At 39.8% G+C, this 57,671-nt stretch carries 50 protein-coding genes, 1 tRNA gene and 3 pseudogenes (1 of these 54 running past the window's edge); 35 read left to right on the forward strand and 19 right to left on the reverse strand.

Annotation, left to right across the window (positions count from 1 at the left end):
- Positions 1–255 precede the first annotated feature (255 nt).
- Positions 256–513: a hypothetical protein gene (locus CFPU101_RS14525; RefSeq protein ID WP_206816064.1), complete on the reverse strand. Its 258-nt coding sequence runs from the start codon at positions 511–513 to the stop codon at positions 256–258.
- Positions 491–712, reverse strand: a complete 222-nt coding sequence (locus CFPU101_RS14530; protein ID WP_206816065.1) for a hypothetical protein — start codon at positions 710–712, stop codon at positions 491–493. The genes CFPU101_RS14525 and CFPU101_RS14530 overlap by 23 nt, the downstream gene beginning before the upstream one ends.
- Before the next feature lie 94 nt (positions 713–806).
- On the opposite strand from CFPU101_RS14530, the gene CFPU101_RS14535 reads away from it, so the two are divergent.
- Positions 807–1,778, forward strand: a complete 972-nt coding sequence (locus tag CFPU101_RS14535) for a hypothetical protein (protein WP_206816066.1) — start codon at positions 807–809, stop codon at positions 1,776–1,778.
- A gap of 67 nt (positions 1,779–1,845) precedes the next feature.
- Here CFPU101_RS14535 and CFPU101_RS14540 read toward each other — a convergent pair whose 3' ends face one another.
- From CFPU101_RS14540 to CFPU101_RS14555, 4 genes are all read right to left on the reverse strand, one after another.
- Positions 1,846–2,844, reverse strand: coding sequence for a nitrate ABC transporter ATP-binding protein (locus CFPU101_RS14540; protein WP_206816067.1), 999 nt, complete (start codon positions 2,842–2,844; stop codon positions 1,846–1,848).
- Between the two features lie 102 nt (positions 2,845–2,946).
- A complete protein-coding gene (locus tag CFPU101_RS14545; protein WP_206816068.1) occupies positions 2,947–4,956 on the reverse strand; it encodes a nitrate ABC transporter ATP-binding protein in 2,010 nt (669 codons plus the stop codon).
- A gap of 23 nt (positions 4,957–4,979) precedes the next feature.
- Positions 4,980–5,825, reverse strand: a complete 846-nt coding sequence (gene ntrB, locus CFPU101_RS14550) for a nitrate ABC transporter permease (protein WP_206816069.1) — start codon at positions 5,823–5,825, stop codon at positions 4,980–4,982.
- A 75-nt stretch (positions 5,826–5,900) separates the two neighbouring features.
- Complete coding sequence (locus CFPU101_RS14555; protein ID WP_206816070.1) at positions 5,901–7,241, reverse strand: CmpA/NrtA family ABC transporter substrate-binding protein; 1,341 nt, start codon at positions 7,239–7,241, stop codon at positions 5,901–5,903.
- Positions 7,242–8,075: 834 nt separating this feature from the next.
- On the opposite strand from CFPU101_RS14555, the gene CFPU101_RS14560 reads away from it, so the two are divergent.
- Positions 8,076–10,931, forward strand: a complete 2,856-nt coding sequence (locus CFPU101_RS14560; RefSeq protein ID WP_242578000.1) for a PAS domain S-box protein — start codon at positions 8,076–8,078, stop codon at positions 10,929–10,931.
- Between the two features lie 21 nt (positions 10,932–10,952).
- Here CFPU101_RS14560 and CFPU101_RS14565 read toward each other — a convergent pair whose 3' ends face one another.
- The 6 genes from CFPU101_RS14565 to CFPU101_RS14590 all read right to left on the reverse strand — a co-directional run bounded on the left by CFPU101_RS14565 (position 10,953) and on the right by CFPU101_RS14590 (position 16,239).
- Entirely contained in the window at positions 10,953–11,912 is a 960-nt protein-coding gene (locus CFPU101_RS14565; RefSeq protein WP_374191957.1) for a hypothetical protein, read from the reverse strand.
- Positions 11,903–12,268 carry a hypothetical protein gene (locus CFPU101_RS14570; RefSeq protein ID WP_206816073.1) on the reverse strand — a complete coding sequence of 122 codons (366 nt, stop codon included), beginning with the start codon at positions 12,266–12,268 and terminating at the stop codon, positions 11,903–11,905. Before CFPU101_RS14570 ends, CFPU101_RS14565 begins: the two co-directional genes overlap by 10 nt.
- Before the next feature lie 348 nt (positions 12,269–12,616).
- Complete coding sequence (locus tag CFPU101_RS14575) at positions 12,617–12,892, reverse strand: hypothetical protein (protein WP_206816074.1); 276 nt, start codon at positions 12,890–12,892, stop codon at positions 12,617–12,619.
- 33 nt (positions 12,893–12,925) lie between these two features.
- The gene (locus CFPU101_RS14580; RefSeq protein ID WP_206816075.1) at positions 12,926–13,585 is read right to left on the reverse strand and encodes a hypothetical protein; all 660 of its coding nucleotides are present in this window, start codon (positions 13,583–13,585) and stop codon (positions 12,926–12,928) included.
- A gap of 86 nt (positions 13,586–13,671) precedes the next feature.
- Positions 13,672–14,853, reverse strand: coding sequence for a glycosyltransferase (locus CFPU101_RS14585; RefSeq protein ID WP_206816076.1), 1,182 nt, complete (start codon positions 14,851–14,853; stop codon positions 13,672–13,674).
- Between the two features lie 135 nt (positions 14,854–14,988).
- Positions 14,989–16,239, reverse strand: a complete 1,251-nt coding sequence (locus CFPU101_RS14590) for an HhoA/HhoB/HtrA family serine endopeptidase (protein WP_206816077.1) — start codon at positions 16,237–16,239, stop codon at positions 14,989–14,991.
- A gap of 436 nt (positions 16,240–16,675) precedes the next feature.
- Here CFPU101_RS14590 and CFPU101_RS14595 point away from each other — a divergent pair, with 436 nt between their 5' ends.
- The 5 genes from CFPU101_RS14595 to CFPU101_RS14615 all read left to right on the forward strand — a co-directional run bounded on the left by CFPU101_RS14595 (position 16,676) and on the right by CFPU101_RS14615 (position 23,804).
- Positions 16,676–17,416, forward strand: coding sequence for a peptidylprolyl isomerase (locus CFPU101_RS14595; protein WP_206816078.1), 741 nt, complete (start codon positions 16,676–16,678; stop codon positions 17,414–17,416).
- A gap of 62 nt (positions 17,417–17,478) precedes the next feature.
- On the forward strand, positions 17,479–20,493 hold the full coding sequence (locus CFPU101_RS14600; RefSeq protein ID WP_206816079.1) for a peptidase domain-containing ABC transporter: 3,015 nt from the start codon (positions 17,479–17,481) through the stop codon (positions 20,491–20,493).
- A gap of 15 nt (positions 20,494–20,508) precedes the next feature.
- Complete coding sequence (locus CFPU101_RS14605) at positions 20,509–22,242, forward strand: HlyD family efflux transporter periplasmic adaptor subunit (RefSeq protein ID WP_206816080.1); 1,734 nt, start codon at positions 20,509–20,511, stop codon at positions 22,240–22,242.
- Between the two features lie 414 nt (positions 22,243–22,656).
- A complete protein-coding gene (locus CFPU101_RS14610; protein WP_206816137.1) occupies positions 22,657–23,634 on the forward strand; it encodes a hemolysin family protein in 978 nt (325 codons plus the stop codon).
- Positions 23,635–23,731: 97 nt separating this feature from the next.
- A tRNA-Ala gene (locus CFPU101_RS14615) sits at positions 23,732–23,804 on the forward strand.
- A 137-nt stretch (positions 23,805–23,941) separates the two neighbouring features.
- Here the strand turns inward: CFPU101_RS14615 and yidD are convergent.
- A complete protein-coding gene (gene yidD, locus CFPU101_RS14620) occupies positions 23,942–24,232 on the reverse strand; it encodes a membrane protein insertion efficiency factor YidD (protein WP_206816081.1) in 291 nt (96 codons plus the stop codon).
- A gap of 455 nt (positions 24,233–24,687) precedes the next feature.
- On the opposite strand from yidD, the gene CFPU101_RS14625 reads away from it, so the two are divergent.
- The 6 genes from CFPU101_RS14625 (at position 24,688) to CFPU101_RS14645 (ending at position 30,469) form a co-directional block, all read left to right on the forward strand.
- Entirely contained in the window at positions 24,688–25,029 is a 342-nt protein-coding gene (locus CFPU101_RS14625) for a cupin domain-containing protein (protein WP_206816082.1), read from the forward strand.
- Positions 25,030–25,037: 8 nt separating this feature from the next.
- Positions 25,038–25,160, forward strand: coding sequence for a hypothetical protein (locus tag CFPU101_RS26015; protein WP_277988755.1), 123 nt, complete (start codon positions 25,038–25,040; stop codon positions 25,158–25,160).
- Between the two features lie 88 nt (positions 25,161–25,248).
- Positions 25,249–25,803: a 2'-5' RNA ligase family protein gene (locus tag CFPU101_RS14630; RefSeq protein ID WP_206816083.1), complete on the forward strand. Its 555-nt coding sequence runs from the start codon at positions 25,249–25,251 to the stop codon at positions 25,801–25,803.
- Positions 25,804–26,524: 721 nt separating this feature from the next.
- Entirely contained in the window at positions 26,525–27,070 is a 546-nt protein-coding gene (locus CFPU101_RS14635) for a hypothetical protein (RefSeq protein WP_206816084.1), read from the forward strand.
- Positions 27,067–28,104 carry a calcium-binding protein gene (locus CFPU101_RS14640; protein ID WP_206816085.1) on the forward strand — a complete coding sequence of 346 codons (1,038 nt, stop codon included), beginning with the start codon at positions 27,067–27,069 and terminating at the stop codon, positions 28,102–28,104. Before CFPU101_RS14635 ends, CFPU101_RS14640 begins: the two co-directional genes overlap by 4 nt.
- A 145-nt stretch (positions 28,105–28,249) precedes the next feature.
- Positions 28,250–30,469 carry a Calx-beta domain-containing protein gene (locus tag CFPU101_RS14645; protein ID WP_206816086.1) on the forward strand — a complete coding sequence of 740 codons (2,220 nt, stop codon included), beginning with the start codon at positions 28,250–28,252 and terminating at the stop codon, positions 30,467–30,469.
- 228 nt (positions 30,470–30,697) lie between these two features.
- Here CFPU101_RS14645 and CFPU101_RS14650 read toward each other — a convergent pair whose 3' ends face one another.
- A complete protein-coding gene (locus CFPU101_RS14650) occupies positions 30,698–31,666 on the reverse strand; it encodes an aldo/keto reductase (protein WP_206816087.1) in 969 nt (322 codons plus the stop codon).
- 470 nt (positions 31,667–32,136) lie between these two features.
- On the opposite strand from CFPU101_RS14650, the gene CFPU101_RS14655 reads away from it, so the two are divergent.
- Both CFPU101_RS14655 and CFPU101_RS14660 read left to right on the forward strand, forming a co-directional pair.
- Positions 32,137–32,619: a hypothetical protein gene (locus CFPU101_RS14655; RefSeq protein ID WP_206816088.1), complete on the forward strand. Its 483-nt coding sequence runs from the start codon at positions 32,137–32,139 to the stop codon at positions 32,617–32,619.
- Positions 32,620–32,667: 48 nt separating this feature from the next.
- Positions 32,668–32,871: a hypothetical protein gene (locus tag CFPU101_RS14660; RefSeq protein WP_206816089.1), complete on the forward strand. Its 204-nt coding sequence runs from the start codon at positions 32,668–32,670 to the stop codon at positions 32,869–32,871.
- Positions 32,872–33,420: 549 nt separating this feature from the next.
- On the opposite strand, the gene CFPU101_RS25635 is transcribed toward CFPU101_RS14660, so the two are convergent.
- Both CFPU101_RS25635 and CFPU101_RS26300 read right to left on the reverse strand, forming a co-directional pair.
- Positions 33,421–33,984, reverse strand: a complete 564-nt coding sequence (locus tag CFPU101_RS25635; RefSeq protein ID WP_242578001.1) for an alpha/beta hydrolase — start codon at positions 33,982–33,984, stop codon at positions 33,421–33,423.
- Positions 33,985–34,260: 276 nt separating this feature from the next.
- A pseudogene (locus CFPU101_RS26300) lies at positions 34,261–34,998 on the reverse strand (alpha/beta fold hydrolase); the annotation flags it as partial.
- 228 nt (positions 34,999–35,226) lie between these two features.
- On the opposite strand from CFPU101_RS26300, the gene CFPU101_RS14670 reads away from it, so the two are divergent.
- From CFPU101_RS14670 to CFPU101_RS14715, 10 genes and pseudogenes are all read left to right on the forward strand, one after another.
- On the forward strand, positions 35,227–36,195 hold the full coding sequence (locus tag CFPU101_RS14670) for a hypothetical protein (protein WP_206816091.1): 969 nt from the start codon (positions 35,227–35,229) through the stop codon (positions 36,193–36,195).
- A 289-nt stretch (positions 36,196–36,484) separates the two neighbouring features.
- Positions 36,485–37,577 (forward strand): annotated as a pseudogene (locus CFPU101_RS14675) (IS630 family transposase).
- 650 nt (positions 37,578–38,227) lie between these two features.
- Entirely contained in the window at positions 38,228–38,323 is a 96-nt protein-coding gene (locus CFPU101_RS14680; RefSeq protein WP_106457460.1) for a photosystem II reaction center protein T, read from the forward strand.
- A 134-nt stretch (positions 38,324–38,457) separates the two neighbouring features.
- On the forward strand, positions 38,458–38,961 hold the full coding sequence (nrdR, locus tag CFPU101_RS14685; RefSeq protein WP_206816092.1) for a transcriptional regulator NrdR: 504 nt from the start codon (positions 38,458–38,460) through the stop codon (positions 38,959–38,961).
- Positions 38,962–39,201: 240 nt separating this feature from the next.
- Positions 39,202–40,329 (forward strand): 30S ribosomal protein S1, encoded by a 1,128-nt coding sequence (locus tag CFPU101_RS14690; protein WP_242578002.1) that lies wholly within the window; start codon positions 39,202–39,204, stop codon positions 40,327–40,329.
- Between the two features lie 120 nt (positions 40,330–40,449).
- Positions 40,450–41,193 carry an HAD family hydrolase gene (locus tag CFPU101_RS14695; protein WP_206816093.1) on the forward strand — a complete coding sequence of 248 codons (744 nt, stop codon included), beginning with the start codon at positions 40,450–40,452 and terminating at the stop codon, positions 41,191–41,193.
- 70 nt (positions 41,194–41,263) lie between these two features.
- Entirely contained in the window at positions 41,264–42,526 is a 1,263-nt protein-coding gene (gene metK / locus CFPU101_RS14700; RefSeq protein ID WP_206816094.1) for a methionine adenosyltransferase, read from the forward strand.
- Positions 42,527–42,638: 112 nt separating this feature from the next.
- Positions 42,639–45,275, forward strand: coding sequence for a chloride channel protein (locus CFPU101_RS14705; RefSeq protein ID WP_206816095.1), 2,637 nt, complete (start codon positions 42,639–42,641; stop codon positions 45,273–45,275).
- Between the two features lie 39 nt (positions 45,276–45,314).
- Positions 45,315–45,983: a bifunctional 4-hydroxy-2-oxoglutarate aldolase/2-dehydro-3-deoxy-phosphogluconate aldolase gene (locus CFPU101_RS14710; RefSeq protein ID WP_206816096.1), complete on the forward strand. Its 669-nt coding sequence runs from the start codon at positions 45,315–45,317 to the stop codon at positions 45,981–45,983.
- 45 nt (positions 45,984–46,028) lie between these two features.
- Entirely contained in the window at positions 46,029–46,757 is a 729-nt protein-coding gene (locus CFPU101_RS14715) for a metallophosphoesterase family protein (protein ID WP_206816097.1), read from the forward strand.
- On the opposite strand, the gene CFPU101_RS14720 is transcribed toward CFPU101_RS14715, so the two are convergent.
- From CFPU101_RS14720 to CFPU101_RS14730, 3 genes are all read right to left on the reverse strand, one after another.
- The gene (locus CFPU101_RS14720) at positions 46,703–47,932 is read right to left on the reverse strand and encodes an NAD(P)/FAD-dependent oxidoreductase (protein ID WP_206816098.1); all 1,230 of its coding nucleotides are present in this window, start codon (positions 47,930–47,932) and stop codon (positions 46,703–46,705) included. The two genes, CFPU101_RS14715 and CFPU101_RS14720, sit on opposite strands and share 55 nt — an antisense overlap.
- Positions 47,933–47,948: 16 nt before the next feature.
- The gene (locus tag CFPU101_RS14725) at positions 47,949–48,212 is read right to left on the reverse strand and encodes a BrnA antitoxin family protein (RefSeq protein ID WP_242578004.1); all 264 of its coding nucleotides are present in this window, start codon (positions 48,210–48,212) and stop codon (positions 47,949–47,951) included.
- Positions 48,213–48,294: 82 nt separating this feature from the next.
- The gene (locus CFPU101_RS14730; protein WP_206816099.1) at positions 48,295–48,552 is read right to left on the reverse strand and encodes a hypothetical protein; all 258 of its coding nucleotides are present in this window, start codon (positions 48,550–48,552) and stop codon (positions 48,295–48,297) included.
- Between the two features lie 176 nt (positions 48,553–48,728).
- On the opposite strand from CFPU101_RS14730, the gene CFPU101_RS14735 reads away from it, so the two are divergent.
- From CFPU101_RS14735 to CFPU101_RS14780, 10 genes and pseudogenes are all read left to right on the forward strand, one after another.
- Entirely contained in the window at positions 48,729–48,932 is a 204-nt protein-coding gene (locus CFPU101_RS14735; RefSeq protein ID WP_206816100.1) for a hypothetical protein, read from the forward strand.
- Between the two features lie 29 nt (positions 48,933–48,961).
- A complete protein-coding gene (locus CFPU101_RS14740) occupies positions 48,962–50,398 on the forward strand; it encodes a circularly permuted type 2 ATP-grasp protein (RefSeq protein ID WP_206816101.1) in 1,437 nt (478 codons plus the stop codon).
- Between the two features lie 14 nt (positions 50,399–50,412).
- Complete coding sequence (locus tag CFPU101_RS14745; protein ID WP_206816102.1) at positions 50,413–51,420, forward strand: alpha-E domain-containing protein; 1,008 nt, start codon at positions 50,413–50,415, stop codon at positions 51,418–51,420.
- 5 nt (positions 51,421–51,425) lie between these two features.
- Positions 51,426–52,274 carry a transglutaminase family protein gene (locus tag CFPU101_RS14750; protein WP_206816103.1) on the forward strand — a complete coding sequence of 283 codons (849 nt, stop codon included), beginning with the start codon at positions 51,426–51,428 and terminating at the stop codon, positions 52,272–52,274.
- 352 nt (positions 52,275–52,626) lie between these two features.
- A complete protein-coding gene (gene ftsH3, locus CFPU101_RS14755) occupies positions 52,627–54,483 on the forward strand; it encodes an ATP-dependent zinc metalloprotease FtsH3 (RefSeq protein ID WP_206816104.1) in 1,857 nt (618 codons plus the stop codon).
- A gap of 60 nt (positions 54,484–54,543) precedes the next feature.
- Positions 54,544–55,342 (forward strand): annotated as a pseudogene (locus CFPU101_RS26305) (Rpn family recombination-promoting nuclease/putative transposase).
- A 40-nt stretch (positions 55,343–55,382) separates the two neighbouring features.
- A protein-coding gene (gene prfB / locus CFPU101_RS14765) for a peptide chain release factor 2 (RefSeq protein WP_206816105.1) occupies positions 55,383–56,487 on the forward strand; the annotation gives its coding sequence in 2 pieces (ribosomal slippage) (positions 55,383–55,454 and positions 55,456–56,487; 1,104 coding nt in all).
- 70 nt (positions 56,488–56,557) lie between these two features.
- Entirely contained in the window at positions 56,558–56,743 is a 186-nt protein-coding gene (locus tag CFPU101_RS14770) for a DUF3285 domain-containing protein (protein WP_206816106.1), read from the forward strand.
- Positions 56,744–56,747: 4 nt separating this feature from the next.
- A complete protein-coding gene (ybeY, locus tag CFPU101_RS14775; RefSeq protein ID WP_374191956.1) occupies positions 56,748–57,266 on the forward strand; it encodes an rRNA maturation RNase YbeY in 519 nt (172 codons plus the stop codon).
- Positions 57,267–57,297: 31 nt separating this feature from the next.
- Positions 57,298–57,671, forward strand: partial view of a diacylglycerol kinase family protein gene (locus CFPU101_RS14780; RefSeq protein WP_206816107.1) — the 5' portion only. Its footprint extends 136 nt past the window's final position; 374 of the gene's 510 nt are visible here — the first part of the coding sequence; the start codon lies at positions 57,298–57,300; its stop codon lies beyond the right edge, outside the window.

A 57,671-nucleotide genomic window follows, 5' to 3' on the forward strand; every position in this document is an offset into this window, starting at 1 on the left:
TTAATTCTGACCACCTACTTATTAAAAATTAAGTTATTTTAATTTTTAGTAACATTTATTAAGAAATACAACTATATTCTCGAATAAATGATATTCCAGAAGTAAGGAGTTTTGAGGATAAAACAATGTTATTAGGATTACTATTAACTTTAACCTTAATTTGTACATTAACGTCAGTGTTAGCGTTAGAATCGATGTTCTATAGCGAAGAGCAATTGTAAATATTTTAGTAGCAAGCCTTGCCGACCATATAAACTAATTTATTATTGCATCGTATTCATCATGAGATCCGATCCAAAACCAATAGTAATCATCACCTTTTTTCAAAGCTAATGCTCTGTAATCACGGGTGATTCTAACAGACCAAGTATTTTTACGCACTTTTTTAAAGTGTAATGATGGATGAGAAGGATCAGCTTTCCATTGTTGGTAAGCTTTTTTAGCTTGCTTTTTTAGATCTTGTGGCAAAGCTAAATAAGCATTCCAGAAATCAGGCGTTGTTAATGACTTCATCTAAATCTCTTACATTATTAGCAGCGATGTCTGCTTCAGCTTTTGCAATTAAATGATCTAACTTTCCTGATTTTAAATCAGTTTCGATTTGCTCATCCCATTGAGTTTCCAAGTAATCTTGAAGCCATATCGCTAGTTGACGAATATCTTCTTTAGGTAGTTGTTTAATAGAAGCTTCGATTTCAGAAAGAGTTTTCATAGAGTATTTGAGTAAGTATTATTACTTGATTGACATTAACTGAATATATCTGTACTATAATTCCTAAACAATAACGCCAATTTAGGATAACTGTATGAGCGGCGGAATTTCTGCAACTAGAGGATACTTGTATCAGTATTTAATTTGTATTTTAGACTCTTTAACAGAAGATTGGATCAGTGTTGTTATAGAGCCAAATACTGAGCAAGAGAAAGTTGATATTTTATGGTTACTTATAAAAAACGGAAAAATTTTTAGAAAAGCAGTTCAAGTTAAATCAACTCAAAATCAATTTGGTACAGGTTCTGTCAAAAAATGCTCTGAAGATTTAAAAAATAGTTTTAATGATGCTGAAGTATATGAATTAATTTTGATTGGACACGTTTCAAGGACTTTAATTGAGGATATAAGTAAACTTGAACAAAAGTACCTAGTTAAAATCCCCTATCCAAAGGTTTTTGATTTAGAGTTTTTTCTAAGTCAGGATTGTCACAAAATTGATAAATATATTGACGAAAATTATGGAATTAGCCTACCTTGTCATCAAAGAGAAGAGCTTATTTATAGTTTAATTGGAGAACTTCAATATTATTCAACAAATCGAAGAAAGATTACTAGAAAAGATCTAGAGGCTAAATTCCAAGAATGGATAAAATATTTTATAGATTATACAAATTATGAACGAGAAGCAAGTCGTAAATTTTATAATTTGTATGGTTTTGAAGCTTCACCTAATCTAAGAATTGCAGTAGAAAAGTTTTATAAAAATAAATCAAAAAAAGTAAAAATGAAATTTTTTAAAGAATGTCAAAGTTTTTTTGATGTTGAGCTATCTACTAAAAAATTGAAAATTGTTTATCCAAAATTTGATAAAATTTTTTATTATATAGGAAATATTTTGTTTATAGCCACTACTTTATTGGCTTTACTTTGTTTAATACTAGCAAATTATTTTGATTTTATTTTTATTATTTTATTCTTTGTATTTAGCTTTTTATCTGTTGGAATTTTGCCATTAATCAGGCCTTATCATTGGGCAAAAATAATTGATAGAGAATTAAAGTAAAATTATAAAAATACTAAAAAATATGATAGATGTCAGGATGTTTACCTGACACCTAATAAGCCCGATCCTATTTCGCTGGTGCTTCGACAGCAGGAGTGGGGTTAGATTGAGGGGATTTAACTATTGATTGAATGAGGCTAAAACCCACTACAGCAGCAACAGCAACACCCCCAATAGCAGCGGCAATTTTACCAAATCCTTTCTTTTCTTCTGTTTCTAAGGTTGTATCTTCTGTAGGATCTTCAGAGTGGGCAAAACGATGATAAAGAAAATCTAATGCGTAGTTTCGTAACTCGTAGTAGCGCGGATCTTCAATCAAACGAGAACGGATTCTCGGACGAGCAAAAGGCATCTCTAAAACTTCACCGATTGTAGCAGATGGGCCGTTAGTCATCATCACTAGACGATCGCATAGATACAAAGCTTCATCAATATCATGAGTAATCATCAATACCGTTAACTGATGATCTTGCCAAATTTTCAAAAGTTCGTCTTGTAATTCTTCTTTGGTGATAGCATCTAACGCGCCAAAGGGTTCATCTAAAATTAACACTTGAGGACGAATTGCTAATGCTCTTGCAATAGCGACTCTTTGTTTCATCCCCCCTGACAGTTGGGCGGGTTTTTTTTGTGCAGCTTCAGTGAGTCCTACCATTGCTAGATGTTCTTCTACAATAGCGACTTTCTCACTGTGCGGTTTATCGGGATAAACAGAATTAACCCCTAAATATACATTTTCATAGGCGGTTTTCCAAGGCAAAAGCGAATAATTCTGAAACACCATCATTCTATCTGGGCCTGGTTTTTCGACTTTGTTCCCCTGTAGGCGAACTTCTCCTGTTGTTGGTTCACTAAAACCCGCTACCATGTTCAATAGAGTTGATTTACCGCAGCCAGAGTGACCGATGACACAGATAAATTCACCTGCTGCGACTGTAAAATCGATTTCGTCTAAAACTTGATAAGTTCCTGTAGGAGTATTGTAAGATTTGGTTACTTTTTCAATCTGAAGAAAATCGGGTTGATCTCCAGTGGGCTTATTTTGAGTATCTGCGATCGTTTGCATAATCAGTTAATAGAGTTCGTGTAAATTAATATCTTTAAACCCGATCGCTTGCAAAAGTCCTCTGGATATCATAGTTACTTTTGCAAGAAATCGTTATAAAACTTATTGTTGCACCATAGCAGTTTCATCGATCAGAATTTCCGACACGCGGTAATCTCTGCGAATGTTCAACCGTTCTAGATATCCGACTGGATCATCGGGATCGAACACCAAACCGTCAAATAAGGCGAAACTATGACGATCGGGTTCAAAATCGGGTAAATCCAGTTCTCGACAAGCTTCACCGAATAAGTCTGGACGACGAACCCGTTCTAGAATTTCGACCCAGTTACGGGGGAAAGGTGCATAACCCCATCGGGCTAACTGGGTTAAGATCCATAGACCCTCAACTCGTCCGGGGCAGTTGGTTTGATCGACATGGAATTGATTAAATCTAAGATGCAGTTCAGGTTTTGATCCATCCCCTTTGTTATAAGGATCGAGGAAACCTGGACGGGTGTACTCAGGAAGTGAGCCAACATATTCGGGTTTACAGAGTAGTCCTAAGATTTCTTCTCGGTTACGGCGATCATCGCAGTATTCACAGGCTCGTAATAAGGCTTTGACGAGGGCGATATGGCTTTCAGGATATTTAGCTACCCATTCTTCTCTAACTCCTAAAACCTTTTCGGGGTGTCCTTGCCAAATATCAAGATCGGTTGCGATCACATATCCTAGCTTTTCATGAACCGCGTGAGAGTTCCAAGGTTCACCCACACAATAGCCATCAATATTACCCGCTTTTAGGTTAGCGACCATTTGTGGCGGTGGAATCACGATTAGATTAACATCTTGATCGGGATCAACACCACCAGAAGCTAACCAATAACGTAACATCAGATTGTGCATTGAGGACGGATGTACCATACCAAAGGTTTCGATCTTATCAGGACTTTGCATAATTGCCTCTTTTAAGTCCGATAATTGATTAACTCCCCATTGCTTGTATTTATTGCCTAAAGTAATGGCGTTTCCGTTCCGACTCAGAACCAAGGCTGTAATAATGGGTATCGAAGGCTTACCCCCCGCGCCAATGGTCATACTCAAAGGCATTCCCGCGACCATCTGGGCTGCGTCTAAACGTCCAGTAGCGACACCTTGAGCGATCGCTTTCCAACTCGGTTCGCGGTGCAGGGTGACTTGTTCGAGTCCTTCTTCTTTAAAAAAGCCTTTTTCTTGGGCGACAATTAAGGGGGCGCAGTCAGTTAAGGGAATAAAACCGATATCTAGATTGATCTTTTCTAAACCATGACGAGCGATCGCAGTTTGTGCCACTTGGCCGACTTTGGTTTTAGACCGTTTTTGTTGGTTCAAGAAATAAACAATTTCATTTCGCATCGCATAGTAACTTGGATGGTTCACAACTTCCATACGATGACGCGGACGAGGGATCGGAACGTCTAAAATTTGTCCAATATGCGCTTCTGGCCCTGTAGTTAACATCACGATGCGATCACTTAGTAATAAGGCTTCATCGACATCGTGAGTCACCATGATACAGGTTACATTATATTCTTCAACAATTTCCATCAAACGCTCTTGGAGGTTACCCCGTGTCAGTGCGTCTAATGCGCCAAATGGTTCATCGAGTAAGAGAACTTTGGGATGGAGGGCTAAGGCACGTGCGATCGCTACCCGTTGTTTCATCCCTCCAGAGAGTTCCCCCGGCTTTTTATGGGCGGCGTGTCGAAGTCCAACTAATTCGATATGCTTTTCAATAATCCCTTTTCTTTCTCCTTGGGGTAGATCGCGCATTACCCGATCCACGGCGAGGGCGATATTTTGTCGAACCGTTAGCCAAGGGAGTAACGAGTAGTTTTGGAAAACAACCATGCGATCAGGCCCAGGGCCTTTGACTTCTCGTCCTTCTAGAATGACACCGCCATGAGTCGCTTTATCGAGTCCCGCAACAATATTAAGTAGGGTTGATTTTCCGCAACCTGAATGACCAATTAAAGAAATAAATTCCCCTTTTTTGATCATCAGTTCAATATTTTTTAAGGCGATGTATTGCTCCCCATTATTGAGAGGAAATATTTTATCAACGTGGTCAATTTCAATATAAGTGGACATAAGTTTTGGTCAATAGATTTAATTTATTTATTTTGGTCTGCGGGAACAACAAGACTAGCAACAAAGCCGACTAATCTATCTAAAATTAAGCCAACAACACCCACATAAATCAGAGCTAAGATAATTTGGCTTAGGCGAGAACTGTTATAAGCATCCCAGATAAAGAAGCCAATTCCGACACCACCGACTAACATTTCTGCTGCAACAATTGCTAACCAAGATAAACCGATACCAATTCGTAATCCCGTAAAAATATAGGGAACCGCTGACGGAATTAAGATATTAAAGAAATATTCCGTTTTAGAAAGTTGCAGAACTCGTGAAACATTTCGGTAATCTTGGGGAATTTGTTGAACGCCGACTGTTGTATTAATAATAATGGGCCAAATTGCGGTGATAAAAATAACAAAAATTGCTGAGGGATCTGACTGACGCAAAGCTGCTAGAGAAATGGGTAACCAAGCTAAAGGCGGAATCGTTCTTAAAACTTGGAAAAGTGGGTCTAAGGCATCATACATCAAGGAATTAGCCCCAATTAGAACGCCTAAAGCAATCCCGACAATTGCTGCTAGAGAAAAACCGATTGCAACCCGTTGTAAACTTGCTAAAATTTGCCAAAATAACCCTTTATCTGTACCACCGTTGTCAAAAAAAGGATTAATAATGTATGGGTTCCAAGTTTCTTTGATGGCAGTAATAGGAGACGGTAAATTAGGATTTTCACCAGAGGTCATAAGTTGCCAAATGAGGGCAAAAACGAAAATTGCTACAAAAGGAGCAACAATTTTTCGTGGTGATTTAGTCAGTTTAGATAGCCAAGAATTACTAGCTTTATTGGTTTTGGGTCGAGTGGTTATATTAGTAGCCATTTTGTTTAGATAATTGGTGAAATAGAGAAACTTATAGAAAGGGTTTGGCAACCAAACCCATACATGATTTAAAATTTACGCTTTTTTGAACTTCAAACCCTTGAGATAATCGGCGGGTTTTTCGGGGTCAAATTTTACGCCATCGAAAAAGGTTTCAACTCCTCTAGAGGTACTGGTTGGAATTTCAGCAGCAGGAACACCAATCGCTTTAGCCGCTTCTTTCCATAAATCCTCGCGGTTGACTGCATCAATAATTTTTGTAGTGTCTGTATCAGCAGGAATGTAACCCCAGCGAATATTCTCAGTTAAAAACCACAAATCATGACTCTTGTAGGGATATGAAGCGTTATTTGACCAGAATTTCATCGCATGAGTAAAGTCTTTTTCAACTCTTCCATTACCAAAATCAATCTGACCCTGAGAACGTCCGATAATATCGGCTACGGGAACTTTAAACCATTTATCTTGTGAGATAATTTGACACATTTCCTCTTTATTTTCGGGCTTATCACACCATTGTTGAGCCTCTAAAACCGCTTTGAGTAAAGCTTGAGTCGCTTTGGGGTTTTGGTCAGCCCAATCTTTACGAATGGTAAATGCTTTTTCAGGATGGTCGGCCCACAGTTCACCCGTAACTAAGGCAGTGTAGCCCGCTTTTTGGTTGACAAGTTGAGCGTTCCAAGGTTCACCCACACAGAAAGCTTCCATATTTCCGACTTTCATGTTAGCGACCATTTGCGGAGGAGGAACGGGAATAACAGAAACATCACCTGTTGGGTCAATTCCATTAGCAGCTAACCAATAGCGCATCCACATATCATGGGTACCACCGGGGAAAGTGATAGCAAATTTGATCTCTTTTTTGCCCCCTGCTTTGGCTTGGTCAATGGCTCCTTTTAGGGCTTTTGCATCGGTCGTTAGATTAAGTTCTTTATAATTATTGCCGACGGAAATGGCTTGACCGTTGGTATTTAATCTCGCCAAAATGTACATCGGTACGGGCTGTTTGGTTTTGGTAATGGTTCCGAGGGACAACTGATAGGGCATCGGTGTGAGGATGTGCGCCCCATCAATGCCACCACCACCAGAACCGAGTTCTAGGTTATCTCGTGTGACTGGCCAAGACGCTTGTTTGAGGACTTCTACCCCAGTCATGCCATATTTATCAAATAAGCCTTTTTCTTTCGCGATAATTAAGGGTGCAGAGTCTGTTAAGGCAATAAATCCGAGTTTAGCGGTGGTGACTTCGGGTGCATCTCCTGCGGCTGCAACGCTTGTCGGTGAAGGTGAAGTCGCAGGACTAGGGCTGGTGGTTGCGGTTTGATTTCCTCCACTACTACAACCATGAAGAATTGCTGTTCCGGCAGCAGTCGCTCCTGCTGTGATGATAAATTTACGTCTAGAAAGTTTACTCATTCGTCTTGATTAGTTGAGAATTAGGGGGTAAATGTTATGGTGTCTGGGTTCTCAGTTGCTTTGACAACAGCCGTCTAGTTTTGATGAAAACACTCAATTTTACTGAATTTGATTTTGTTTTCATTATTCTTGCGCTAACTCTCACAGGCGACTGTATCCCGATTAACGATTTAGCGTAAGTTTTAATAAAAGCAATATCAACACTCAACATTTACATTCTTCAAAACAGAATATCGTATATTTGGTTACAAATTATTTCGTTCAATGCGCTTCAAGCATAATAAAATGCAATAAAAGTATATAAAACTTTAGGCTTGTACAGTAATTATACAGAAGCGGTTCGCACACAGATGATTTTTGGCTTGGTGTCGAGGTTAGGGGTTAAAAAAAGCTCTCTTTTTATCTAGTTAATAAAGAATTTTTAAAGTTATGCAAAAATTAGATAAAAATTTTTATGACTTTTTTTGTGACGAAAGAAATTTTTAACTTGGGTATTATAGGGTTATAACGGATTTTCAAATATAGCCTTACAGAGTAATCTAAAAGAAATAAAACTAACTTTAGGCAACGTAAATGACTCATAATCAAACTTTCGTCGGATTGTATGCTCATTTTTGTAGATGTATAGTAAGTGTCACTTAACTCTGACAATCCAACACAAAATCTACAAAAATGAATTTTTCAATTTATTGATTACAACTTTTAAACATTTTATCTCTATTTTATAAATTACTGCTCATAACAATTTAACTAATTACATTAATTCACAGATTTAATGATTCAAATTTTATACAGATGAATTACCGTCAAAGATTGGTTTTCTCCGTAATCAATATGTCAACAGTGGTTTTTATGGTCACTGGATTGGGTCTATATCTACTTTACCAAACCGCTCTACAGGGTCAGAAAACTCGTTTATCTCAAACGGCTAAAACTCAAGCACTATTATTAGAATCAATGTATGATACGATTAAAAACCCTGAAATTATTGAAAACACCGTTGCTCAAGCCTCAAAAGAGCAAGACAATTCTCAAACAGCTACGGTTGATATTTGTAAGCTTTTGGGAAACCAAATCATTTTGATTAATGACCGTACCGAATTTTCTAAAAAGACGATCGTTCCTTTGTCGAGTAACCTAGCCCAAGCCATGCACAAAGCTTTACAAGGCTATTCAGGAATCACATTCGCTCTTGACCATCGGGGCATTAAAGTATTAGCCGCCTATGAACCCGTTGAGTATTTACATTGGGGAGTCGTGGCAAAAGTAGATTTGGCTGAACTTCGCGCCCCCTATATTCAAACTGGAATATACACGCTTTTATGGGCTAGTGTATTGAATGGTTTGGGGGGGCTATTTTTGTGGCGACTGTGTCACCCAATGGCTAAAGAACTTCAACAAGAAAAAACCATTAGACAAGACCTTGAAAACCGTATCGCTAAACATACTGATGAACTTGCCCAGATTAATCAACAATTTCATCAAGAAATAACAGAACGTCAACGCTTAGAAGAAGTAAGAGAGCGAGAAATTGATTTATTAGCCCGCATTATGGAAACCAGTCCAGTTGGGATTTTAATGGTTAATCCAAATGGTGACATTGTGATTGCTAGTGAGCAAGCCGAAAAGATGTTAGGTTTGCTCAAAACCGAACAAGGTTATCAAATGCCACCTTGGCGAGTCAGTGATGAAGCGGGAAATCTGATTAATGATCAAAAGCATCTTTGCAAACAGGTGATGGAAGGGAGGCAATCAATTTATGATGTGCGTGAAATGATTGAATTTGCTGATGGTTCTCACATTCTTGTCTCAATTAATGGTTCACCTGTATTTGATGAAACAACTCGTTTAGAAGGTGTTGTTTTTACAGTAGAAGATATTACGGAACGCTTTCAAGTTGAAACAGCGTTACTCCACAGTGAAACTCAATTTAGAGCGATTTTTGAACAAGCTTCTGTTGGAATTGGGATTGTTGCTTTATCGGGCCAATTTATTCGGGTGAATCAACGTTATTGCGAACTGACAGGCTATAGCGAAGCGGAACTACAAGAAAAAACTTATCAAGATATTTTGCACCCCGAAGATTTTAACCCTAATACAGATACTCCTGATATGAATAATTTTTCGGTTGAAAAACGTTATATCCGTAAAGATAATTCAATCATTTGGATTCATCTAAGTGGTTCAATTGTGAAAGATCAAAACGGCCAACCGATGTATATTGTGGGTGTTGTTGAAGATATTACAGAACGCAAACAAGCCATCACCGCTTTAAAAGAAAGTGAAGAACGTTATCGCAGGATTATTGAAACGACTGCCGAAGGGGTTTGGAGTATTGATCTAAACAATCGAACAACATTTGTTAATCAGCGTATGGCCCAAATGTTAGGTTATACCGTCGAAGAAATGCTAGGACGATCGATTTTAGAGTTCACTGATACTGAAGATCAAGTAATGACTTTACAAAAATTAGCACCTCATCAGCAAGAAATCACAGAATCACATGATTTAAAATTTCTTTGCAAGGATGGTAAATCAATTTGGACAATGATTTCGACGAATTCGATTTTCGACGCTGAGGGTAACTATGCAGGAGCGTTAGGAATGCTTACCGATATTACAGAACGAAAACAGACCGAAAAAGCTCTGCAACAAGCCAATATTCAACTCATAGAATGGAATAGAAAACTTCAACAACGCAACCAAGAGATCTTATTACTCAATCAAATTAGTGACTTTCTCCAAGCGTGCCTATCTGTAGAAGAAGCTTATCAAGTGATTGGTGAATTATTACCAACTTTGTTTACAGGATATCAAGGAGCAGTATTCATCATTAATGAAACCAGCAATTTAGTTGAAGCGGTAGCCACTTGGGGAGAAGATTTACACAGCAAAACACTATTTACTGCTGATGAATGTTGGGCGTTGCGTCGTGGAAAAATTCATTGGGTGCATGAACAATCTCATCTACGGTGTCAGCACGTGCATCACAATGTATCAACAGCGTATAATCAGTCTCTTTGTGTACCGATGATGGCTCAAGGAAAAGCGATCGGATTACTCTATTTATGTTATGACCAATGCGAGCCAATTAGTCCCACTAAACAACAACTGGCTCAAACAGTCGCCGAACATTTATCCCTTGCTTTGGCTAATCTTAATTTACGCGAAACCTTACAAGCACAAAGTATTATCGATCCCCTGACGAATTTGTATAATCGTCGTTATATGGAAGAAGCCCTCAAACGAGAAATTAATTTAGCAAAACGGAAACGTCACCCCGTCGGAATTATGATGCTCGATGTCGATCACTTTCGACAATTTAACGCAACATTTGGTCATGAAGGCGGTAACTGTGTTTTAAAAGCGGTTGGTAGTTTTTTAAGTCGTCATATTCGCAGTGGTGATATTGCTTGTCGTTATGGTGGTGAAGAGTTTTTATTGATTTTACCCGAAGCTTCACTAGAGATTAGTCTACAGCGAGCCGAACAAATTCGCCAAGGGCTTAAACAAATGCAAGTCAGTTACGGTGAACAGTTATTGAGTCAGATTACGGTTTCAATTGGTTTAGCTTGCTTTCCTGATCATGGTAAAACCATCGAAGAATTAATTAAATCAGCCGATTTCGCGCTTTATCAAGCCAAAAATGCAGGACGCGATCGGGTGGTTCGCTATACTGTCGATCTTTAGCTTTTTGACTTGACAATTAGGCTAGGCATTATAGGTTTGTAAAATTTCATAAATATCTTTAATAAAGAGAAACGGTGGTTTGTCTAAAAGGTAGTGGTCGAGGTAAGATTGACCTGACCATCCTCGATTCGGATCTTCGGTGAATTTTTGACATAAAATAGTGAGTTGATTGGCAATCGATTCGGGAGAAAAAAGAGCGAACGGGATAGAAATAATATTGTCATGCCACGAAGAAAGGTCTTTATTTTCAAAACCATTGGTGATGACTTTTATGCCAAAATGAGCCATTTCTAACGGGGGATAACTTGGATGAGGAGAAATCATGAAGGAAATTCCAATCGCGGCTTTAGCTAGAGTCTGCGCGTAATCCTCTAAACTCAACTTACCTAAGCTCTCAATGACTAAATTGTCACTGATTGGTATGTCTGGATAAGATTCTCCAGCAGAGAGAATTTTCCACTGTTTCGCTTCAAGAAATTGCTTCTGCCAGATTCGGAGACTCTCAAGCAGTATACCAAAGGCGTTTCTGGAAGTTGAAGGCCGACCATAAATGAGGATCGTTCGCTCTTTAGGGGTTCCTTTAAGCTTCTTTAAATTATCGAGAAGGACTTTATTTAGGTATGGTTCAAAACTATATTCGTAGGCAAAGCGATAGTTTTGTAAGTGGAAATAGTCTTGAAGGAGTTTGGTATTAAAAACCCCAATCATTGGATGGGGATATTCATAAGTACTACAGGCTAGTGAGTATTGACTAGACCAAGGATAAAAACTTGGTTCAAAATCTTGAATGAGATAAATAATCGGTTTAATTGGCTGATTAAATTCTTGAGATTGCCATAAAGACAAACGCTGGGCTATATAGGCAGTCTTCCAAAAAGTGCTGATAAAAATATCTCCTTTGCTAACTGGTAAATAATTACCATATTTTTTAAGCATCGAGACAATTTGTTTTGAAGTGTCAATATCTTGATCTAAAGGAATAAATTGATATTGAGAATAGCGAGATAAGTGCTACTACTATAATCTCCCATCACAATAATACGCAAGTTATCAGAAAAAACAGATAGCAATTCCCAAAAACGTAAAGCAGTATTAATTCCACCAAAAGCCAATTCTTGATTAATTGTTGGAATAATTAAATTAAGCCTCATTCCTGAAAAACTTGAGGCAGAGGGAGGAATTAGAAAGCTAAATTCGTTACGAACAGCTTGACTTTTTTGAGGGGGGTTAATAAACTGTTTAAATCCTTGATACAAATATCGTAAACGTTGATGATTATCTATTGCTTCTACAATGGTTGCTTTTAAATGTTTGAAGGATACAGGACGATTAATCATGAGACTTCACATATATTATCTAACTTTTAAAATTAGTGCAAAAATGCCGATTCACTAATAAGATTTTCGACTAGAGCAAGATGGGTTAGTCTATTACATTTACACAAGTAATTACTGGTAAATGTATTACTACTCTGTATCATGGCAAGTTAACTTAAATTTTATCCAATCACCAAACAATTTCCTTTGCGATTAAGCTTGAAAAAACAGATATTTGACTTCTAAAAATTTAATAATTTGCTAGTGCTTAGTATAGCCTGAAAACCCTATCCTGTCTACATTTTTCAAAAAAGAAACAGAGTGGGTTATCCATTAAGTTTATGCAGTGCAGCAATATGACGACTAGAATTAGCGAGAAATTTCGAGACGCTGATACGTCCCATAGCGACTTGCATAAAAATTTAAAATCGTTTCAATTTGAAGCTTAAATTCGCTATGATACTGAACCACTAAAGCTTTAATTTGACTTTGTGTATAGTTAAATGTTGGAGAATCTTGAGTAATTAAATGTGTTTGCGTGCCGTTCACCTGCATTAGATGAGTTGCAATTTCCCGATAAATCGCCAAGGGCAAATCAGGATAAATAATCTGTTCTGTAGCTTGTGGAACGGCAGACGATAACACAGTTTGTTAATCTCATCAAAGGTGATGCAAAAATTATATCGCCTTTGGAGTCAGTGCTGCACCTTCACCCACTCTTTTAGTAACTTCAATGCCGTACTGTTCTAAAATAACCATCGGGTTACTATTCCCTGCATAGATCGCTTTAACCAAAACCTGTCCATTAGATAAGGTTGCACCAGGGGTCACACGTCGAGCAACACTTTCTCCTGGGGCCTTGACAATGGCAACGGGACTACTCGGTAAATCCATCACTCCAGAAACGACCACCCCTAAAGCTTCATTTGGTTGGGGTGGTAAAGGACGGGAATTTGGGGGAATGGGGATTACAGAGGGTGGTTTTGATGCAGTAGTTGTAGTTGTTTTTTTCACAACGGATGCGGCTGGCGGATATTTAACAATTGGATCAACGGGAAGTGTCGCAAAAGGATCATTGCGCCCTTGTTTAACTTTATCTAACTGTTGATCTGAATTGGTTGCTGGAATTAGTCCCGCGACTTTAGGGGGGGTTTGGGTTGATGCTTGGCCTGGCTGAAGGGCTTGCTCAAAAGCGGGGGGACTAGAACTAGCTTGAGGTGAGGGGGAAGGAGTTGGAGTAGGTTGAGCCGCTTGATCCGCAGGAGGACTAGAGGACGGACATCCGCTTAAAGACAGAGTGAGCATTCCAAGGGATAGGATTAAGAATGTTTTTTTCATCGGTGGTTCATCAAGAAAAGAGGATGTTTAGGATTAATCCAAATTCATGCCGTTTGATAGATTGACAAATTTAGTGATTTGTGTTTCTAATTGACGGAGTTAATTTTTACATCCTTAGTGTACCCATCTGCTTGCTCTTGAATAATGCCATCCCCTTCAATTTGTAAATATCTGCCACGCCAAAAAACTTGTTGTCCGAAAGCTCCCCAGAGCCAAATCCCCAAGGAGAGGAAATCTCGAAGCGGCAGACTCCATAACCAAGGTGTTAGCTTTGGTGCATTGACACAAATTAAGATCACTAGGACTTGAAAATAACGAATGAGCCAAGTCAGTAAAGCAAGTGCGATCGCCCACTGAGATCCGCCAGCCATCAACAACAGTAACAAACTGTAAACTGTGCCAAAACAAATCACCATCCCATAATATTGACGACCGCGATTAAAACGAATAGTTCTAGCCCAACGTACTTCTCTAATGATGATTTCCCACAGGCGATCGCTTCCAGTATCCGATTCTAAAATGTAGTGAGATAACTCTATTTGATAACCCGCTTCAGTAATGCGTTTTCCCAAGTTATAATCCGAACCAATCCGATTAAACTGCAATCCTCCAGCATCAGCCAAAGTTGAAGCGCGAGTCACTAAAGTTGCACCAACCGCAAATCTAACGGCACCATCGATAATCCTAGCAATCAACGCACTAGGGATAAAATCAAAACAACGCCCAAATGATGCGATCGCTGCTTCAAGGGATTGCGGGGTTTTACCGATAAAGGCACAAGTCACTAAACCCACTTTTGGATCAGCAAGAGGGCTAATAATCGTTTGTAGATAATTTGATGTGACTTGAATATCGCTATCGGCAAAAACAAGATATTCATGTTTGGCTTGAGCTAAAAGATAATTTAAAATACTATCTTTGTGATTGGCCCCTAAAGGAGCTAAACCCGTATAGAGACGGACTTTTTCGGGGAATTTTTCGATTAATTGTTTAAGAACTCCAATAGCGGGATCATTGACATCTCTAACCCCGAATAAAATTTCATAATTTGGATAATCTTGTTCTACAAAAGACATCCAATTGTCCCAAGCTCCTGCATCTAAACCGCAAACTGGGATCATGAGACTAAGTGGGGGAGTAAAATCGGTTTTAGCAACGTCTAAAACCCGAAAAAAATGATAGGTAGCCAAAGCACCCAATAAATAAAAAACAATTGAGGCGAGAGTTAAAAGTAATAATATGATTTCTGCGGAAGACAAAAGAAACATCTTATATTTTAAGATTTTTAGACCCTAGGGGTTGAGAATAGAACCTATTGTAAAGATTTTGAGCTTACAAACCTAGCCTCCACAGAATTAAAAACTGTAAAGGGGGCATCATCAACCCCCTTTTAAATCGATTTTTTAAGTGTTACTGCCTAGTTGATCCGTAATTACAGTTAGATTAATCACCTTCTCACCACGTTGTACAGTAAGTTGAATCGGTTTATTAATGCCAATCGCTTCGACAATTTCCTGTAACTGTTCACCTTCAGTAACACGCTTACCATTTGCTTCAGTAATAATATCGGTTCGACGAATCCCCGATCGTTCAGCAGGAGTATTCGGCAGAACTTTAACCACTAAAAGCCCTTCAACTTCGGGCAGGACAAAAGGAGAGTTGATATCTTGATTGTTATCTCTAGCAATTCCTGGTGTTAAACTGACCATTTGCACACCAATATAAGGATGTGGGACGAGTTCTCCAGTGGCTAGAATGGGTTCTAATTCTTTAGCTTTATTGATGGGAATTGCAAAACCAATACCTAACGCATCGGCACGAATGGCTGTATTAATGCCAATCACTTCACCTGCTGCATTAAGTAATGGCCCGCCCGAATTACCGGGGTTAATTGCCGCATCAGTTTGAATAAAATCAAGACGTTTGTCTGGAATACCCGCTTTAGCCGCCGAACGACCAATTGTACTGATGATCCCCAGAGTAACAGTATTATCTAAGCCTACTGGATTACCAACAGCGATCGCCCAGTCTCCAACTTGTATTTCTGACGAATCGCCCAAAGGTGCGACGGGAAGTTTAGCACCAAGAGTATTAATTTTGACGACCGCTAAATCCGTCACTTCATCAGTTCCTTGCACTGCGCCCTCAAAACTACGTCCATCTTTGAGGGTTACTGTCACTTTATCGGCTAGTTTAACGACATGAGCATTCGTTAAAATAATGCCACTTTCATCGACAATAAAGCCTGAGCCTTGTCCGCTAACCCTTTGTTCTAAAGGGATACGAGAATTAAATTGATCGCCAAAAAAATCCCGAAATAGAGGATCTTCAAATAACGGATTATTGCGACGGGTGACGACCGTTTCCGTATCAATACGGACAACAGACGGGCCAGTACGAATGACGGCTGCTGCGACAAAACTTTGCGCCTCGATCTTCGGCTGTTGCGCCATCAGTATACCACCAAGCGCAGCATCGGGCGTACAAGAGGAGGTATTCAAGCTGGCCGAGTCAGCCTCTTGTAAACACAGTCCAGTCGCGCTTAATGTATCGGCTTGTGCGTCTAGATTAACGCTACTCAAGCACAACAAAACCCCACAAAGAAAAACCGTCAGGGAGATTTTTAATTGACGAAAAAATTGAGAAGACTTCATAGGTTCAACACTTGTTGAATCGTCTGGTAATCCAAGATAATTGACAGATCCATCCTAGCAGATTCAGTTAATTGCTTGCATTTGTTTCTTAATTCTTCAGTTTAATGATCTATAATTTTTAAGGCAATTAGGATTTCAATTTTTACAGAGTTGAAAATTTATTTCTGTAATATTTCTTTAAAAATGTTACTGAGTGCGCTTAAGTGGGAAAACTAGGGTTAGTCTTGAAACAGATGTAAGGTTACACTAAGTGAAAAACGATTAACTGTCAAGAAATGTAGAAAATCAATAAGATTTTATGACATCTCAGTAGAATTCCCGATAAAATTCTAAGGGCAGCTTGATCGATTAAGCTATCTTAAACTTAATTGATGTCACATTATTATCATAGTTTTAGAGAATGTCAAGGGTTGCGCCCAAACTGGAGTAATAAAAAATGGGATCTGTAATCCAATTCGGAGAGAAACAGTTAACTGAAAATGATTTATACCCTTTATTAGCTCGGTATGGCATATTGCCACAACTAGCTAGAGAGATTATCATTGATGAAGCGATCGCTAATGTCATTTGTACGCCAGAAGAAGAAGCGATGGCTCGCAATCGATTTTTCTCCCAACAGCAATTAACCGATGAAACCCGCATTTCTGCGTGGCTTAAACAATCGGGGATGACCATGGAACAGTTAGAAAAACTGAGCTTACGAGAACTCAAACTCGAAAAATATAAACAAGCAACTTGGGAAAATCAACTAGAAGCTTACTTCCTACAAAGTAAAGGTAAACTAGATCGGGTTGTCTATTCTCTGATTCGGACTAAAGATGGTGGCATTGCTCAAGAACTGTATTTCCGAGTCCAAGAACAAGAAAGCACTTTTGCTGAACTCGCTAAACAGTATTCTCAAGGAGCCGAAGCACAAACAGGTGGACTTGTTGGCCCTGTTGAATTAAATGTCCCTCATCCTAAGATTTCTCAAATGCTGACAACCAGCAAACCTGGACAACTTTGGCCACCAACTCAAGTAGGGGAATGGTACATCATTTTGCGTCTGGAGAAGTATATATCGGCTCAACTTGATCCCCCAACCCAACAAAGGTTACTCAATGACTTGTTTAACTCATGGTTGCAAGAACAAATTAAGCAAAAGATCATATTTTCCCCTCAAACTCCAGATGTATAGATAAATTAACCCTAACCCGTTAAACGCCCATAGTAATTAATTTTTAAAAACCTAATTCGTCTATGAGTTATACCACTGTAAATTATCAAGATTTCCTCCTTCAGATTGCTCCGTTTGAGCAACTGCCGTCAGAGGAATTGGCTAACTTAAGCCAAAAAATACAGCCTTGGCGGTTTGCGATGGGTCGAGTCATCGCCATGCGCGGACAAGTCTCCTCTCATGTAGTCATTTTGTATGAAGGACAAGCTCGTTTACTCGGTTATGATCCCCGCAATCAAATGCCCGTGACGTTAGAATTATTACAATCGGGTGATATCTTTGGTTGGGTTAATCTGCTGCGGGGTGTCCCTTGTGAAACGGTAATCGCCTCAACAGATACCGTCTGTCTGATGATTAAACAGGAAGATTTCATTACCTTACTGGAAAAATACCCCACATTTAAAGCCTATTTTCAGCAAAAAGTCAGTGAAATTGAACTTTTTGACCTCTTAGGCTCCTATTTCAATCAACAAGCTCTAGGGATCGGCAATCTCAAACAAATCACCCACGACCTGATCAACGAAACACAGATTTATTATCTGCCTCCTGGAACCACAACCAGTAACGCTCATCCGATCCTACAAAATCCTGAAATGCGCTGGCTAGTGAGTGGAGGCAACTTAGACAGTTTTCCAGTCGGTCGTGTTCTGGAGACTCAAAAGGCACCCCTAACTTTTTCGGTTACTGATGGTAACCCAGTACGATTAATCGGTATTCCAGACAGACAGCTACAAGAACACCTCACCGCCCAACCAACTGTCATTCCAACCACCGAAGCGGGTGAGCCTTATATTGATATTGCGCTTCCAGATGAGCCAAGTGGGGATATTCCAGAGGCACCAACTGATCTACTTAAACCCCTACCAAAAGCGCAAAAAATTAAGGCAGGTAAAACCAGTTATCCGTTTGTTGCAGGTAAAACGCCTTTAGATGCGGGAATGGCTTGTTTTCAGATGTTGTGTCAGCATTTTAATATGCCCTTCCGTCGAGATGTGTTACGCCGCATTATCGCCGATCAAATCGAAAAACATGGTAGTCTTTCTTTACCCCTATGCGGTGCCATTGGCGAATTGATGGGACTGAATACCCAACTCATTAGTATTAAAAGCTCATCTTTAACTTATCTCAATGCCCCAGCCTTAGTAAAATGGCAAGATAGCCTCGCGATTTTATATGAAATTACTCCACAAAAATTAGTCATCGCGGTACCAGAATCGGGTTTAATGCAGCGTAAACCCGAAGAATTTATCGAAACGTGGGGAAGTGAAGGCGAAGTTTTACTCTTACAACCAACCAAAGAAACGCAGCAAAGCCGTTTTGGATTAAATTGGTTTCTTCCCTCCCTTGAGCGTTATAAAGGGGTATTAACGATCGTTTTTCTGGCATCTTTCTTCGTTCAGCTATTTGCCCTGGCTAACCCCCTGATGATTCAGGTGATCATCGATCAGGTCATTGTCAAAAATAGCCCAGATACCCTTCATGTTTTGGGGATTTTCCTCTTAGTAGTCGCAATTTTTGAAGGGATTCTGACTTTTTTAAGAACTTCACTCTTTGTGGATACAACGAATCGGATCGACATGGCGTTAGGCTCAGAAATTATCGATCACCTGTTACGTTTACCCCTGAGATACTTTGAAAAACGACCTGTAGGGGAAATCTCAACCCGTGTTAATGAATTAGAGAATATTCGGCAATTTCTAACAGGAACCGCCCTCACCGTCGTCTTAGATGCTATTTTCTCCGTCGTCTACGTCGTGGTGATGTTGATCTATAGTCCAATATTGACGCTGTGGGCTTTAGGGGTTGTTCCCATCTTGATCGCTCTGACGGCCGTTTTTGCTCCCATTATTCGCCATCAACTACGAGCCAAAGCCGAACGAAATGCCGAAACTCAATCCTATTTAGTCGAAGTGATGACGGGGATTCAAACCGTTAAAGCTCAGAATATCGAATTGCGATCGCGTTGGCAATGGCAGGAACGCTACGCCAAATATGTCTCAACTGGCTTTAACACCGTATTAACCTCGACGATGGCGAGTGCCTTAAGTAACTTCTTTAATAAACTTTCGGGTTTATTAGTCCTTTGGGTCGGTGCCTATTTAGTATTAAAACAAGAATTAACCCTTGGTCAATTAATCGCCTTCCGCATTATTGCAGGTTATGTGACCTCACCCATCTTACGGTTAACCCAAATTTGGCAAAATTTTCAAGAAACAGCCCTTTCTTTGGAACGCTTGGCTGATATCGTCGATACTCCTCAAGAAGCTGAACAAGATCGCCAGAATATCCCGATGCCAATCATTCGCGGTGCCGTCAAGTATGAAAATGTCTCCTTCCGTTTCAAAGCTCACGGGCCCTTAAATCTATATAACGTTAATCTAGAATTTCCCCCAGGAACATTCGTTGCAGTCGTTGGACAAAGTGGTGCAGGTAAAAGTACTCTAGCTAAATTGTTATCTCGTCTCTATGAACCCGAAGCGGGGCGCATTCTGATTGATGGTTATGATATCGGTAAAGTCGAACTCTATTCCCTGCGTCGTCAAGTCGGTGTCGTTCCTCAAGAACCTCTCCTCTTTGATGGCACGATTCAAGACAATATCGCTCTGACAAACCCAGATGCAACCACAGAAGAAATTATCGAAGCTGCTAGAATTGCCGCCGCTCACGAATTTATTATGAGTTTACCCAATGGGTATAACACCAGAGTCGGAGAACGAGGCGCGTCTTTATCGGGGGGACAACGCCAAAGAATTGCGATCGCTCGAACAGTCTTACAAAAACCCGAAATTTTAGTTTTAGACGAAGCGACTAGTGCATTAGATTACATGACCGAACAGCAAGTCTGTATCAACCTCAATTCAGCCTTTAGCGATCGCTCTGTTTTCTTCATTACCCACCGACTCGCTACCATTAAAACAGCCGATGTGATTGTCATGATGGATGCAGGAACGGTCGTCGAACAAGGCACACATGAAGAACTGATGAGCCAGAAAGGTCGTTACTATTATCTCTATCATCAACAAGAATCAAAACTATAAGGAGAAAATTGACTCATGAGTAATCAAAATGGACATCGCAACGGTAATGATCATCTTAATGCTAATCCATCTAAAAATGGAGCCATCATTACCACCAATAAAGAAGAAAAAACACAATCTTTATCGGCTTATTCAGCTTTTCCCGACGAAGAACAATCCGTCATTTTGCGTCAGTCTCCAGGCTGGTCACGGGGTGTTACTTTAAGTATCATCGGTGTTACTGCTCTTGGACTGTTATGGGCTGCATTTGCCCCAATTGAACAGGTGATTCCCGCTAAAGGTGAACTAAAACCCCAGGGAAAAGTCAAAGAAATTCAAGTTCCGATCAGTGGAGTGGTCAAAGAAGTTTTTGTTAAAGACGGGGAAACCGTTACAAAAGATTCGCTATTGATCAAATTCGACTCAACCACCTCGAAAGCCGAACTTGAATCATTTCGCAGCATTCAAACCAAAATTAGACAAGAAAATCAGTTTTATCGAGCTTTGATGAATGACGAGATCAAACCCAGTGAACTTGCTTCAAAGCTGATTGAATTAAAAGTGCCTAGAGATGTCGCCATCTTAGCGAAAAATCGCATGGAACTGGTCGCAGAAAATCAACTCTATCAAGTTCAAGTCGGCGAAACAGTCAATGATTTAGTCTTACGTCCTGAAGAAGTTTCCCGCTTACAAGCCGCCAACAATGAGTCTAAAACACGTTCATCGGCAGCCCGCTTAGATATCGATCAAGTCCAAAAACAACTCACACAAAATCAAGTTTTGTTAGCTGAGGCTAAATCACAATTAATCGTAGATCGTCAAGTCCTAGCGGAAATTAAAGATCGTAACGCCCGCACCATTGAACAATCAGAACGAAGCTTAGAAATCGAAAAAAATATTCTTAAGGATATTGAACCATTGGGAGAAGAAGGCGCGATCGCCAAGTATCAAATTAATAAACAAAAACAATCTGTTAATGATCGTCAAGGGGAAATCATTAAACAAAAAGCTGATGGTTTGATTGAATACAATAAGCAAAGACAGCAAATTGAGAATAGAATGGCCGAAATTGCTAAATATCAAGAAGAAGAAAAACGATTACAATATGCGATTTCCCAAGCTCAAGAAAAATACTACAATACTAATGCTCAGACCGAAAAAGATGTGCGGGATAAAATAGCAGATAATCAAAAACGGATTTCAGAAGTTGATAGTCAACTCTCTAAAAATGTTTTTGAAAATGAGAAAAAATTAGCAGAATTAGAGAGTCAAATTAGTCAAGCTGAACAAACCCTGAAATATCAAGAATTACGCGCTCCCGTTGCGGGAACCGTATTTGACTTACAAGCATCACCTGGTTTTGTGCCAAAAAGCGGACAAGCAGAAGCTCTCTTAAAAATTGTTCCTAAAGATCATCTGATTGCCGAAGTCGATATTACTAATGCGGATATTGGATTTGTGAGAGTGGGTCAAAAAGTAGATATCAGAATTGATTCATTTCCCTATAGTGAATATGGAGATATCAAAGGCAAAGTCATTTCAATTGGTTCTGATGCTTTGCCACCCGATGAACTGCATCGAGAGTATCGTTTTCCCGCTAAAGTTAGTCTAGAACAACAATCTCTCAGGCTTAAAGATGCAAATTCTGGCCCCCTACAGTCGGGGATGTCAGTCAGTGCTAATATCAAAGTCAATGAAAATCGTACGGTATTAAGTCTGTTTACTGAATTATTTAGGAAAAAAGTGGATACTCTCCAAGAAATTCGTTAGAAAAAGTTTAATTCTGATGTCAGGTTGAAAAAAAACTGGTAACTTATTAGATATAAGAGTACCTCCTATTTTCAAAACAACTCTCTTTAGGGAGTAACGTTATTATGTCAGACTTAAATCGTGGCATCATGAAATTTGACGGGGCTGATAGACCCGCTCTTGTTGCAATATCAGCCGTTCTCGTCCTCGGTGGCGTGGCAGCCTTAATTATTTGGGCTTTGCGCGTTGCCTATGTTGTTGGCTAAATATTAATTAAGCACTCCAAAAGCGTAAGAAGGTAAAACGCTAACCTTTTTGCCTTTTTTTTATATTTGTAGCGCGATCGTCATTTTGTTCTCTTTTCCTCAATTGGCTATTACTGAAGCTCGTCCGTTATTAGGGCGTGTCTGGCTAGATCTGGCTTTTTTAGCCTTGATGTTAATGTTATCAGCTTTTTTCTCTGCTTCAGAAACCGCTCTCACTGCTTTTGATAATTTTAAGTTACGCGGATTAATTAAACATCAAGGTGATCCCCAAGGAATTTATCGTCTTGTCCTCGAAAAACGCGCCCGTTTTATTACGACTCTTTTAATTGGCAATAATTTAGTTAATAATTTTTCGGCGATTCTAACTAGCAACCTCTTTGCAATTTGGCTCGGAAATGCAGGTTTAGGGGTTGCTACAGCCGTTGTAACCGTATTAGTCTTGATTTTTGGTGAAATTACGCCTAAATCTCTAGCTATCACGAATCCACGTCCTTTTTTTAGGATAGCTGTTCGTCCCGTTTTTTTGGTTTCTCAGTTTTTAGCCTTTTTTAAAATTATTGCTTTGTTTGAGTTTTTTACTCAGAGCATTATTCAACTGATTCAGGGAAAGATGGCGAGAACCGTACAAACTGGAGAATCATTAGGTGATCTTCAGATTATGATCGAACTTCTTAGAGGTAAAGGAACACTCGATTTATATCGCCATCAATTGCTCAATCGTGCTTTGAGACTCGATGAATTAACAGCAAATGATTTAGTTAAACCACGTACTGAGATGATGACGATATCTAGTCGGTCGAATTTGCAGGAATTAATTGATTTATGTTTAGAAACTGGTTTTTCTCGCATTCCAGTCCAAGGCGATTCTAAAGATCAGATTATTGGTATTGTCAATCTAAAACAGGTGTTACAGGTTTTACAGAATTTTCCCGAAGATGTGCGATCGCAAATTTGTATTACAGAAGCGATGGATCAACCTGTATACGTTCCAGAGACTCAGCGCGTCACTAATTTATTGCGAGAAATGTTACAGAAACGAATACATTTGGCGATCGTTGTTGATGAGTATGGCGGTACGGTGGGTTTAGTAACATTAGAAGATATTTTAGAGGAATTAGTCGGAGAAATTTACGACGAAAGCGATTAAATGAATTGTACCCCGTTCTTTTTTTGCGTTCTCATGGGAATTACTTCGAGCCTCTAAGGTGTGAACAATGTTATGATAGTTACTCGGAACAAGACGCGGGGAATTAGCTCAGTTGGTAGAGTGCTGCGATCGCACCGCAGAGGTCAGGGGTTCGAGTCTCCTATTCTCCATGATTACGAAGATGAAAATCGAAATGCCCCTCCGCAAAACTATTGCTCTCATCGGCTAGAAAAGTCTCGTAGCGAGCGAGCGCTTTTTTCATTCATTCTTAAAATAAATACAATTGTTCTTATTTGGCTTCATCTAGCTAAAGGGGAAAGCAGCAAGGAATAATAATACATCCACCACTAATTTCACTTTTGTCAAGTTTTTGGCTGGCCTTAGTACAATCGTGAAATCGTTTTTTAGTCAGCCCGATCGCGTTCGACAAATCCTGATGCAGCAATAGTTCTTTAGCATAGTTAGAACAAGACTGCCCACCATATAAAAGCCGATGGGGACAAGCAAACCCTTTCTTAGGAGAGATATGTTTTTGATAAGTATCAATCGACCAAAGTGCGGTTCTTTGGGTTAAGACTTCTAAACGACTAACATTCATGGTGCTGGCGTTTGATAAAGAATTGTCCTTTAATCATATCGAGAAAATTTTGATAAAGCTTGTTTCTAAGGCGATAAACGATAAAATCTTTTTGTCATCTGCTCTGTCAACAAGTCATTAAAAAACTAATTTATTTGCTTACATCTTATACAGGCTAAGTGAATTTGGGAGCAAAAGAAACACTACTAAATCTTGAAAATTGTTTTTTTTAGGCAACGTTCCAACCAAAATCATACTCTTTAAGCCTAAATTTTGATGTGATTGAAAGCCCTTAGATAGAGGAAATCAAACTGCCATCTTCTTATGATAGAAGCGAAGATCTCTAAGCTAATCGCTTGATTAATGACTGGAGGCTAGTTGTAACAAGCAAGTGCAAATCTTACCTGATCTATTCTCTGCTCGCTCACGAAAGTGAATTGCATTACTTATGATTGTTGTTTTAAGGAGACATGAAAATGAGCGATACGACTATTATTAAAGTTAGCTCCCAGACTTCTCCAAAAGGAGAGATGGGACAAAAATATCTCGCCGTCGGTAAAAAACTTTCGATGCGACTCTGGGAAGAGGAACAGCCAGGCGAGCCAAAACCCGAACGATCGCGACCTTATGAAACTGTTGGGTACGTCATACAAGGTCGTGCTGAATTGCACCTCGAAGGTCAAATGATCTTGCTTGAGCCTGGTAACTCTTGGGTTGTTCCAGAGGGAGCCAGTCATAGTTATAAAATTCTTGAGCCATTCACCGCAGTTGAAGCGACTTGCCCACCAGCAGAGATACATGGCAGAGATGAAATCTAATATTAAATATGACCCATCCCTCTAGCTTGTTGATCGCCAGCAGATTGTTAGCGGTTATTGTGTTGGTTCTAGCCAATGGCTTTATTGTGGCTGCTGAGTTTGCTATTGTCTCGGAAGTTCACAATATATAAGGGGTGATGTAGCAAAATAGTTGATGAAAATTTTGAAAACTATCTATATTCTAAATAGCAATAACTGTAGAGCCATAGACCCTTCAATATGCAACCAACCCCATCGCCTTTAGTCCTAACGCTTAAGCTTGATGACACATCTTTTAATTACCTTGATCGCTTGCGACAGAAGTATTTTCCGCCTCAAAGAAACTTCCTCAAAGCACATATTACACTTTTTCATGCCCTGCCTAGTTCTCAAGAAGCTAGTATCTACCAGACTTTACAAGAGTTCTGCTCGTCTACGTCTTTGTTGCATCTTCTGTTCCCTCAATTACGCTACTTAGGTAGAGGTGTAGCTGTTGAGGTTCAATGTCCCGAGTTGAAGCAATTGCGTTTACGCTTGGCCCAGACTTGGGAAATGTGGCTGAGTCCGCAGGATCGCCAAGGATACCGACCCCACGTCACCATTCAAAACAAAGTGATGCCTGATGAAGCTCAACAATTATATAACCAACTCGTTAGCGAGTGGAAACCGTTTAATGGATTTGGTGAGGGACTGATGCTCTGGCACTATCAAAACGGGCCGTGGAGTTTGGTGCGCGAGTTTTCCTTTATGCAGAATGAATCCGAGCTTAATATTAGTGCGCCTATCAGAAAATAATCAGCCTCTACACCGTATTTTTTTACTTAAGCATGGAACGGGTTATAAGTGTCACTTTACATCGCCTTCAAGTCGTTGATTTTGAAAACGAGCATTTAAAAATTAGTACCGTTTACATCTGCAGTAGCTAACTATCTTGCTTCTTAAACAATGACAGCGATCGGGATTTTTACTTATCTTAGTCATCTGATTTCAGCTATTTCTACGTTAACTGATTCATACTGATGTACTAAATTTAATCTTTGCTTGTTTTTCATTGCTTATTATAGAAAGCTTAAAACGTCAACCGTATATTTTCAGACATTAAGTTTAAAATTATCCAAAAATCATACATTAATGGATAAATTAAAAAAATTTAATAATAAAGAAACTAAAAATTAAAATAATCTAAAATAAATTGACTATCGTTTAAAACAATGTTATTTTCAAAGCTAAATAAATAGTTTTACAAAGCTTAAGTTTGTGTTTTTACTAACTTTGTTTTGAGCTATTCGCCAGAAATTAAAATCGGTATAAATAGCTTAGATTATAATTATACAAAGGTTTAAGGTTGTTTAAATATATTTTACTTAAGAGCTAAAAATTAATTTTAGACACCAGATTAAAGCTAAAGCCGAAAGAGCATCTATTGTTTAAAGTAGTTTTGTATTTAAAAATAAATAGCTTTTTTGTTCATTAGAGTAGTTTTTTCTCATTTACACTCAATCTAAAATTTTGCGAAATGCCTAATTCATCTCTTTATTTAGCCCTTACAACCGTTCAAGAATTGTTAATCTCTTTTGTTAATAGCGATCATTTTCTGGCACAATTGGCGTTAGCCTTTGGCGATAATTTCGATGTGGCAGTGGCGCAGGATTTAGCGCAAGCTTGGCAAGATTGGGATTTTAACGTTATTCCAGAGATTGAGGTTTTAAGTGCGTTGGAGATGAACGGCGCGAGGGGTGCTTTTGCCGTATCGACGAATAAGATTTATCTTTCCGAGGCATTGTTAAATGATACAAATGCTCTGGTTAGGGTTCTATTGGAGGAAATCGGACATAAATTAGATAGTGTATTGAATGTTCGGGATAGTGCAGGGGATGAAGGGGCGATTTTTGCTGCATTGGTTTTAGAGGAAAGGTTGACAGATGCAGAGTTAAAACAACTTAAGTCTGAGAATGATAGCGGCTTTGTTTCGGTTGATGGTGAGTTGATAGCAGTTGAACAGGCTAACATTATAGGAACAGCAACCTCACCAGTTACACTAATATCGAAAATCTTACCTTGACTGGAAGTTCAAATCTCAATGGTACTGGAAATACATTAAACAATCTTCTGACTGGAAATAGCGGAAATAACAGACTAGAAGGAGGAAACGGAAACGATACACTCAATGGCACTGCAGGAGTTGATACATTAGTCGGTGGTGCTGGAAACGACACTTATATTCTTGATGGACTCACCGATACTTTTACGGAAGCGGCTAACTCTGGAACGGATACACTACAAATTAATTTAACTTACAATCTTAGTAGTGCGCCGAACATCGAAAATCTAACTTTATCTGGGACAAGCAACATTAACGGTACAGGAACAAATGGCAATAATGCACTTACGGGAAATAATAGTACAAATACTCTAACTGGATTAGATGGAAATGATACACTTGATGGTGGTACGGGAATTGATACATTAATCGGTGGTGCTGGAAACGATACTTATATTATCGATAATGCGTCTGATGTGATTACCGAAAATGCTAACTCTGGAACCGACACCGTACAAGCATCTTTCACTTTTACATTAAGTAACGCCAACCTAGAAAATCTAACTCTTACAGGTACAGGAAATATCAACGGTACAGGAAATACAGGAAATAACTTTATTACAGGAAACACAGGTTCTAACCGTTTAGATGGTGGTGCGGGAAATGATACGCTCATCGGCAATACTGGAAATGACACCCTCATTGGTGGTACAGGAAATGATAGCCTCACAGGTAACGCGGGACAAGATTACTTTGTGTTCAACGCACCGACGGAAGGCATCGATCGAATTAGTGATTTTAACTTGACAAATGACACAATTTATGTGTTGGCAACAGGTTTTGGCTCAGGTTTAACCGCGAATACATCTTTAACTGCTAACCAGTTTATTATCGGTTCTGGAGCGACCACTGCCGAACAACGATTTATCTATAATTCCAGTACAGGTGCATTGCTCTTTGATGCCGATGGTAATGCTGCGGGTGCAAGTATTCAAATTGCCACACTTAGTACTGGTTTACCGATGACAAATCAAGATATTTTTATCACGGTTTAGTGTGGGAAAATGGCGTGCGCTTCCGCGTGAAAAACGGCATCGCTAATAGGAAGTGATTAAAGTATAATTGTTTGAGTTCAAGACCTAATTTGATTATTGAAATATGCCATTTTTAGAGTTTTATTAACCTTAAGGAGTCACCCTAATGTCTAGTAACTTAGTTTTTAACACGACAATTAATGATCCATCTAATACGTTTACTGCATATTATACAGCGATCCAATCTCACGTAGAAGCGGCGGGATCATATTGGGGCAACTATCTTCAAGGGAATGCTAGTTTAGAAGTTATTGTTAATTTCACTAATAGTATTCCGAGAGCGACTGGAGGAAGTGTTACCTCGTCGTTTGTCAGGAATAACGGAACTTTTAACGTCTTTGAGCAAGGAGCAGCCGCAGAAATTAGAACAGGAAACGATCCTAATGGTATTGACCCTGACATTGAGATCAATTTTAATCCTGATTATATAATTAATGAACTTTGGTTTGATAACAATCCATTTACTAGAATTTCTTCGCTCCCTAGTGATAAAACAGATGCTGTTTCTATCTTTATACATGAGTTAGGTCATGCTTTAGCCTTTAGCGGATGGAGAGATGTTTTCAATGGAACATTTCCAGGTGATTATCAATCATCCTTCGACGAAAAAACAATTTTTGACGGTAGCAATTTCTTTTTTGTCGGAAGTCAGGCAACCAGTATTTATGGCTCTCCCGTACCCTTAACCTATGGCAATATTTTTCATGTGGGCAACAATTTACCCCGACCTGGATCTGATCTAATTCCCGATCTAATGAACGGTGTAGTATATTATCGTGGGAATCGCTACAGTATTTCTCCGCTTGATGTCGCTATTCTAGCAGACTCAGGTTTACCCGTTGTTTCAACTCAACCAGTAATCAGTCTAACCATTAGTCCTAGTAGTGTCTTAGAAAATGGGAATTCAAATCTAATTTATACTTTTACTCGTACTGGTTCCCTCACCAATCCTTTAACAGTTAACTTTGGGATAACAGGAACCGCCACAGTGAGTATAGACTATAGCCAAACGGGTGCAACCAGTTTTAACGCAACCACAGGAAGTATTACTTTTGCTGCTAATTCTGCGACAAAAACTCTAACGATCGATCCTACAGGAGATACCGTTATTGAAACCAATGAAATTATATCTTTAACTCTTGCCAGTAACAGCAACTACACCATAGGAACAACCACAGCCGTCACAGGTACGATCACTAACGATGATTTTCCCACTCTTTCGATAAACGATGTTACCCTCACCGAAGGCAATAGCGGTACCAAAAACGCCACTTTTACCGTTATTCGCACTGGTACAGCTATCCAACCCATTACCGTCAGCTATGGTACGGCTAATGGTACAGCTATCTCTGGCAGTGATTATACCAATACTTCGGGAACTCTCACTTTTGCGATTAATGAAACGACGAAAACGATTAATGTTCCGATTATTGGAGATACCACAGTTGAATCCAATGAAACTTTCTTTGTTAATCTAATTAACCCAACTAATGCGACTCTTGCCGATGCTCAAGGTTTGGGGACTATTACTAATGATGATACCGCGACTCAGAATAATGTCACTCTCGCTCTTGACTACAGTGGCATTAGTGAAAATAGCTCTACTAACTTTATTTATACTTTCATCCGTACTGGAAGTCTCACTAATTCTCTAGTCGTTAATTTTAACGTAGCAGGAGGTGCCACACTCAGTACAGACTATGTACAAACAGGTGCGACAAGTTTTACTTCTACTACTGGAAGAGTGACGTTTGCTGCGGGTGCCTCTAACGCTAATGTTGTGATTAACCCGACGGGAGATACTACACTCGAACTCAATGAAACCGTATCTTTAAAATTGACAACAGGTACAGGTTATGCAGTAGGGACTTCATCGGCTGTCAGTGCAACTATTATTAATGATGATGGTACTCGTCGTCAGGTAGGAACCAGTGCCAGGGATGTCATCTTGGGAACTAATAAAACTGATGTGATTATTGGTGGTTTGGGCAATGACATTCTAACAGGTGGTATTAATGGCGATTTATTTACCTTTCAAAACACTAACGAAGGAATTGATCGCATTACTGATTTTACAGCAGGTGATGATTTGATTGTTGTTAAAGGCTCTACTTTTAGCGGTGGTTTGATTTCAGGAGATAATATTACACCTAATCAATTGCTCATCGGTACCTCCGCTACGACTGCTACCCACCGTTTTATCTATAATGCAGCGACTGGTGCGTTATCCTTTGATCGAGATGGAACTGGAGCAACAGCAGCGATACAGTTTGCTACTCTCAATACTGGTTTAGCTTTGAAGTTTGAAGATATTTTCGTCAGTTAATTAAACTTAATCTGTACTTTAATTGGTTGAACGGCGTGCGCTTGCACGTGAAAAGCGGCATCGCCTTTTTGTTTAAATGATCGCCTGAGTTCGTGAAGTATCTTCATTGATTCGGCTTTGTTTAATCGTTTTAAGCAGTAACAGTAATGAGCGAGGAATGATCTTGCAAGCGTGCATGAGTAGTATTTCTACTAACTCCTGTCGCAAATCGTTAATAACATTACCATCTTATGTCCACTGACGAAAGAAAGAATTTTCTTCCCAAGCATGAGCAGTTAATTGTTCAATAACCTTTAATTCTGAAGCAGGTAACGGTCTAAACGCTTGAGCCACTCGAACATTAGCCTCTAATTGCTCTGGGTTTTCTGCGGCAATAATACAACAATCCACGCCTTTTAAAGACATCACATAACCAAACGCTTGATCCATTCCAGTAAGAACTCCAGATTGGAATAATTTGCCATAAGCAGGAACTTTCATGGCAATTACGCCAATTTTTTTAGCTTGAGTGACAGATAAAACGCTTGTACTAAAAGGTCGGGGATGGTGAATATCAGCAGCATTGAGCGAAATCAGAGTCGTATCAAAAGGATAACGATTTAAGCCCTCGATGATTATATCTGGTTCATGGTGTCCTGTAATGCCTGTAAAACGGATGATTTTTTGTTCTTTCGCCTCTTCTACTGCTTTAATCGCACCATTCGAGCTAAAAATTTGTGTTAAATCTTCTGTAAACGACACATGATGTAATTGCCACAAATCGAGATAATCTGTATTAAGACGTTTGAGCGATCGTTCTAACTCTCTCCAAGCTCCATCTCGATCTCTAAAACCCGTTTTACTGGCTAAAAAAATCTCTTTTCGATAGGGGGGTAAAACTTTTCCTAAATAGTCTTCAGATGGGCCATAACTAGCCGCCGTATCATAATAACGAATTCCTAAACTTAAGGCCTTTTCGATAATCTCAACTGCGGCGGTTTCCTGTCCTTGCCACGATAAGGGGGTTTTTCCAGCACCACCTAATCCCAGCAGAGGAACTTTAATTCCAGTATTTCCTAATTCTCGTTCTGGCAGGATACCTATCGGTAATGATAGACGTGCTGAGGTTTGCTGAGATAGTCCTGCACATCCGACAATCGTACCCGCACTCGCTAGACTGGTTAGAAGAAAATTCCGTCGTGTGAGTTTGCTATCCATCAGATGAAAGCTATTGTTGTACATTGTAAAATTGTTGTCCACTTTGTAAAAATAGTGTAACAGTTCTGACGGGGTGACAACCAAGCTAAAAAGTAGGGTAGGAGGGACTTAAGGCAATTCGTGGTAAAAAAAGATCGGTCTTAAAAATGTTAGCAAACCGATTCAAACAAAATGTTACCTGAATTGTATCGCACTTCATTGTCAAATCAATTAAGTCAAGCTCAATTACTAACTCTAGAAATTTTGGTCTGGTTGCTTCAAGTTCACAAACAAATAACAATAGAGAAATTAGCCGCTTATTTTCCCTTGCCGATTAAATATAAAAGTCTAGGAATACTCCTAAAAATAAGGAAGATTTTAAAAGGTGAGTCTGTTAGATCAATAATTAATCTATGAAGATGAAAGTTCCCTTATTTTTGAGTTCGTTCTACGTCCGCCACCATATTCAAAGACTTCTGAAATTATCAGCTATGTCAGTAACATTAATTTGGTTGCCCTTAATTGAAGCCATTATAAAACTCAAGTTTACGAAAGGAGAAAGATTATATTTAGCTATTGATAGAACGCAGTGGTCAGACAAAAACTTATTTATGATAGCAGTGATAATCGAGAAAAGAGCCGTGCCAATTTACTGGCAATTTTTAGAGAAGAAAGGAGCCAGTAATTTAGTCGAACAACAAGCTCTAATCCGTCCTGTTTTAAAGCTCTTAAAAAGTTATGAACTGGTCGTGTTAGGAGATCGTGAATTTTATAGCGTAGAACGGGCGAAGTGTTTGAAATCAAACAAAGTATACTTGGTCTTACGTCAAAAAAAAGACACTTGTATCCAAGAAAAAGGTAAAAATTATCAACGATTAGATAGTTTAGATATTACCCCTGGAGTAAAAAGATTTTTAACAGGTCTTAAAGCGAGAAAAGAAAAAGGATTTAGTAAAGGAGCAATCGGCATCTAGAGCGAAAAGAAAGTATCGCGGTAATCTTGATGAAGAACAACTTGGTATTTGCTGACCAATCTCCCTAACTTCTTAGAAGCCATTACCGCCTACAAAAAACGAGCCGGGATTGAAGCAATGTTTAAAGATTGTAAAAGCGGTGGCTATAATTTAGAAGCTTCAAAGGCTTCAAATGAGAGAGCGACTCGATTAGTCTTATTAATCGCTATAGCTGATACATTTTCAACTTTAAAAGGACAATCCATTAGATAGCGGGGACAAGAAGAATATGTCGGTCGAAAAAGAAAAGTCAAGAATATTCTGACAAAAAATAGTCATTTTTGGCTTGGATTATATGGGGATGTGTGGATGATTGCTCAAACATTTGTCAAGGATTGGGTGGAGCAATTAATAGGACTTAATCTTAATAAACTGCCATTTTATCAAAGGGGTTACAGAGCTATAAACCTGAGCCAACAAGCTTTTTAGCTTGCTTGTCACCCCGCCAATGTTTATGGTCATTTGACTTTGCGAGCGCGCTGTTCAGCTATCCTGCTTCAATGCCATCAACGCTAGAAGTAAAACGTAGATGAGGAGTAATAAACGGTGCCTTTCTCTCGGCTTTGTGAATGCTTAACTCAAGAGCTAATCCACTTTGCAGGTCGCCTTAGTTAGTTGTTTGAATCATCCCGTTTCTCCTTTAAATTTCAGCAGAATTACTGTAATCAGAGAGTAATTTGTCAATAATTTCTTTTTTATAGCATTCATCATCTTCGCTACACTACCAAATCGCTTCAAACGATAATGGTAAAAAACTGCATCTCAATTGTCTGAGCTTAAAGAGAACGGCTGATAATTCTGTTTGCAAATGGTTCCCTCTGGTGGCAACTCGCCTTTGATGAAGTAATTGGTAATGTACTCACTGGCGCACTGACTAGGATTTAGGAAGACGGTGTGTCCGTAGCCATCAACGGTTAGCAAACGAGCGCGAGCAAGCGCACGAGACATAGCAACTGACCCTTCATAAGGTGTAGACGGATCGTAGGTATTCCCAATCACCAAGATGGGATTAGCAGTAGGATGATCCCAGGGCCCGATGTAGCGATCTGCGGATCTGGTTGGCCAGGTGGCGCAAGCTTGGTCACCCCAAGAGGCGTTAGGGCCGACAGCCCCCGCCCGCTTAAAAGCAATAACAGCTAGTTGACGGTAAACCTCTGGGTTACGCGGGTTGAGAGTGTCGGCACAGGCTACTGAAAACCACCCAACGTCAGGTGTTATGACAGGAATGGTCGAAGGATCGCTTGAGGTTGCTGGTAGAGCCTCCCACACTTTTTGTAGCAGAGCGGCCGCTCCATGCCATCCCTTGAACCCACCAAATTCCTGCACAACAAAAAGATCGCCGCTTAAGCCATAAATCAGCACAGCGTAGGTGATTGTCTTCCCGTTGATGACTACGGGTTGCTTGCGTAACTTCTCTAACAAGGCGGTGAACTTAGCCTGGGTTGCTGCTGCACTGCCCGCAGAGAACGCACAGCGATCGCTCTTTGTCTGACCACAAAGCTCCAACAATCTTTTCAACGTTCTCGCACTACCCAAATCTGAGCCGATCCGTAATGAGATGCTGAGACGGGCATCATCTTTACCACCATTGTTCCAAGCCTTCTCTGGGTCAATGTTACCGTCTAGAACCATCGCTCTCACTTTGTCGGGAAACAAATTCGCATAGACTGCCCCCAAAATAGTGCCATAGGACAACCCAATATAGTCCAACATTGGCTCACCGACAGCGCGACGCAACAGATCCATATCCTTTGCCACATCTGTCGTAGAGATATGGGCGAGTAGGTTGCCACTACGCTGTTTACACAACTGACCCAAGCGAGTATAACCCTGAATCCAGTTTTCTGTCTCAGCCTCACCAACGGGAAATCCCTGTGGCAGTTGAGCAAAAAAGCGATTCTCTTCCTCCTCATTGGCAAAGCACTGCACGGCTGTACTATCGCCAATACCACGGGGGTCAAAGCTGATGAGATCAAAACGTTTTACCAACTCGCTTGGGAACTTGCCCAACCAAGCGGGAAGCTCCTCTGTACCTGGGCCTCCAGGCCCACCTGGATTTAAAAAGAGGGAGCCAATTCGACGCCTCTGATCTGTGGCGGAATGTTTAATGACCGCAAGCTCAATGGATTCGCCACTCGGATTTTTATAGTCAAGCGGAACTTGAGCCGTAGCACATAGAAACCCCTTCTGAGTAGGTTCAGTGCAGGGCTGCCAGTTTAGCTTCGGTACTTGAGGAGTGGGTGCTGTTGCAGGAGCAGCATTGTTGGTAGATGCGACGGCTAAGGGGAGAATCAAAAAGCAAGTAGCCAGTACAACTTTTAGGCATTGGGGGAGAATCATCTTATTAAGCAACAAAGCTAGGAATCGAGAGAACCAAGTTAGGGTTGATACCGACAAACTAGGGATTAGTAAACCATATTTTTTGTGCTGTTATCAAAAACATTCGTTAAGAAAAATTAAAAATATAAAATATTTAACTTAACATTATCCATGTGGAACTGGTGCTGACAAAATCAAAGCGTTAATCTATAATCCAATTCCATTGCTACTCAAAACCATTAAACTAATATGTTTTTGATACATACCTCCGTCGCACAAGCACCATTATTGGCCGCGGCAGTAGTGGGAGCCTGTCGAGGAGAAGGTTGGGATGTCCCCTTACAACCCAGATTCCTCTCTGTGTTATTTGAGAAATTACTTGGTTTTGTAGCTGATTTTAAGACTCTTGAATCGACAACTCCGCAGGTTATACGTGATGCTCTTCCATTCTTAGAGCAACGCCGTGAACTGATAGAACTGATGGTAACAGTAGAAATCCTTTGTGATCCGATTCCGTCCTGGTTATCAACCTCGGTAGAACAATGGGCTAACGCGTTAGAAGTGGAAGACAGTAGCCTGTTACTCGCAAGAGATCTAGCGCAAAATGCAACGGCAACAGCAATGGCTGATTTTTATCGCCTCAACTGGATTGGTACGCTGGATCTAAAACAGTCTGATTTTCAAAACAAGCTTGCCCGAGATGGAATGAAGGCATGGGCCTTAACGGTCGAGGCTGATCTAGAAGAAGCCCGACGCTGGAATAAGTTAGAGAACTGCCCAGCAGGTAGTCTTGGGCGAGCTTTATGGGATTTTTATCAGAAGCGAGGGTTTGCTGTTCCTGGAAACCCTGGAGCAGCTAATAATGCTCTAGCCCACCATGATTGGATTCATGTCTTAGCTGACTACGACACTACGCCGCTCGGAGAAATGGAAGTAACAGCTTTTATGGCAAGCTCGAGTCGTTTGCCAGGAGCGACATTAGGATTTATTGGAACGGTCAGCATTTATGAAAGTGGCTTACTACCCAGTCTTGTAGTTCCACCAGGGTATAACCATTCATTGTCGGTGCCACTGGCTCCAGAGCGAATTGCTGATGCGATTCGACGGGGTAAAGCTTGTAATCAAGATCCTCTAATAACTGACTACTTTGCGATCGCATTTTGCCCTCTTGATGAACTCCGTCGCTCTTGGGGCATCCCTGAGAAGAAATACCTCTAGACAAAAACGGCTCTATCAAAAAAATTACTCTATTGACCCTGCCGCCAGATGGGGAGACAAGTATTCTATAAACTCTGCCCAATCAGGTTTACAGCCTTTAGACCCTAAAAAAGCTCGTCTAGCCATTTCATTAAAAAACAGAAAAACTTAACAAGAGAATTAGCTTTGATGATTAGTGATCGTTTATTGAGGCTCAAACAGCCGAGGTACAAGTTTTGCTCTTTTTAAAAGCTAATACCATTTTTCTAAAAGTGTGAGAGACTTAGATAAAGAAAGAAAAGGTAAAAATATGAGTGGAGTTCCTCAGATAAAAATTAAGGAATCTGTCGAAGAGTTAAAAGAGTTAATGAAAAAGCAGAAAACTGGAATTGGATTTGCCAAAGTCCAGACCCTGTATTTATTTAAGATTAAAGCAGTAGAGACAGTCAGACATTTAGCCGTGTTAGTGGGACGAGGAGAAAGCACGATTCACCGATGGTTAAAAGTTTATAGAGAAAGAGGAATAAAATCTTTATTGAAAGAAGAAGAGGCAGAAGAAACATCATCAGGACAGTCAGGAAGAACTGAAATAATTAATGTAGAAACGGCAGCCGCTATTCAGCAAGAATTGAAGGAGGAAGAAGGATTTTCTTCCGATCGAGAAGTACAGCAGTGGTTAGAGATAGTAAAAGGAATTAAAATTCATTATATAAGTGTTTGGAGAATCTGTCGTTATGAATTTCAAGCAAAGTTAAAGATACCTCGCCCTCAGAGTAACAAACAAGCCCAAGGAGAGCTAAATAAATTTAAACTAGAATTCTCAGATAAACTGATGGAACTGGTATTAAGAATTAAAAGTAAAATGGGAAAAACTCAAAATATTCGTTACTGGTGTGGTGATGAAACACGACTAGGGCTTCAAACAATCGGCGGAAAAAAGTTAACTTTAAAAGGAGTTAAGCCTTGTGGCGAGAAGCAATGGAAATTTGATTATTACTATCTTTATGGTTTAGTTGAACCAAAAACAGGAGAGACTTTTTAGGATGAATTCTCTCATTTAAATACTCAATGCTTTGCCTTATTTTTAGAGCTTTTCAGCCGGAACTATTCCGAGGAAATCCAGATTTTACAACTGGATAATGCTTCCCGTCATACCACTAAGAATTTAGTCGTGCCAGACAACATTATTCTTCTTTTTCAGCCGCCTTATACTCCCGAAGTCTAATCCAATCGAAAGATTATGGGAACATCTCAAAAGCTTCTTAAAATGGAGAAACTTTAAAAATCTTGATAAGCTAAGAGATGCAGTCAGCCAAATTTTGACAAAATTTAATAAAGATATTATTCAATCCTTGACAGGATGGGACTTCATTCTTAATGCCTTATCTCTCTCAGGTATTTAGAAAATTGGTATAAGTCCGTGATAAGGATTGAACTCATGACCTCACCTTGACCAAAGGTCTAGCACTTTAGACAATCCCAATCTTGGTGATTTAGGAATTCAATATTTTGGTTTTTCCTCAAACTCTCAGGTTACTATTTTTGGAAAATTAGAGGCTGTTAATCGTATTAGCTATTAGATTGATGATAACGGGCATCAAATCTACTGTATATTGATCAAGACGAGAGATAATGCCATTTTTGAACTAAAAACCGAGCATCAAACCTAGACATGGATTTTAAGAGGTGTTTGATTTTTGATGATGTAGTTGGGAATGGTGTTAAGCTTGGAGCCAATTAGTGTCATCTTAGATGTTGTCTCTTTCGTCGGAAATATCTTCGAGGTTTTTTTAGTACTTATGAACTACTCATTACTTTTGTTCTATCTGCGCTCACCATTTTGATCTCAATGCTGCTACAAAATGTTATGGCGTTATTAATTGCGATCGCAGTTGCCGTCATAGCCATCATCGTTCTCCGAATCTTAGCTAAACAATCGACGTAGACTTCAACCTTAGCTAAAATGTTTGATTAGATAAGTCACTTCACAGGAGAACATCAATTATTTGATATATTATAAGATGTAGGAGTATTTTTTTTAGGATTTTTTCACATGGAAAGCGTAGCTTACATCCTAGTTTTAACAATGTCATTGGCGGTACTTTTCTTCGCCATTGCCTTCCGTGAGCCTCCCCGTATTGAAAAATAATTTTGATTGGGTTGACTCTATAAATTTTGATTCACTCTATGATTGAGCCGTCTAGTTCTATGTTTAGATAGAAGGAAAGCAACGGCTCGACTTTTTCTATCTAAAAAATTGCTCCCATCCTGAGAGAATCGCTCATGCAGTGTCCCTATTGTCAAAATACGGATAGCCGTGTCTTAGAGTCTCGTTCGACCGAAACGGGACAAAGTATCCGTCGTCGCCGAGAATGTTTAAACTGTAAACATCGTTTCACCACATATGAACGGATTGAATATGTTCCGATTACTGTGGTCAAAAAAGATGGGAGTAGAGAATCTTTTGATCGCTCTAAAGTTTTACGGGGGATGGTGCGAGCTTGTGAGAAAACAGGTATTACTCATGAACGGTTAGGAGCGATTGTAGATGATATCGAATTACAATTACAACAGCGTCCCAAACGAGAAGTAACCAGTCAACAAATTGGCGAACTCGTCTTACAAACCCTAAAAACCGAAAGTGAAGTGGCTTACGTCCGTTTTGCTTCAGTTTATGGCAATTTTCAGGGTATTAAAGATTTTGTATCTACATTAGACCATTTACAGCAATCTTCACCAACTACAGAATCTCAATTGACGTGGGACGATCGCACTCTCATCAGCTAACATCTCTTCGGTTCTGACACCATAGATTGTACCGTAAAGGGTGAAATTTCGAGTATAATTATAATTCTGTAATTAAAAAGTTAGACGGGTTAACCTATCTTAGAATCTAAGTTTAGCATTCCTCAAGCGCTGCTAGGAAAAGGGTATTGCAGTTATCCCCAGTTAACTAGCACGACTAGAAACTGTGAAACGCTACCCAGTCCAACCATTACGGAGAGAACCAATAGGAAACAAAACTACATGATCAGTCAAAAAACCGCAAAAACTAAAAATATAGGCTTTACTCATGACGATTTTGCCGCCCTTTTAGATAAATACGATTATCATTTCAACCCAGGGGATATCGTTCCTGGAACCGTGTTCAGCATGGAGCCAAGAGGAGCTTTAATTGATATTGGTGCAAAAACCGCCGCTTTTATTCCAGTACAGGAGATGTCAATTAACCGGGTAGACGATCCCGATGAGGTTTTACAATCAAATGAAACCCGCGAATTTTTTATCCTGACTGATGAAAATGAAGATGGACAATTAACGCTTTCAATTCGCCGTATTGAGTATATGCGGGCGTGGGAGAGAGTACGCCAATTACAAGCCGAAGACGCTACCGTGCGTTCTCAAGTCTTTGCGACAAACCGGGGTGGAGCCTTGGTTAGAATTGAAGGATTAAGAGGTTTTATTCCTGGCTCTCATATTAGCACCAAAGAAGCTAAAGAAGATTTAGTGGGACAAGACTTAGCCCTAAAGTTTCTCGAAGTCGATGAAGATCGTAACCGTCTCGTTCTCAGCCATCGCCGCGCTTTAGTAGAACGCAAGATGAACGGTTTAGAAGTTGGACAAGTTGTTATTGGTTCAGTTCGTGGCATTAAGCCCTACGGTGCATTTATTGATATTGGTGGTGTAAGCGGACTACTCCATATTTCCGAGATTTCCCATGATCATATTGACACACCCCACAGTGTTTTTAATGTTAATGATGAATTAAAAGTCATGATTATTGACTTGGATGCAGAAAGAGGACGTATTTCTCTATCGACCAAGCAACTTGAACCTGAACCAGGTGATATGCTTAAAAATAGACAAGCTGTTATCGATCAAGCTGAAGAAATGGCCGCGAAGTATCGTGAAAAACTTAGAGCGCAAGCAGCAGGAATTCCATTTGAGGAAGAAATTCCCGAAGCAGCAGAAACCATTACTGAAGAAGCAGAAACGGCTCCCGAAACAGCAGACGTTATTGCTGAAGATCTCGAAGTTCCTTCAATATCTGAAGAAGCTGAAGATGTTGAAAATGTTGAAGATGTTGAAGATGTTAAAGAAGCTGAAGAAGCCGAAGAAGCTGAAGAAGTGGTTATGGCTGGGGCTGAAGAATAAATATCTTAGCTTTCAAAAGCAAGTGATTAAAAAAGGGGGGGTTATCCCTCTTTTTTTGTTATCAACAATAATCATACAAGTTTTTAATAATTTCAAAAAAATAATAATGTGGTAAATAATATGATTACTATTCGCGTTAAAAATCAAGAATTTTCCAATATTCAAGCCGTACTGTTTGATAAAGATGGGACATTAGAAGACTCACAAAGTTTTTTAAGAGAACTGGGAATTAAAAGAGCGAGATTAATTGATGCTCAAATCCCTGGCATTGGAGAACCTCTATTAATGTCATTTGGTATTTTAGATAATCAATTAGATTTAACAGGATTAATGGCTGTCGGAACGCGCCAAGAAAACGAAATAGCGGCGGCGGCCTATATTGCTGAAACTGGTAGAAGTTGGTTTGAGTCATTGGCGATCGCACGTCAAGCTTTTGTAGATGCTGATCAATATTTACAGAGAAATCCTCGTACTTCTCCTGTATTTTCTGGGTGTTTAGATCTTTTAAAGGCTTTAGCTTCAGCAGGAATAAAATTAGGAATTGTTTCGGCGGATTCAACGGCGAATATTAAGCGTTTTGTGGAATATCATCAGTTAACTGAGATTATTCAAGTCATGTTAGGTGCGGATCAAAGATATAAAAAACCTGATCCCGCTTTATTTCTACAAGCGTGTCAAATTTTAGATGTTCAGCCAGAGTACACTTTAATGGTAGGGGATGCTCAAGTGGATATAGAGATGGCAAAACAAGCCAAGGCAGGGGGAGTAATAGGGGTTTGTTGGCATCAAAGTACGGCAACATCCTTAAAAAATGCCGATGTAATCATTTCTCAATTCGATCAGATTTCAATTCTTGACAGTTGATGCTACCCTATATGGAAATATTGGTTAATATTAAAAACTGACTCGTTTCCCCAAGTGAGGGTTAATAAAATTGTCTAGACGCTACTTATTTACTTCCGAATCTGTTACCGAAGGGCATCCTGATAAAATCTGTGATCAGATTTCAGATACCATTTTAGACGCACTCTTGGCTCAAGATGACAAAAGCAGAGTTGCCGCAGAAGTCGTTGTTAATACGGGTTTAGTGCTAATTACTGGAGAAGTGACTACTAAAGCGCAAGTTAATTTTGTTGAATTGGCTCGGAAAAAAATTGCTGAAATTGGTTATATTCATGCAGATAACGGGTTTTCTGCGAATAGTTGCGCGGTTTTAGTTGCACTCGATGAACAATCTCCCGATATTTCGCAAGGAGTAACCGCAGCACAAGAACACCGTGAATCACTCAGTGATGATGAACTTGATAAAATTGGTGCAGGTGATCAAGGAATCATGTTCGGTTTTGCTTGCAACGAAACCCCCGAATTAATGCCCTTGCCCATCAGTTTAGCCCATAGAATCGCTCGTCGTTTAGCCGCCGTTCGTAAAACAGGAGAATTAGCCTATCTGCGTCCTGATGGTAAAACACAAGTTTCTGTAATATACGAAGATGGTAAACCTGTTGGCATTGATACGATTCTCATTTCGACCCAACATGATGCGACCATCGGTGAAATTACCGATAATAATGAAGTTCAGAAGAAAATTAAAGAGGATCTCTGGGAAGCCGTGATTCAGCCTGTTTTTGCTGATATTTCTGTTAAACCTGATGAAAATACTAAATATTTAGTGAACCCAACTGGTAAATTTGTGGTTGGTGGGCCTCAAGGAGATGCAGGCTTAACAGGACGTAAGATTATTGTTGATACCTACGGTGGTTATTCTCGTCATGGTGGCGGGGCATTCTCTGGCAAAGATCCCACAAAAGTCGATCGCTCTGCGGCTTATGCTTGTCGTTATGTGGCGAAAAATATCGTCGCTGCTGGTTTGGCAGATAAATGTGAAGTACAACTGAGTTATGCGATCGGTGTAGCTCGTCCTGTTAGTATTTTGATCGAAACTTTTGGCACAGGTAAAGTAGATGAAGATGTTCTACTAGATTTTGTCACCCAGAATTTTGAATTACGTCCTGCTGGCATTATTCAAACCTTTAATCTTAGAGGTTTACCTGCCGAAAGAGGGGGCCGTTTCTATCAAGATGTTGCCGCTTATGGTCATTTAGGACGTAGTGATTTAGATTTACCTTGGGAGCAAACCGATAAAGCAGAACTTTTAAAGACGCTTTTAAAAACAACTGTTAGTGCGGTTCCTGCATAAAATATTTCTTCGAAAAATCTAGGGTTTGGGTGACCAAGCCCTTTTTCTTTTGGTCACATTTATAGAAAACACGATAATCTATAGCAGTAACCTCCTTTAAACTGATCCCGCTTTGAGGCTTTCTTTATCCTATAAACGTTTATATAGCTGGTTTAAATCCCGACACTTTGGACGGAGTGCCACCGATACCCGATACGCGCTACTAGAAGCCTGTTTAATTGGGATTTTATCTGCGATCGCTGCACTCCTTTTAAAAGAGGGTGTCGGATGGTTAGGGGGAATACGTCTTCAGACGGCGAGTCAGTATGGGCCGTGGGTGACATTACCTCTAGCGGGTTTAATTTTTGGGGGTTTATCGGGTTGGGTACTTGAAACCTTTTCCCCTGCTGCATCGGGGGGTGGCATTCCGCAAGTCAAAGCCGCTTTAGCTAGATTTCCTATTCAACTATCACTAAAAGTTGCATTTGTCAAGCTCATTGGCACAATTTTAGTTTTAGGCGGGGGGTTAACCCTTGGCAGACGTGCGCCGACGGTGCATATTGGTGCTGCTTTAGCCGCGCAACTGTGTACATGGGTACCCACTTCGCCCGAACATCGCCGTCAAATGATTGCTGCGGGTGCGGCTGCGGGGTTGGCGGCAGGTTTTACGACACCCATTGCAGGGGTTTTGTTTGTTGTCGAAGAATTGATGCGGGATGTTTCTGGATTGACGCTAGAGACAGCAATTGTCGCATCGTTTACGGGTGCAGTCGTTTCAATGCTGTTGCAATCTGCTGATTTGAATGTTCCTGCTGTTCTTTTGGATACCGTTAAAACAAGTTTTTCAGCACCAGAAATTCCCTTTTATATTTTTTTAGGTGCTTTAGCGGGACTTTTAGGGGCATTTTTTAATAAAGGTGTGTTGTACTTTTCGGAGCTACAAAAACGATTAAATTTACCGTTATTCCTCAGAATTGGGGTTATTGGTTGTTTTTCGGGTTTTATTATTGCTTTATTACCGCCTTTCTTTCGAGATAATGCAGGTTTACGGGAATTCCTAATCAATGGAGAGTTATCGAATTCAAGTATTATGATCGCTTTTGTCGCTCATTTCTTTCTAACCATGTTAGCTTATAGTTCGGGTGCGCCTGGTGGGTTGTTTGCACCTGCTTTAGTCATGGGTTCAGCATTAGGCTATTTAGTCGGAAAAGTAGAACACTTTGTTACAGGTACACCGACTGAGGTGACTTATGCTTTAGCGGGAATGGGTGCCATGTTTACGGGGGTGGTACGAGTTCCCATTACTGCTATTGTGATTGTTTTCGAGCTTAATAATGATTTTAATCTGGTTTTGCCCCTAATGATTACCTGTGCAGTTTCCTATATTACTGCGGAGAGTATTTTCAGGGGTTCACTCTATCAGCATTTACTTTTATCAAGTGGTATTCCGTTTAAAGAAGAGGGGACAAATGAAAACTTTTTGAGTCATCTCACTGCATCCGATGTCATGCAAACTCAGGTAGAAACCTTATCGAGTGAAAGTACGCTAGATGATGTATTACAAATCATGTCGGTTTCCCATCATCGCGGTTTTCCTGTTGTTGCTGAAGATGTATTAGTAGGAATTTTTACGCAAAGTGATTTAGATAAACTTAAACAGTTGTCAGGAAAAACATTACTCAAAGAGATGATGACGAGTCAACCGATAACCGTGACTCCCTCTACTTCTATTAGTGATGTTTTATTTTTACTCAACCGCTATCAGCTTTCCCGTCTTCCCGTCACCGAAGGCCATAAACTGGTAGGAATTATTACACGTACTGATATTATCCGCGTTGAAGTTAATCAATTGAGTGGGCAGTCGCTAGATGTAGTCAAACCTGCACCCTCTTATGTTATCTATCAGACTCGTTCTCCTGCAATTGGCAAAGGACGAATCTTATTACCCATTGCTAACCCAGAAACCGCAACCGCTTTATTACAAATAGCAGGAGCGATCGCACGTTATTATAACTATGAGATAGATTGTTTACAAGTGATTAAAGTCTCTCGTCATAGTTCCCCTTCAGAAACCCCCGTTGATACTCGTGACGCACGAAAAATCATGCACCGTTTAGAACGTATTGGGAGACACCAAAAACTATCAGTACATACTCAAATCAGGGTAGCACAAGATATTTCTGAAGCGATTATCGAAACCATCAAAGAACGTCATATCAAAACATTGGTGATGGGGTGGAAAGGCAGTACATCAACTCAAGGAGCGATTTTTGGAGATTTAGTAGATACTTTAATTCATCACGCAACCTGTGAGTTAATGTTAGTCAAACTGAGTGCTAATTCTCTACTCTTTCCCTACTATCTTAATCCTCGTGCGACTTGGTTAGTTTCTCTAGCAGGGGGGCCAAATGCTCAACGGGCGATACAATTATTACCTGCACTGACTAAATTATATGCTCGTCCCGATACCCCTGAAGTTTGGTTATGTCGGGTCTATCTACCTTCTGATCCTGACCCAGATTACCAAAGTTTGCAAGAGGTTACCCAAACGTTAGAGAATAAAATAGCTAAACCGATTACACCAGTTCCTATTTGTTCTCGTTCTGTCGTAGATGCTATTACAGACTTAGCCAATGCGAAACAGTGTGATGTCGTGATCTTGGGTGCTTCAAAAGAAGGATTATTAAAAAACGTGATTCATGGCAATATACCCGAAACCATTGCCAAGAATGTCGATAGTACTGTTATTTTGGTAAGAGGGTCTTTGTGATGAATTTAATCGATTTTAGCAACTAGACAAATTGCATTAATGACCAAAAACACTGATTATCTAGAAAATTGGTGGCAAGTTTTACGACAAGAACGTGTGATTGCAGTAATACGAGCGCAAAATATCGATTTAGCCATTAGTTTAGCAAAAGCAGTAGCTCAAGGTGGCATTAAATTAATTGAGATTACATGGAATAGCACAGAACCGGCTCAAATTATTCAGCAATTAAATGTAGAATTGCCTGATTGTTGGATTGGCACTGGCACGATTTTAACCGTAGAAGAACTAAAAGAGGCGATTTTGAGTGGAATTCGTTTTTGTTTTACCCCAAATGTTAATCCTACTCTGATACAAATCGCTAATCAAGCTGAAATTCCGATTATTCCAGGTGCCTTAACTCCTACTGAAATTATAACCGCGTGGCAAATGGGGGCAAGTTGTGTCAAAGTTTTTCCCATACAAGCAGTCGGAGGTGCCAGCTATATCAAAGCATTACAGGGGCCGATGGGACAAATTCCCCTAATCCCAACTGGAGGTGTTACGCTAGACAATGCTAAAGAGTTTATTAGTGCTGGTGCGATCGCTGTTGGTTTATCAGGTCAATTGTTCCCGAATGCTATCATACAGTCTCAAGCTTGGTCTGAAATCACCCATCTAGCAGAAAAACTTAAACAGGATTTAGCACAATATACCGATTCATTTGGTTAGACCCCTCGATTATCATTGTATATGCTCGTTTAGAAATATAAGCTCATGAGTACTTTTGTGATTGGTGATATTCACGGTTGTTCAAAAGCTTTGGATTATTTGCTCAAAGCGGTAGACTTGCACTCACATGATATGATCATCACATTGGGAGACTATGTTAACAAAGGGCCTGATTCTAAAGGAGTCCTCGAAAGATTAATTAAATTAAATAAAACAGGTCAACTCCTTCCTTTGTTAGGAAATCATGACATCATGATGTTAGAAGCGCGTTCTGACAAAAAAGTGGCGTTAGATTGGTATGTCAAAAAAGGCGGTCATAAAACCTTAGTATCCTATGGACAGAATGACTTAAAAGCGATGGCGAATATTCCTAACGCTCATTGGAACTTTCTAGAAAAGAAATGTTTTTCTTGGTTAGAAACGGAAAACTATATTTTTGTTCATGCGAATCTTAATCCCAAGCTACCGTTAAATAAACAATCTCAACACGACCTATTTTGGAAAAAACTGGCTAACCCTATCCCTCACTATTCGGGTAAAACGATGATTTGTGGACATACCAGCCAAAAAAGCGGTATACCCATCAATCTAGGTTATGCTATTTGTATCGATACATGGGCTTGTGGAAATGGATGGTTAACCGCATTAGAGTTAGAAAAAGGGAGAATTTGGCAAGCTAATCAAAAAGGTGAAGTGAGAACCGCTTGGATAGATGATTTTTATACTGCACCCATCGCTTTACCTGCTAACCAAGAAGTAGTCCACGCACTTTGAAAATTAAAACCACCTGTTACCCCATCAATATCTAAGATTTCACCTGCAAAATATAAACCCGAACAGATTTTACTTTCCATCGTCTTGAAATCAACTTCTTTTAAATTTACACCTCCACAGGTGACAAACTCATCTTTAAAAACCCCTTTTCCAGTAATTTGATACTGACTTTGGGTTAATTCTTGCACCAATTGATTTAAAGAATTTTTCGATAACTCCGCCCAAATCAGTTCAATATCTATTTTTAGATAACTTAATAAGCTTTGCCAGAGACGCTTAGGTAAGGAGAATGGACAAAAACTAAATACTTTTCGTTTAGGATGCTCATTTTTAATCGTAATTAATTCTTGTCGCAGCGTTTCAGAATTATATTCACTGAGCCAATTGACTTGTAATGCCATCTTATAATGATGCTCATGTAACACTCTAGCACCCCAAGCCGATAATTTGAGAACTGCGGGGCCACTTAAACCCCAATGAGTAACTAAAACAGGCCCCATTTGTTCTAATTTAGTTTTATCGGGAGTCAGTAAACGTACAGTCGCATTTTCGACGCTAACCCCTGCTAAATCCCTCAGACGAACATCCTTAATTTGAAACGTGAATAAAGACGGTACAGGTGAAATAATCGTATGTCCTAAATCTTTTGCCCAACGATATCCCAGTGGGTTACTACCAGTCGCAAGTAAAAGACGATCGCATTTTAAAATATTTCCAGACTTGAAAACAACCTCAAAGCCATCTGAAGTCTTACTAACTGATTGTACTACCGCATTCGTCATCAGTTTTACGCCATCAGAAAACGCCGTATCCATCAGACAATTAACAATAGTAGTCGAATCATCCGTTACAGGGAACATTCGGCCATCTGCTTCCGTTTTTAACTTAACCCCTTGCGCCCCAAACCAACTTATCGTATCTTTTGGTTGAAAACGAGTAAACGCACCTCTTAACGCTTTACTCCCTCTCGGATAGTAATTAATTAACTGAGATGGTTCAAAACAATGATGAGTAACATTGCATCTACCCCCACCTGAAATACGAACTTTAGTCAGGGGTTCTCGTCCTGCTTCTAATAAAGTAATCTGTGTATTAGGGTAGGTTTTCGCGCAGGTAATGGCACCAAAAAAACCCGCCGCCCCTCCACCAATGACAATAATTTTAAGTTGAGTCATGAATTTAATTTACTGACTATCGACGAGCATCTGCATACATTTTTAAAGCTGCATCGATCAATTTATGAAAATCTTCGTTTTGTGACTGATACCATTTTACAAGATCAGAATCGACATGAAGCGTGACTGATACTTTTGTTTTAGGCATTCTGAGAGTTGCATTAGCAAAAAATTCATCATCTAGAGGAGGAATGTCTGATGTATCGATCTCATCATTCGTCATTTGCTCAATTCTATCCCAATCGGTTTTTAAGATATCGTTCAAATTCGCTTCGTTCATGTTTACGAGCTTTTTTTAAAGAAATAATACGGATAGACTCGTTATCGAGTACAGTAACGAACAAAAAAGTAACTATAGAATTCTAGTAGAGAATATGATCAATTTTTTCAGCATAATTAGTAATTATCTCACCCTGTTCATTTTGGCCAACGATATATTTAGAGTCGGGCTGAGAAATTTCAAGTGTTCCACCTAATTTCCAAGTTTCGGTCTGAGTAATATTGTAACTTTCGGTTTCTATATATTTTTCTAAAGCTATGGCGATGATATCAGATAGAGGGAGGCTCAGACTATTGAGAGATATCAGTTCATCGGGAATATCAATCGTGATTTGAGTCATATCGTGTTAAATAGCGATCGTTAATATCTTTATCATAGATCTCTAACAAAGAATTGATAAATGATCTTCCACTTTTTTCCACATTGAAACCCTTATGTAGTCTAGATTTTTGGGACTGACATCCTTTGGAGCTTTCTCTAATCTATAGAAAGTTAAAGAAAAAAAGGAAACAAACCATGTTAGACAATTCTCTAGTTCCCCAAACTGTTCGTAACTATATAATGGTTAGTGCCACTGTTGTGTTCATGAGTGTCGGGTTAACGGATTTATTCTATAATCCTCAGAGAATGGGTCAACAGGACAGAATCAATAACTATAGCGATTATGCTAAAGCAGGAATGGTATTTGCAACTCGTAGTAGTTTGAAAGGCCTAAAATAAAGGTAAAATTCTAGGAAGAGAGGCGATCCGTGCAATTAGAAAACTATAACCCAGAATTATTCTATGATGAATTATTTGCCGAATTAGGAAAACCCCGACCGTCTGCTGCACCGTTAATTGAATGGATGAAAGAGTTACCGCTACAAGAACTTCAACAACACCGAGAAACCGCGCAAATTGCCTTATTTAACCTGGGAGTCACCTTTAACGTTTATAGTGATAACCAAGGTATTGAAAAAGTCTTCCCATTTGATATTATTCCCCGTATTATTGCAGCTAACGAGTGGGAAAACCTCGAAAAAGGTCTTAAGCAACGCATCAAAGCTTTAAACCTATTTTTAGGGGATATCTACAACGAGCAAAGAATTATTAAAGATAACATCATACCTACAGAAATTATTGAATCAGCGACCGGTTTTCTCAAACCCTGTATCGGAATGAAACCCGTCGGCGGTATTTGGTGTCATATTACAGGAACCGATTTAGTTCGAGATCAAGACGGCGCATGGTATGTTTTAGAAGATAACTTACGGGTTCCTTCTGGTGCGTCCTACTTTCTAGAAAATCGTCGGGTGATGAAAAGTACCTTCCCCGAAATTTTCCAAACGATGAATGTTAAACCAGTTGATGATTATCCGAGTCATTTACTCGAAACCCTCCTTAATCTTACACCACCTCATTTAAGCGATCCGACCGTTGTTGTTCTGACTCCAGGTATCTATAATTCTGCGTACTTTGAACACTCCTTTTTAGCTCAACAAATGGGAGTAGAATTAGTCGAAGGACGTGACCTAGTGGTTGTTGATGGCTATTTGCAGATGCGAACCACTAAAGGTTTACGTCGCGTTGATGTGATTTATCGTCGCGTCGATGATGATTTTTTAGACCCCCTCGTTTTTCGTTCTGACTCGTTGTTGGGAGTAGCTGGGTTAATGGAGGTTTTTCAACAAGGACGAGTCGCGTTAGCTAATGCACCAGGAACGGGAGTCGCCGATGATAAAGTGGTTTACGCTTACGTTCCTGAAATGATTCGCTACTATTTAGGGGAAGAACCTATTTTAAATAATGTACCCACTTATTTATGTTGGCGCGATCAAGATAAAGATTATGTTTTACACAATTTAGAGAAATTAGTCGTCAAAGCAGCGAATGAGTCGGGGGGGTATGGAATGTTAATCGGCTCTAATTCTACCATTGAACAACGAGAAGAATTTGCCGATCGTATCAAAGCAAACCCTCGTAATTATATCGCTCAACCGATCCTAAGTTTATCTCGTGTACCGACGCTCATTGATGATGTGATTGAAGGTCGTCATGTGGACTTACGTCCCTATATCCTACATCGCGGTGATGAAATTTATGTCCATCCAGGAGGATTAACCCGTGTTGCCCTCAAAAAAGGGTCTTTGGTGGTAAATTCTTCTCAAGGTGGCGGAAGTAAGGATACATGGGTACTTAATCAATAATAGGGAAAAAAATAATGTTAAGTAGAGTTGCTGATTCAATTTACTGGTTAAATCGTTACATTGAACGCGCTGATAATGTGGCTCGTTTTGTCGATGTTAACTTAAATCTGATGCTAGATCTACCCGATGGTTTAAGTCAACAATGGGAACCGCTAATCTTAACCACAGGAGATTTAGAATTATTTAAAGAACGCTACGGTAAAGCAACCCCAGATAATGTGATTCAGTTTTTGACCTTTGATGCTAAGTATCCTAATTCTATTTTCTCATGCGTGCAACTAGCCCGTGAGAATGCGCGATCGATTCGTGAAATTATCTCCTCAGAAATGTGGGAACAAGTCAACGGTTTTTTCATGATGGTGAAAGATGCTTCACAACGTCCCGTCAGAACCACTTTACCGAATTTCTTCACTCAAACTAAACTCGCTTCACATCGTTTTGCGGGGGTGATGGATGCAACGATGACTCGTAATGAGGGATGGCATTTTGGCCAAATGGGACGACTCCAAGAACGGGCCGACAAAACCGCACGTATCCTCGATGTGAAATACTTTTATTTATTACCGTCTGTGGAATGGGTTGGCACACCACTCGATCAAATTCAGTGGATATCATTGCTCAGATCAGTGAGTGCTTATGAAATGTATCGTAAATCTCAGCGTCGCATTACACCCAACAGTGTAGCAGAATTTTTGATCCTCAATCGAGAGTTTCCACGCTCCATCCATTTTTGTTTAAAAGAAGTCGAACGCAGTATGCACGAGGTGACGGGAACACCTATCGGAACATGGTGTAATTCTGCTGAACGTTCTATTGGAAGATTATGTGCAGAGTTAGGTTATCTCACCATAGATGATGTTATAGAAGTAGGATTACACGAATTTCTCGACCAAATGCAAAAACGGATTAATGAAGTTGGGGTGAAAATGTGGGAAACGTTTTTTGCCATTGAACCGATAGTTAACACAACAACCATGACCATGAGTCAACGTCTAGGTAACATGAGTCAAACAATGGGTTAATAAAAGTGCGTTATTTAATTCAACATACAACGGTTTACACCTATGATAAACCCGTTTCGCCCAATCCCCATCTGATTCGTTTACGTCCTCGCTCAGATGGATGGCAAAAACTTCATGATTTTCAATGTTTAATTACGCCAGAACCAACAGGCATTTCTGAGATAATTGATTTAGATGGCAATGCTCTCTTGAGGGTCTGGTTTAAACAAGAAACAGAACAGCTAAAAATAGAAATTAATAGCAATGTAGAAACGTTTAAAACCAACCCTTTTGATTTTCTTTATGAACCTTGGGCTTTAAGTATGCCACTTGATTATCCAAGTTCTTTAGCCAAACAACTACAGTCCTATCTCACACCCTACAATATTGCACCCGATCCCATTTCGATCCAACTCGCACAAGAAATTTTACACGAAGTCAATAACAGCACAGGCGATTTTTTATTTACCTTAATGGATCGAATATACAGAAATTGCGAACAAGTCGTACGACATAGCGAGGATATCTGGTCACCCAGCATAACTTGGACAAAAAAGCAAGGGGCTTGTCGGGATTTGGTGGTGTTATTTATGGATGTTTGTCGTTCTGTTGGCTTAGCAACACGGTTTGTTAGTGGATATCAAGAGGGTGATTCCGATACAGAAGAATTTGATCTTCATGCTTGGGTAGAGGTTTATCTACCAGGTGGGGGATGGCGAAGTTATGATCCGACTCATGGGTTATTAGTGAGCGATCGTCATATTGCTCTAGTTAGTAGTGCCATTCCTTGCTATGCCTCGCCAATAGTCGGTTCAGTAACACCCGTTGCCCAGTCTAATCTCCAAGCACACATCAAAATTAGAAAAATATCTTAATTATTTTAAGCCAAATTAGGATGATGAATAAACATTAATCACTCAAATGCTTTTAGTTCTTACTTCTACTTAATAGGATTAAGTAGGGAAAATATCATATATCATAAGTGTCTCAAAGTAAATCATTATAATTATTCATTTATTCATTACACTCCCAACCGTAATCGACTTCTGTGAGAACGCTAAACTAAGAAAAAATCGAAAAATACTGTTAAAACTTCCTGAGAAACGTTAACATAAATTAACAAGAGTCATCATCGAATCAATTCAAAGAGGTCACCTTGGGTCAACTGTTAGCCACCCCATCGCTCACTCTAGAACTATATCCCCGCCTAACCAGGAGGCTTATCGCGTGAACAAAAATAATAATAATAAGAAATGGCGTAACGCTGGATTATATGCGCTTTTGCTGATTGTCGTTTTAGCATTAGGATCAGCATTCCTAGACCGACAACCAGAACCTCATACCACATGGAAATATAGCAAATTCTTAGAAGAAGTCAGAAATCGTACAGTAGAAAGTGTTAGATTAAGTGCCGATCGCACTCGTGCCAAAGTTCCAACACAAGACGGAACACAGGTTTACGTTAACCTACCCAACGATCCCCAACTGATCAACATCCTGACCGAAAATGGCGTAGATATCTCCGTCGAACCTCAAAAAGATGATGGAATGTGGGTACGCGCCTTAAGTAGCCTATTCTTCCCCATCTTATTACTCGCGGGTCTTTTCTTCCTCCTCAGACGAGCGCAAAGTGGCCCAGGTTCTCAAGCAATGAACTTCGGCAAGTCTAAAGCAAGAGTTCAAATGGAACCCCAAACACAAGTTACCTTCGGGGATGTCGCAGGGATCGACCAAGCAAAACTAGAACTTGCTGAAGTAGTAGACTTCCTGAAAAATGCCGATCGCTTTACCGCCATTGGTGCAAAAATTCCTAAAGGTGTTCTATTAGTCGGGCCTCCAGGAACAGGTAAAACCCTTTTAGCGCGGGCCGTTGCGGGTGAAGCGGGTGTCCCCTTCTTCAGTATCTCTGGTTCTGAATTTGTCGAAATGTTCGTCGGGGTGGGTGCATCTCGCGTTCGTGACCTCTTTGAACAAGCAAAAGCTAACGCACCTTGTATCGTCTTCATCGATGAAATTGATGCAGTCGGTCGTCAACGGGGTGCAGGTTTAGGGGGTGGTAACGATGAAAGAGAACAAACCTTAAACCAACTCCTCACCGAAATGGATGGTTTTGAAGGCAATACAGGTATCATCATCATCGCTGCAACTAACCGTCCCGACGTACTAGATGCAGCATTACTTCGCCCTGGTCGTTTTGATCGTCAAGTCGTCGTTGATCGCCCAGACTATGCAGGACGTAAAGAAATTCTCTTAGTTCATGCACGTGGGAAAACTCTGGCCCAAGACGTTGACCTTGATAAAATTGCGCGTCGGACTCCTGGTTTTACGGGTGCGGATCTTTCTAACCTACTCAACGAAGCAGCTATCTTAGCGGCCCGTCGTAACCTGACTGAAATTTCGATGGATGAGATCAATGATGCAATTGATCGAGTTCTCGCTGGCCCTGAGAAGAAAAACCGCGTGATGAGCGAAAAACGTAAAACCTTAGTCGCTTATCATGAAGCAGGACACGCTTTAGTCGGTGCCTTAATGCCAGACTATGACCCCGTACAAAAAATTAGCATTATTCCTCGCGGTCGTGCAGGTGGTTTAACTTGGTTTACTCCTAGTGAAGATCGCATGGAGTCGGGTTTATACTCTCGTTCCTACCTACAAAACCAAATGGCTGTTGCACTCGGTGGACGACTTGCCGAAGAAATTATCTTTGGTGAAGAAGAAGTGACTACAGGTGCCTCCAATGACTTACAACAAGTCGCACGAGTAGCGCGTCAGATGGTGACCCGTTTTGGGATGAGCGATCGTCTTGGCCCTGTTGCCCTTGGTCGTCAAAATGGTGGTGGTGTCTTCCTTGGTCGTGAAATTGCTTCAGATAGAGACTTTTCTGATGAAACCGCAGCAGCAATTGACGAAGAAGTCCGCAACCTTGTCGAACAAGCTTATCGTCGTGCTAAAGATGTTTTAGTTGGAAACCGTCACGTTTTAGATCAACTTGCTCAAATGCTAGTGGAAAAAGAAACCGTAGACGCAGACGAATTACAAAATATCTTGGCTAACAATGAGGTGAAAATGGCTGCTTTAGCTTAATTTTAATTCACTTAAATTATTAATTTTCGGGTGGGTCTTGTACTCACCCATTTTTTTGTTATGTACGATAATGTCTGTAAATTTATTGCAGAAATGTTTTCCGAAGATTTTGCAACTTGGTTATTAGGTGTACCTATTCCTTTAACTGAATTAAAACCGACTGAACTATCTTTACAACCGATCCGAGCAGATTCATTAATTTTTTTACAGTCCGATAATCTGATTTTACATATTGAATTTCAGACCGAACCAAAAACAGATATTCCTTTTCGGATGGCTGATTATCGCTTACGTGTGTATCGTAAATTTCCTCAAAAAGAAATGTATCAAGTTGTTATCTATCTCAAAAAATCGAATTCAGAATTGATACAACAAAACACATTTGATCTAACCGAGTTAAGGCATCGATTTAATGTCATTCGTCTGTGGGAAGAGTCACCAGAACCATTTTTAAATAAACCTGGCTTATTTCCATTTGCTGTACTCACTCAAACCGAAAACCCAATTAATGTGTTAACGCAAGTAGCCGAAAAAATCAATCAAATATCCCAACCGAACAACACAAAGTGATCTAGCAGCATCGACTGCCATCTTAGCTGGGTTATCATTAAATCAGAGAGACATCAGACAAATTCTCAGGAGCGAAATTATGAGAGAATCAGTAATCTATCAAGAAATCTTAGCCGAGGGTGAACAAATCGGCGAACGAAGAGGCGAACAAATAGGTGAACAACAAGCTACCGAAAAAATTGCTCTTAATTTACTACAAGCAGGTATGAAAATAGAACAAGTTGCACAAATGACCGAGCTAACAATCGAACAAATACAAGCTCTACGATCGAGATTAGAAAATAATTAGATTAGCGTACAATATTACGAGTCAACGAAACATAAAAAATATGGAAACGACAGAACTAAAAAGAGAAATCGAGCAAATCGGATCGCGCCTGGGGAAAACCCAGGACTATCTTTGACTTAAAATCATTAAAAGCCCAAATTCAAGATTTAGAACAAGTCGCCGCACAACCAACATTTTGGGACAGTCCCGAAACAGCCCAAAGTACCCTACAAAAATTAGATGAAGCTAAATCTAAAATTGAACAGTACCACAAGTGGAAAAGCCAATTAGAAGATACTAAAGCAATCGCAGAACTTTTAGAATTAGAAGAAGATCAATCCCTTATTGAAGAAGCAGAAAACACGCTCACTCAAATAAAACATGATTTAGACCGTTGGGAACTGCAACAACTTCTATCTGGACTTTATGATGCAGAGGGAGCGGTTTTAACGATTAATGCGGGTGCAGGGGGTACAGATGCTCAAGACTGGGCCGATATGCTACTCAGGATGTACACTCGTTGGGCAGAAAAACAGGGCTATAAGGTACGTCTAGCCGAAATTTCTGAAGGAGACGAAGCAGGAATTAAATCCGCTACGTTAGAGATAGAAGGTCGCTACGCCTACGGATATCTCAAAAGTGAAAAAGGCACTCATCGCTTGGTTAGAATTTCCCCATTTAATGCCAATGATAAGCGACAAACAAGCTTTGCTGGTGTGGAAATTATGCCCGCGTTAGATAATGATTCAATTAAATTAGATATTCCCGAAAAAGACCTAGAAATAACAACCTCTCGTGCAGGAGGAAAAGGGGGTCAAAACGTCAACAAAGTAGAAACCGCCGTCCGTATTGTTCATTTACCGACGGGGATCGCAGTTAGATGTACCCAAGAGCGATCGCAGTTACAAAATAAAGAAAAAGCTCTTGCTATTCTCAAAGCTAAATTATTAATTGTCGCCCAAGAACAACGAGCGCAAGAAATTGCCGAAATTCGCGGCGATATGGTCGAAGCTGCATGGGGAACCCAAATTCGTAATTATGTCTTTCATCCCTATCAAATGGTCAAAGACTTACGCACCAACGTCGAAACTAGCGATGTGACAGGTGTCATGAATGGGGAGATTGATCCGTTTATTGAGGCCTATCTCCGTCAAATTCCTGAATAATCAGCAAAACGCTATTTAGGTTAACAAACTGTTACATTAGAATCAGTTCTATTTTTCAAAATACATCATTATGAGTGATACACCTATTGAGGCACCTACCACACAGCCAAATTCATCTTCTGAACCGCAAGCTAGTTATGTTAAACTCGCAATGCGTAACATGGTACGCAAAAGAGGTACATCTTTAAAACATTTCTTCCTAACCACAGCAGGTTTATTAGCATTGCTAGTTGGTTTATCCTATCTCACTCGTTAAATTTATGACTGCTTTGAGTTCCACCCTAGCTATTGAAATCAATGTACAGGATGATTATTATCTTGAGTCATCCAGTCCTATTCCTGCCCAAACTTGGCAAAATTGGGTACAAGATTGGTTTAATATTCTGTCTCCTACGATACAGGAAGCGAATAGCTATGAAGTTAGTTTGTTATTAACCGATGATCGGGGGATACAAGAACTCAATGCACAATATCGTCAAAAAGATCAACCCACTGATGTCTTAGCTTTTGCCTCTCTTGAGACAGATTTTTCATTACCATCAGAGATTTTTTTAATAGAACCTTTATACTTAGGAGATATTATTATCTCAGTAGAAACAGCTAATCGACAAGCTCAAGAACATGAGTATACTCTTATACAAGAACTTGCTTGGTTAGCAGCACATGGATTTTTACATCTACTGGGGTGGGATCATCCTGATGAAGAACATTTAATCGCAATGCTTTCTCAACAGGAAACTTTGTTAACTAAGGTTGGTCTCTTGTTTGAGAATCAGTAATTGCTTTATGTTTAATATTTTATGAACTTGTATGAAATCTAATCTTAAAATGACCCAACCCTCAAAAGCTCAAGCATCTGCCGTTTCTTTTGTGCCATCTCAAGAATCTTTTAAATCTAGTTCTTATCATGATGCTAATCATCTGAGACGCGAATATGCTTTGCAAGTTGCAACTAATTTAGTTGTTAGTTTCCAATATGCTTGGGCGGGTGTACGGTATGCTTTCATAACTCAAAGAAATTTTAGAATACATACCTTTATCGGTTTTTGCGCCGTTAGTTTAGCCATTGGCTTAAAAATTTCTGCCGTTGGGATTAGTATTATTACATTAACTTCGGCGTTAGTTATGGTTTTAGAATTACTTAATACTGCTTTAGAATCCATTGTTGATTTAACCGTTGGTCA

This window comes from Chroococcus sp. FPU101 (assembly GCF_017312365.1).
In the GTDB taxonomy this organism is placed as follows: Bacteria; Cyanobacteriota; Cyanobacteriia; order Cyanobacteriales; family Microcystaceae; genus Chroococcus.

Coding starts and splice junctions, on each gene's coding strand:
- CFPU101_RS14605 (WP_206816080.1), top strand. CDS start 20,509: ATGAGTAATCAAAATGGACATCGCAACGGTAATGATCATCTTAATGCT.
- CFPU101_RS14645 (WP_206816086.1), top strand. CDS start 28,250: ATGTCTAGTAACTTAGTTTTTAACACGACAATTAATGATCCATCTAAT.
- nrdR (WP_206816092.1), top strand. CDS start 38,458: ATGCAGTGTCCCTATTGTCAAAATACGGATAGCCGTGTCTTAGAGTCT.
- CFPU101_RS14770 (WP_206816106.1), top strand. CDS start 56,558: ATGAGTGATACACCTATTGAGGCACCTACCACACAGCCAAATTCATCT.
- CFPU101_RS14690 (WP_242578002.1), top strand. CDS start 39,202: ATGATCAGTCAAAAAACCGCAAAAACTAAAAATATAGGCTTTACTCAT.
- CFPU101_RS14625 (WP_206816082.1), top strand. CDS start 24,688: ATGAGCGATACGACTATTATTAAAGTTAGCTCCCAGACTTCTCCAAAA.
- CFPU101_RS14680 (WP_106457460.1), top strand. CDS start 38,228: ATGGAAAGCGTAGCTTACATCCTAGTTTTAACAATGTCATTGGCGGTA.
- CFPU101_RS14670 (WP_206816091.1), top strand. CDS start 35,227: ATGTTTTTGATACATACCTCCGTCGCACAAGCACCATTATTGGCCGCG.
- CFPU101_RS14600 (WP_206816079.1), top strand. CDS start 17,479: ATGAGTTATACCACTGTAAATTATCAAGATTTCCTCCTTCAGATTGCT.
- CFPU101_RS14730 (WP_206816099.1), bottom strand. CDS start 48,552: ATGACTCAAATCACGATTGATATTCCCGATGAACTGATATCTCTCAAT.
- CFPU101_RS14595 (WP_206816078.1), top strand. CDS start 16,676: ATGGGATCTGTAATCCAATTCGGAGAGAAACAGTTAACTGAAAATGAT.
- ybeY (WP_374191956.1), top strand. CDS start 56,748: ATGACTGCTTTGAGTTCCACCCTAGCTATTGAAATCAATGTACAGGAT.
- CFPU101_RS14535 (WP_206816066.1), top strand. CDS start 807: ATGAGCGGCGGAATTTCTGCAACTAGAGGATACTTGTATCAGTATTTA.
- CFPU101_RS14580 (WP_206816075.1), bottom strand. CDS start 13,585: ATGAAAAAAACATTCTTAATCCTATCCCTTGGAATGCTCACTCTGTCT.
- CFPU101_RS14610 (WP_206816137.1), top strand. CDS start 22,657: ATGTTAATGTTATCAGCTTTTTTCTCTGCTTCAGAAACCGCTCTCACT.
- CFPU101_RS14530 (WP_206816065.1), bottom strand. CDS start 712: ATGAAAACTCTTTCTGAAATCGAAGCTTCTATTAAACAACTACCTAAA.
- CFPU101_RS14725 (WP_242578004.1), bottom strand. CDS start 48,212: ATGAACGAAGCGAATTTGAACGATATCTTAAAAACCGATTGGGATAGA.
- CFPU101_RS14655 (WP_206816088.1), top strand. CDS start 32,137: ATGTCAGTAACATTAATTTGGTTGCCCTTAATTGAAGCCATTATAAAA.
- CFPU101_RS14630 (WP_206816083.1), top strand. CDS start 25,249: ATGCAACCAACCCCATCGCCTTTAGTCCTAACGCTTAAGCTTGATGAC.
- CFPU101_RS14710 (WP_206816096.1), top strand. CDS start 45,315: ATGACCAAAAACACTGATTATCTAGAAAATTGGTGGCAAGTTTTACGA.
- CFPU101_RS14545 (WP_206816068.1), bottom strand. CDS start 4,956: ATGTCCACTTATATTGAAATTGACCACGTTGATAAAATATTTCCTCTC.
- CFPU101_RS14635 (WP_206816084.1), top strand. CDS start 26,525: ATGCCTAATTCATCTCTTTATTTAGCCCTTACAACCGTTCAAGAATTG.
- CFPU101_RS26015 (WP_277988755.1), top strand. CDS start 25,038: ATGACCCATCCCTCTAGCTTGTTGATCGCCAGCAGATTGTTAGCGGTT.
- CFPU101_RS14715 (WP_206816097.1), top strand. CDS start 46,029: ATGAGTACTTTTGTGATTGGTGATATTCACGGTTGTTCAAAAGCTTTG.
- ntrB (WP_206816069.1), bottom strand. CDS start 5,825: ATGGCTACTAATATAACCACTCGACCCAAAACCAATAAAGCTAGTAAT.
- CFPU101_RS14585 (WP_206816076.1), bottom strand. CDS start 14,853: ATGTTTCTTTTGTCTTCCGCAGAAATCATATTATTACTTTTAACTCTC.
- CFPU101_RS14570 (WP_206816073.1), bottom strand. CDS start 12,268: ATGATTAATCGTCCTGTATCCTTCAAACATTTAAAAGCAACCATTGTA.
- CFPU101_RS14555 (WP_206816070.1), bottom strand. CDS start 7,241: ATGAGTAAACTTTCTAGACGTAAATTTATCATCACAGCAGGAGCGACT.
- CFPU101_RS14745 (WP_206816102.1), top strand. CDS start 50,413: ATGTTAAGTAGAGTTGCTGATTCAATTTACTGGTTAAATCGTTACATT.
- CFPU101_RS14525 (WP_206816064.1), bottom strand. CDS start 513: ATGAAGTCATTAACAACGCCTGATTTCTGGAATGCTTATTTAGCTTTG.
- CFPU101_RS14650 (WP_206816087.1), bottom strand. CDS start 31,666: ATGGATAGCAAACTCACACGACGGAATTTTCTTCTAACCAGTCTAGCG.
- CFPU101_RS14735 (WP_206816100.1), top strand. CDS start 48,729: ATGTTAGACAATTCTCTAGTTCCCCAAACTGTTCGTAACTATATAATG.
- CFPU101_RS14720 (WP_206816098.1), bottom strand. CDS start 47,932: ATGACTCAACTTAAAATTATTGTCATTGGTGGAGGGGCGGCGGGTTTT.
- CFPU101_RS14695 (WP_206816093.1), top strand. CDS start 40,450: ATGATTACTATTCGCGTTAAAAATCAAGAATTTTCCAATATTCAAGCC.
- CFPU101_RS14590 (WP_206816077.1), bottom strand. CDS start 16,239: ATGAAGTCTTCTCAATTTTTTCGTCAATTAAAAATCTCCCTGACGGTT.
- CFPU101_RS14540 (WP_206816067.1), bottom strand. CDS start 2,844: ATGCAAACGATCGCAGATACTCAAAATAAGCCCACTGGAGATCAACCC.
- CFPU101_RS14560 (WP_242578000.1), top strand. CDS start 8,076: ATGTCAACAGTGGTTTTTATGGTCACTGGATTGGGTCTATATCTACTT.
- yidD (WP_206816081.1), bottom strand. CDS start 24,232: ATGAATGTTAGTCGTTTAGAAGTCTTAACCCAAAGAACCGCACTTTGG.